Raw genomic sequence first — 57671 nt, 5'->3', positions numbered from 1 at the left:
CGCACGCTTCTTGCTCGCGATCTCGTCGAGAGATTTGCGTTCCATCTGCAGCGGGAGTTGCCAGCAGAAGCCGGAGACCTTTTTACCGCCCAGAGAATCCCAGAATTCGTCATAGCTGGCGTGGAAATGGCGGCCTTTGCTGAGGCGATAGCGCAATGCACGGAAAACGTGTCCCTCGTCGCTGACGGCAAAAATCGCCTTAACAGATGACTGTAAGGCCAGCTGGAAAAGAACTTCCATCAGCACGCGTTTAGGGAACAGGCCGTGACAGGCACGGGTGGATTGTTTAATGACGTCCCGCGACACGCAGCGGCGGGGGCCCTGAAGCCCGCCAATCACTATTACGCGTTGTCCGTTGCTGCGGGCTACGCTAAAGGTCAGGCTGGCAAGCAGCGTATCCTCGTTATCGCGCAGCCACAGCGTGCTCTCACCTTCGCGCTCGGCTTTCCCGGCAGAGGATGCATTAACCGTATAGATCACGCCCTCTTTTGCATGGAACTGAACAACGGTTTGTTCCTGCGGGCTGGTCAGCGCCTGGGCGAGGGCGCGCTCTTTCAGGCTATCGATCCAGTAATAATGGTTAACGATAGCGTCGGCGCGATCGTTCGCGGTCAGGCCACGCATCAGATACTGCCGATGGGTCTTGCTGGGCAATGTAATTTGAGCGGCGAGAAGTTTGTCGAAATCGTCACGCCCTGAAAGGGCTTCCAGCATGCGACGGGTGGAAGACCAGAACAGAAGCGAACGTAAAAGGAACTTCAGCCGATAATCGCGTTTTCGCCAGATGGGTCCCGGGACACGTTCGCCGTTCACCAGCTCGGAAATAATATTTGTGCGATGTGGGTAGAACACATCGTTATGCAGGTGTGTATTAGACACGTGAAGATCCCTCGTTTTTTTCTGCCTCTATTCTAAGGAGCCAGGAATAAGGGATTAATAGCGTGAGGATCTTTATTTCTGGTTGGTTTACCGTTTGTTTGACTTTGTAAGGACCGCTCCCGTCTTTTGTATTTTATACGGCGGCTATACTGTTTAAAGGAGGCCTTATGTATCAGCGAATAGAGGGTGGGATGTGGCGTCACGTCTGGGTTGTCAGCGATATACATGGCTGTTATCAGTGGCTTATGGACGAACTGAAACGCCGCCATTTTAATCCGTATGAGGATTTGCTTATTTCCGTTGGCGATTTGATCGATCGCGGTCCTGACAGCGTAAAAACACTGCAGCTCATCAATGAGAAATGGTTCAGAGCCGTGCGGGGTAACCATGAGCAAATGGCAATGGATAGTCTGGACAATAACGATTCAGCGCTGTGGGCGATGAATGGTGGAGTGTGGTTTACGCGCCTTGATCGCGAGCAGCAGGCGCTGGCGCGCACGTTACTAAACGCCTGCCGCGAATTGCCGCATATTATCGAGATAACCTGCGCAAACGGTCTCAATGTTATTGCGCACGCAGATTACCCCGCCGCGGAATACCGCTGGCAAAAACCGGTGAGCGCCCAGCGCGTGCTGTGGGATCGCGACAGGTTGATGGGCTTTATGGTGGGCAAAGGGCAGGGGATTAGCGGTGCGGATCATTTCTGGTTCGGGCATACGCCCGTCGACAGGCGGTATGATTTTGATAACCTGCACTATATTGATACCGGAGCGGTGTTCGACGGTTACTTCACGCTGGCACAGCTACAGTAATAAATAACCCGCCTTCGGGCGGGTTCTCTTAGGTCAGGCAAGGCGCATGACCCAGGCATCGGTTTTGCTATCGTAATGCTCACGGTAAAGAACAGAGTGTTCGCCATCAAGTATCGCCGGGACGCTGGTATCCGCATCCCATGCGTCGAGTTGCATGCACAAATCCGGGTCGGATTTGCAGGGAATACTTAACGTTCGATCGCCTTGTGCTTCGCCGCGCAGCTCTGCGTCGTCGATCTCAAAAGCGCCAATACGCACGCTGGTTTTCGTCATAGTGCTCTCCGGGTCGGTTTTCAGAATCTGGTATGACCAGTATGGGCATCCATTTTTGATCGTAGACAAGGAGAGCAAAATCGCCAGTAAAAAAATGCGCTTTTTTTAGTCGGTGGGACTGTTACCCGTAAACAACCGGCCATCGCGGACCAACTCCCGCGGATAACTATTTTTCAGCCGCGAGCCGACCTTTTTCGCCAGACCCAACGGGAAGCCCTGATACGTCACAATAACCTCATCCTGAGACGGGGTGGTTTCCGGGTAAACGTCGCGACCACGATACCACTCTTCGGCTTCCTGATGCGTCAGTTCAAACGTGTTATCGCTGTCCGCCAGGGCGATGACCGCTTCGTGCTGCCAGCGGTACCCTTTATTATGCACTTCCGCCAGGCGGATCCCGATACGTGAAAAACGGACTTTACCAATAAGCGGCTCAATGGGTGCCGGGAACAGCCATATCTCTTTATCACGCATCCAGAGGTGCAGATTCTCATCCCAGATCAGCCCAACCTTATTGGCGGCGGCTTTAAGTTGCACAGCATCGCGGCCTTTCAGCGGGGCGAACGGGAAATTGCCGACCTTAAATTTCGGGGCTGGCAGGGGAGCCACCGCCTGAGTTTTGCGCAGACGAGCCACAAAGAACCCTTCGCAGTCGTAAATCTGTGGGAACACGTGCAGGAAACCTTCCGGCGTGGCGGCCTCATCTGCCGTGGCAAACAGATCGTTAAGTGGCAGGAACTCAACGGCATCCGGGTATTGCGCTTTCAACCACAGACAGACGTCTTCGTTTTCATCGCGGTTGAGGGTACAGGTGGAGTACACCAGCGTGCCGCCGGGTCGCAGGGCGTGAAAGGCGCTGTCGATCAGTTCGCGCTGCGTGGCAGCGATCTCAAGATTGCTTTCCACAGACCAGTTCTTTAACGCATCGGGATCTTTACGCACCACCCCCTCACCGGAGCAGGGGGCGTCGAGCAGAATGGCATCGAACGCTTCCGGCAAGGCGGCGCCAAACACGCGTCCGTCAAAATGCGTCAGGGCGACATTCTGGATACCGCAGCGGCTGATGTTGGCATGCAAGACTTTCACGCGGCTGGCGGAAAATTCGTTGGCAAGAATCGCCCCGTGATTACCCATCCGGGCGGCAATTTGTGTGGTTTTCGAGCCGGGCGCGGCGGCAACGTCCATCACGCGTTCAGGTGTGTTGCCTTCTGCGAACAGGGCGGCAACCGGCAGCATCGAACTGGCTTCCTGAATATAAAACAGACCGCTCAGATGTTCTGCGGTACTTCCCAGCGGCACGGCATCTTCGTCATCGCGCTCGATCCAAAACCCCTCTGCACACCAGGGCACCGGCGTAAGCTGCCAGTTGTAGGGGGAAACCAGCGTCAGAAAATCATCAATGCTGATTTTCAGCGTGTTGACGCGAATGCTCCGGCGTAACGGACGCTGGCAGGCGGCGATAAAATCATCTAACGACAGGTGAGAGGGGAGCGCCTCGCGCATTTGCGCAAGGAATTGTTCAGGAAGAAATACGGAGTTTTGAGCCACGTGCACACCACAGGGAAAAGTTCAGGTGCGCAGTGTAACATAAAGGCTCCGGCGCGTTGACACCGGAGCCTTTCAGATTAACGCGGCAGGGCCGTTCCCCATTCACGCCACTCTTTCGGTTCGCTTTCGAGCAGCAGGAAGTGTTTCCCTGACTGCGCTTTTGGCGCCAGTGGCGTGCCCGGCGGGGTGGCAAACGCAATACCACCACGGATGAACTGGTTGAAGGTACCGGTTTTCACCACGCCCCCCGTCAGGCCGAAGTCCAGCGAGTAGCCAGATGCCAGCCAGAATACCGAGTTATTTCGTACCAGGTGCTGGTAACGGTCGCTGATACGTAACGCCACCATCACACGATCGGAGAGCGTACCAAGCGTCAGACCCGTTACCGTACCTACCTCAATACCGCGGAACAGAACCGGCGTGCCGATGCCAAGTGAGCCTGCTTCCGGGACTTCCACCACAATGCTCAGGCCACCGAGGTAGCGCGAATCGGTGATGGTGGCTTCCTGCAGTTCGAAATCACGCCGTGCATTGCCCTGGCCGGGTTCGACGTTGATATAGGGCTGCAGAATAGTGTCGAGATGTTCAACGCCTGCGGCCGAAATCTGCGGCGTCACCACCGAGAAGCGGGAACCGGTGCGGGCGAAGGTCTGCACATATTCCGGGTAGAGCACCGCGGTGGCCTGTACCTCGTTGCGGGAGGTGATCAGCGTCAGCTTCTGGATCTGGCCGATATCAATTCCCAGGTAGCGAATCGGCATGCCTTCCGCCAGCTTACCGGCATCAAACGCGTGCAGGGTAATCTGCCCACCCACGGCACGCGCGGCGGTTTCGGACGGGAAGAGAATACGCTTATCGCCCTTACGCAGGTTTGCGCCTGCACCGCTGAGGTTATCGAAGCTAATGGCGCCGCGCAGCGCGCGTGAGAGCGGGGAGGCCTGCACGGTCAGCCCGTTACCGTTAAGCTGAACTTTCGCGCCGCCTTCGGCCCAGAAGACGCTGTTTGGCGTCAGCAGCTTGCGATACTCCGGCTTGATATGCAGTTCGATATCAAACGCGTCCGCACGCGGACGAACGGCGATCACTTCCCCGACTTCAAACTTGCGATACAGCACCACAGAACCCGCCTGGACGTCCGGTAGCGTCTCGGCGCTCAAGGTCAGCGTGGTCGTCGGCAGATCGCTCAGGCTGTTTTCAATCGCTTTGTCCAGGTTGGCATACAGCGGGTAATTTTCGCGGATGGGGCCTTTATCGCCCGGCAAAATGCGAATGCCGCCGTTAACCCATTCGCTGGCACTGGCACCAAGGAACTCTACGCCGTCCAGGCCTACCTTCACATCGACGCGGCTGTTTACCACGAATTTACTGTCGCCATGGACGAGGTTGCTGTATTGCGGATCGATCGCTACCGAGAAGCTCACGCCGTTTTCGGAAAGCGTTCGCTCCAGAACCTGACCCACCTGGACACCGTGGAGGATTAGCGGCTGACCGGCTTCAATACCATAACTTTCGGGTGCATTTAGCGTAACCGTCACAACGCCCGGTTTTTGCAGCAGGGCTTTATCCGCCGGGGCGATCACGAAGTTGTTGCTTGGCTTTCCTTCTCCGGGGATCAGTTCAAACGTGTTGCCGGTCAGCAAAGTGCTGAGACTGGCATCGTTCAGAGAGAGCTTCGGACTGCGCATCTCGATACGCGTTTTCTCGCGCAGGAGATCGACCACGCTGGGGTCGACGGTCATTTCGCCCGTCACCGAGCCGCCAGGGTTGAGCGTCATTTTGGTGAGCTGACCTACCTGCAGACCCTGATACATCAGCGGTGTTGATCCGGCTTTCAGACCTTTCGCATCGGGCAGAACAAGTTTGACGATCACCCCTCGCTGGCTGTGCGCCAGATCAGCATACAACCCGAACGTATCATCGGCAGCAGCAGGGCTGGAGTTCTCCGGGGAGTCAAAGGCAATCGCCCCGTTTACCAGTGCGGCCAGGCTCTCCAGCTTCACTTTAGCACCGCTCAGGCTGAGGTCGGCATCTACGCCAGACACGTTCCAGAAGCGGCTGCCTTTTTTCACCAGGTTGGTGAATCGGCGTTCGATCAGCACATCGATGGTCACGCCCTGTTTGTTCGGATTGATGGCGTAATCGTAAACGCGACCCACCGGAATTTTTCGGAAATAGACCAGCGAGCCACTGTTCAGTGAGCCGAGATCCGGCGCCTGCAGATGGATCATCAGATCGCCGTTATTGAGACGGTATTTTGGCTGCGTATCCAGCGCGACAAAGTGATCCTGCGGTTCGCCTTTGCCTGGCATCATACCGATGTAGTTACCGCCAACCAGCGCATCCAGCCCCGAGACACCCGCCAGAGACGCCTTCGGCGTAACCAGCCAGAACTGCGTTTCGCTGCGCAGCGCGTCCTGCATGTCCGATTTAATGCTGACCCGCACCTGAATTTTGTTCAGCCCTTTTCCGAGTGAGATGTCCTGAACCGTACCGACTTCAACCCCCTGAAAACGAACGGGGGTTCGTCCGGCGACGATGCCGTCGGCGGTCTGGAAATCAATGGTGACGGTACTTCCGCGATCTTCATAGCTCGTCCAGATAAGCCAGCCTGCAATCATCAGGGCGATGACAGGCAGCAACCAGAATGGCGAAATGCGGCGTTTAGTTTTAATTCTCGCTTCAGTCGGCGAAGCGGGGGTTTCCTGACTCATGTGCATCCCAAAGTAAGCGGCTATCCAGCCATTCCACAGCAAGAATAGTCAATATCACCGCAGAGCCGAAATAAAAAGCTGCGGGTCCCATAGTAAAAGCAAGTAACTGGTCGCGATTTATTAGCGACATCATCAGCGAAATCACAAACAGATCCAACATGGACCAGCGGCCAATCCAGGTGACAAATCGCAGAAGCAGTATTCGGGTTCGTAATCCTTGTTCACACTTAAAGTGAATGCTGATGAGCAGGGTGAACATCACCACGACTTTGGTAAAAGGAACCAGGATACTGGCGATAAAGACGATGGCCGCCACCCCAACGTTGCTGTGTGCCAGGGAGATAATGCCGGAGAGGATTGTATCCTCCTGACGGGCACCATTCACGTAAATGATGGAAATCGGCAGCATATTGGCGGGGATCAAGAACACCAGGGAGGCAATCAGCGCCGCCCAGCATTTTTGCAGACTGTTATTGCGTCGATGCAGCAAGGGTATGTGGCAGCGCGGACAGCGCCCTCGGGGATCGGGCAACCCGGTGTAATGGCATCCCAGACAGACGCGGAGATTCTCATCCGGACGGGTGGCAGGGCGCTGAGGGTAAAAACGCTCCCAGAGTTGCTCAACGTTCAGGTGGATCAGCGTCAGGATGCTGAGCAGCACCAGGCAGATAAAGGCAAAAAGCCCGACGCCCGGCTGCAGAAAAGCATAATCCTGCACTTTAATTGATGCCACACCCACACCGACAAGATAGATATCCAGCATCACCCACTCTTTGAGTTTATCCAGCATCAGCAGCACCGGGCGAAGGTTCATCCCCAGGATGTTGCCAAACCACAGATAGGCAATGGCTGCAACCAGCACCAGTGGCGCGCCAACGGTGCAAAACAGCACCATGGCAGCGGTAATCGGATCGCCCTGGCGGGTCATCTGCCAGATCCCCTGCAGCACGTTGGCATCAATGCGTACGCCAAGCAGGTAGAGCTTCAGCAGGGGCTCGGTCCAGGCGAAGGGCATCAGCAGCAGCATGGTGACGGCCATGGCGGCCAGACGGGTTAACGACCAGTCTCGGCCGTCACGAATTTTCGCGTCACATCGGGGGCAAAAGGCACTTTGGTGCGATTTCATCTTCGGCAACATAAAAAGCGTATCGCACTGGGGGCAACGCTGATAATGTGCACGAGGCAAAGCGTCTCTTACCGTATGGACCGTTATCTTTTTTGTCGGCGTAATTTTGGTTGTTTTTAAGGCCATCAGCTGCGCACAAATAAGTATTGTTGAACGTTATATTAACTCATGAACGGATTCATCTTGAGCATGAGCGCATTTAATGCTTATTTTAATAGGCTATGCGGTAATTTTGTAAGACAACTAAGTGATTGAATAATGAACAAAACAGAATTCTACGCGGATCTGAACCGCGATTTTAAGGCATTGATGGCGGGTGAGACCAGCTTCTTAGCCACTCTGGCAAATACTAGCGCATTGTTGTTCGAACGTCTCTCTGACGTGAACTGGGCTGGCTTTTACCTCCTGGAAGGTGACACGCTGGTACTTGGCCCGTTCCAGGGCAAACTGGCTTGCGTGCGTATTCCGGTCGGGCGCGGTGTATGCGGTACTGCGGTGGCCGAGAATCAGGTACAGCGTGTGGAAGATGTTCATGCGTTTGACGGGCATATCGCCTGTGATGCCGCCAGTAATTCTGAGATCGTACTGCCGCTGGTGGTAAGAAATCAGATTATTGGCGTTTTGGATATCGACAGCACCGTCTTCAGTCGCTTCACAACCGAGGACGAGCAAGGGCTGCGCGAGCTGGTGGCGAATCTGGAAAACGTCCTTGCCGGCACCGATTATCAAAAATTCTTTGCGAGCGTCGCAGGATAATCAACGGATAACGTAGCATTTACTGATAGCGTCATTATAATGACGCCTGTTCATGCCTGCGCTTGTTGGCAACGTCCGTTGTAATCAGGAAATTTCATGGAAAATCAACCTAAGTTGAATAGCAGTAAAGAAGTTATCGCATTTCTGGCCGAGCGTTTCCCGCAGTGCTTCAGCGCGGAAGGTGAAGCTCGTCCCCTGAAAGTCGGTATTTTTCAGGATCTGGTAGCGCGCGTTGAGGGGGAAATGAACCTCAGCAAAACTCAGTTGCGTTCTGCCTTACGTCTTTATACTTCGAGCTGGCGTTACCTGTACGGTATCAAACCGGGCGCGACTCGCGTGGATCTCGACGGCAACCCTTGTGGTGAGCTGGACGAGCAGCACGTTGAACACGCACGCAAGCAGCTTGAAGAAGCCAAAGCACGCGTTCAGGCACAACGTGCAGAACAGCAAGCGAAAAAACGCGAAGCCGCAGCGGCAAACGGCCAGGAAGAAGCGCCTCGTCGTGAGCGTAAACCGCGCCCTGCGCCGCGTCGTCACGATAATAACGATCGCAAACCGCGTGCAGACAAACCAGCAGCCAAAGCCCCACGTGCGCCTCGTGAAGAGCCGCGCCATACCCCGGTTTCTGACATCAACGCGCTGAGCGTGGGTCAGGCGCTGAAGGTCAAAGCGGGCAACAATGCTATGGACGCCACCGTACTGGAAATCACCAAAGATGGCGTTCGTGTACAGCTGACTTCTGGTATGTCAATGATTGTACGCGCAGAACACTTGTTGTTCTGAAACGGAGGCCAAGCCTGGCATGAACACTTTTTTTAAGCTCACCGCGCTGGCGGGTCTGTTTGCTATAACAGGCCATGCTTTCGCAGTGGACGATATCACGCGTGTTGATCAAATTCCGGTACTCAAGGAAGAGACGCAGCACGCGACGGTGAGCGAGCGCGTGACGTCTCGTTTCACCCGCTCGCACTATCGTCAGTTCGATCTCGATCAGGCCTTTTCGGCCAAAATCTTTGACCGCTATCTGAACTTGCTGGATTACAGCCATAACGTTTTGCTCGCCAGTGATGTCGAGCAGTTCGCTAAGCGCAAATCCGAGGTGGGTGATGAGTTGCGGTCAGGCAAGCTGGATCTTTTCTACGACCTCTACAACCTGTCGCAAAAGCGCCGCTTTGAACGCTATCAGTACGCCCTGAAAGTGCTCGAACGTCCGATGGACTTCACCGGCAACGACAATTTTAATCTTGATCGCAGCAAAGCGCCGTGGCCGAAAGATGAAGCCGAGTTGAATGCGCTGTGGGACGGAAAGGTCAAATACGACGAACTGAGTCTCAAGCTGACCGGCAAAGATGAAAAAGAGATCCGTGACACGCTGACGCGTCGTTACAAATTTGCCATTCGTCGTCTGGCGCAGACCAACAGTGAGGATGTCTTCTCTCTGGCAATGACGGCCTTCGCGCACGAAATCGATCCGCACACCAACTATCTCTCCCCGCGCAACACCGAACAGTTCAATACCGAAATGAGCCTGTCTCTGGAAGGTATCGGTGCGGTACTGCAGATGGACGATGATTACACCGTGATCAATTCCATGGTGGCGGGTGGCCCGGCCTCCAAAAGCAAAGCGATCAGCGTAGGTGACCGCATTGTCGGGGTCGGACAAACCGGTAAAGGCATGGTCGATGTCATTGGCTGGCGTCTTGACGACGTGGTTGCGCTGATTAAAGGTCCGAAAGGCAGCAAAGTTCGTCTGGAAATTCTACCAGCGGGTAAAGGCACTAAAACCCGTATCGTTACCCTGACCCGTGAGCGTATCCGTCTGGAAGACCGCGCGGTGAAAATGTCGGTGAAAACCGTGGGTAAAGAGAAGGTGGGTGTCCTGGATATCCCAGGTTTCTACGTAGGGCTGACCGACGATGTGAAGGTTCAGCTGCAGAAACTTGAGAAACAGAACGTCAGCAGCGTCATCATTGACCTGCGCAGCAACGGCGGTGGTGCGCTGACAGAAGCGGTATCGCTCTCTGGCCTCTTCATCCCGTCTGGCCCTGTGGTTCAGGTGCGTGATAACAACGGTAAAGTCCGTGAAGATGCCGACAACGATGGTGTGGTCTACTACAAAGGCCCGCTGGTCGTGCTGGTCGACCGCTTCAGTGCGTCTGCGTCTGAGATCTTTGCCGCGGCAATGCAGGACTACGGCCGTGCGCTGATCGTGGGTGAGCCAACCTTTGGTAAAGGCACCGTTCAGCAGTATCGATCGCTGAACCGTATCTACGATCAGATGCTGCGTCCGGAATGGCCTGCGCTGGGTTCAGTGCAGTACACCATTCAGAAGTTCTACCGCGTCAACGGCGGCAGTACGCAGCGTAAAGGCGTCACGCCGGATATTATGATGCCGACAGGAACGGAAGAGACCGAAACTGGCGAGAAGTTTGAAGATAACGCGTTACCGTGGGACAGCATCAATGCTGCGACCTACGTGAAAGCGGGTGATATGACGCAATTTGGCCCTGAACTGCTGAAAGCGCATAACGACCGCATCGCGAAAGATCCGGAATTCCAGTACATCATGAAGGACATTGCGCGTTTCAATGCCCTGAAGGATAAACGGAATATTGTTTCTCTGAACTACGCCCAGCGTGAGAAAGAGAACAACGAAGACGATGCCACGCGTCTGGCCCGTATCAACGACCGCTTCAAGCGTGAAGGTAAGCCTCTGCTCAAGAAACTGGACGATCTGCCAAAAGATTACCAGGAGCCGGATCCTTACCTGGACGAGACGGTGCATATCGCCCTCGACCTGGCGAATCTGGAAAAAGATAAGCCTGCTGAGCAACCCGCTCCGGCGAAATAATCCCCCAACAGGCACAAGAAATTGTGCCTGTTTCTTTTTGTTCCGCATCCTTCCGTCAGGCAGATTTCCAATTGTGTAAAGTTGTGTCTTTCTGGTGACTTACGCCCTCCGGATGCTTGAAAATAGCCGCAATACCCATACGATGTGGGTAATCGCATAGTGCGCTTTGTTAAACTGAGGTTAAAAGAAAATTATGATGCGAATCGCGCTCTTCCTGCTCACCAACCTGGCGGTGATGGTGGTTTTCGGGCTCGTGCTAAGCCTGACAGGAATTCAGTCGAGCAGCGTTCAGGGTCTGTTGATTATGGCGCTGCTGTTTGGTTTTGGTGGCTCGTTCATTTCCCTGCTGATGTCAAAGTGGATGGCGCTGAAATCCGTCGGCGGTGAGGTGATTGAGCAGCCGCGTAACGATATGGAACAGTGGCTGATGAGTACGGTGGCTCAGCAATCCCGTCAGGCCGGGATCGCCATGCCGCAGGTGGCCATTTATCATGCGCCCGATATTAACGCGTTTGCCACGGGTGCCCGTCGTGATGCATCGCTGGTTGCTGTCAGCACCGGGTTGCTGCAAAACATGAGCCGTGACGAAGCCGAAGCGGTCATCGCTCACGAAATCAGCCATATTGCCAACGGCGACATGGTGACCATGACGCTGATTCAGGGCGTGGTGAACACCTTCGTTATCTTTATCTCCCGTATCCTGGCGCAGATTGCGGCGGGCTTTATGGGCGGCAACCGTGATGAAGGTGAAGAGAGCAACGGTAACCCGCTGATCTACTTCGCCGTGTCGATGGTGCTGGAACTGGTGTTCGGTATTCTGGCGAGTATTATCACCATGTGGTTCTCACGCCACCGTGAATTCCACGCGGATGCCGGCTCTGCGAAACTGGTGGGACGCGAGAAGATGATTGCTGCCCTGCAGCGCCTGAAAACCAGCTACGAGCCACAGGAAGCGAACAGCATGATGGCCTTCTGCATCAACGGTAAATCAAAGTCGCTCAGTGAGCTGTTTATGTCTCACCCGCCGCTGGATAAACGTATTGAAGCGCTGCGCAGTGGGGAATACCTGAAGTAACGCGATGCGTCACAATAAGCCGGGCAGGCGTATTCTCCGCCCGGCTTTTTTTATGCCTGAACCCTGGGCTGGGTAACGCGCAGACCGCTGACGATGGCCGCGAGGGTGGCAAGCGCGCCGGCGGTGAGCAGCGCAACGTGGTTACCGTTTTGCCCGGCAAGGTTAAACATCAGGGCAACCAGCGCCGCGCCGCTGCTTTGCCCCAGAAGGCGCGCAGTTCCCAACATCCCGCTGGCGCCGCCACTGCGGTGACGGGGCGCAGAGGTGATGATGGTGTGATTATTGGGGGACTGAAACAGGCCGAACCCCGCACCACAGAGGATCATGCGCCAGACGATGTCCAGATCGCTGGGTGATGACGGTAACAGTGCCAGCGCGAAAAGGCCGGTTGCCATGACGGCCAGTCCCGCCGCACCCAACAAACCGGCATGGATACGTTCAATTAAGTAACCCGCCAGCGGCGCCATCACCATCGTCGCCAGTGGCCAGGGCGTTAGCAGCAGCCCGGTCTCCACCTCCGAACGTCCTACCACGCTTTGCAGAAAGAAGGGCAGAGAAACCAGCGCCAGCATCTGAGCGCAGAACGAGCAAATGGACGTACAGATGGAGAGCGAAAAGAGGGGGATACGCAGCAGATCTACCGGTAGCAAAGGAACGGGCAGGGCGGGCTGACGGCGAACAAAGAAGAATCCTGTTACCAGCAGGGCGATAAGCTCGATGCCGGTAAGCGCCATGGATTGCCCCTGAGCAAAGCCGCTCAGGGCTGTAATCAGCAGACCAAAGGTCAGTGCATTCATCACTGCGCTGGGGACGTCAAAACGCGGCATGGTACTTTTGGGGCCGTTAGCAGGAAGAAAACGCAGGGCAAAGAAGATAGCCACGATACCCAGCGGCACGTTTATGGCAAAGAGCCATTGCCATGAGGCGACAGAAAGTATGGCTGCTGCAATTGTTGGTCCGGCGGCGGAGGAAACCGCGACAATAAACGAGTTTATCCCCATCCCGCGTCCAAGGTGGCGTTGCGGATAGATCAAGCGGATCAATGCCGTATTTACACTCATCAGCGCCGCACCGCCAAAGCCCTGCGCTATGCGCGCCAGCGTCAGCGTGTGCAATGAGTCAGACAGGGCGCATAACAGCGAGGTAAAGGTGAACACCACTAGGCCGCACTGATAGACCCGACGGTGGCCGAACATGTCGCCGAGGAAAGAGAAGGAGAGCAGGGAAATCACAATCGCAATCTGATAGGCGTTAACAATCCATATCGAGCTGGCCGGGGATGCCTGGAGGTCGCTGGCGATAGTGGGCAGGGCAACGTTCGCAATCGCGCCATCGAGGACGGCCATTGAGATCCCAATAATAATCGTAGCAATGGCGCCATACCGCAGGGGCAAAGGCAGACCATCGGAAAGGTTCTTTTCCATCGGGGATAAAAAGCTCAGGGTGAAATTATTCTCAGGGTAACGATTTTAGCACTGTTAACGCCGTTATATGTCGCAGATTTGTAACGAAACAAACGCGCATTGATTGCAGGTAACATCACAGGAATTTATAATAAAAACCGGTTCTGATTTTTATAAAACACTCTCTATGAGGTGGTAAATGGCAATTGCGGATTTGGATAAACAGCCAGATTCTGTTTCTTCCGTGCTGAAGGTGTTTGGCATCTTACAGGCGCTCGGAGAAGAGCGTGAAATTGGTATTACAGAGTTGTCGCAGCGTGTGATGATGTCGAAAAGCACCGTTTACCGCTTTTTGCAAACCATGAAGTCACTGGGTTATGTAGCGCAGGAAGGAGAGTCTGAAAAATACTCTCTGACGCTAAAGCTGTTCGAACTGGGTGCCCGGGCGCTGCAAAACGTTGATTTGATCCGCAGCGCGGACATTCAGATGCGTGAGATCTCCCGTCTGACCAAAGAGACCATCCACCTGGGTGCACTGGATGAAGACAGCATTGTTTACATCCATAAAATCGACTCCATGTACAACCTGCGTATGTATTCGCGCATTGGCCGCCGCAACCCGCTTTATAGCACGGCAATTGGCAAGGTTCTGCTGGCGTGGCGCGATCGCGAAGAGGTGAAGCAGATCCTTGATGGTGTGGAATATAAACGCAGTACGGAACGAACCATTACCAATACTGATGAACTGTTAACGGTACTCGACAAGGTGCGTGAACAAGGATACGGCGAAGATAACGAAGAGCAGGAAGAAGGGCTGCGCTGCATCGGCGTTCCGGTGTTTGACCGGTTTGGCGTGGTGATCGCGGGTTTAAGTATCTCTTTCCCAACCCTGCGCTTCTCAGAAGAGCGTCTGCACGAGTATGTGGCTATTCTGCACACTGCCGCGCGTAAGATTTCCGAGCAGATGGGCTATCACGACTATCCCTTTTAACGCGTTTTAGCATAAAAAAACGCCGCATCTTTTGCGGCGTTTTTCGTCAGTGGTTAACCAGGCCAGTTAGCCATTATCAACCACGACGGACATCTTCCTCAGTACCGGGCAGTTGGTTAAACCAATGATGCCGCTGTCAGAATGGAGATACTGCGCCGTGCTTACGCCTTGTGCTGTTACGTACTTACACTGAATACCTAAGCCTGCTGCATTTTCGGTGCTTCCCACAAGCACACCGTAGCCGGTTAACAAAAGTCCAATCCAGAGTATCGCCAGTACTATAATCGTTCGAATGATTACGCGCATTGTTACCTCTTTTATCGTTGTTATCATGAGGCTAGCCTAAACGGTTTACGTAATGAAACAAGTGCAGGATTCTGAAAAAGACCTGATGTTGGTACAGTTAGTCCTTGTTTAAGGTCACCGTGATAACCTGGTTGTATCAGGTCTTTAGACGGAGTGTGGAGTGAAAAAAATACGCTGGGTGATTCTGATTGTCGTACTGATAGCGTGCGTGGTGTTATGGACGCAGACGATCAATGTGATGTGCGATCAGGATGTACAGTTTTTTAGCGGCGTTTGCGCAATCAATAAGTTTATCCCGTGGTAGCACGCATTTTTTCTTAAGGTGATTTCCTTCCTTCGCACCAGTGGTAAAATAGGCGTTTTTATTGAGGTGGTGAAATGGGTGAGTTACTGAACTCAGGGTTGCTGAATGTAGCATCCCTGATGATCTCTTTGGTTGTTCTGCTGGTGGGTCTGGTCATTTGGTTTTTCGTGAACCGTGCCAGTTCCCGTACAAACGAGCAGATTGAACTGCTGGAAGCGCTGCTCGATCAGCAAAAGCGTCAGAATGCGCTGCTGCGTCGTCTGTGCGAGGCTAACGAACCGGAAGGGAAAGACGAGTCAAAAGAGGCTGTCGCTGAAAACAACCAGGATCAGGACGATTTTATCCGTCTGGTGGCTGAGCGCTGATTGCCGTGTCCCGGGAGGGACTGTGGTCTGGTTCAGTCCAGGTGTAATCCCTCCCTGAAAACGCGTTAAGTGGTAAGGCAGATAATTTAGCACCAGTTAATAGTACTTTCAGGATACTGAAAACTGGCGATTATTTATCCTTATAAACGAAGCGATGAATTGTTGCATATATTCTGTATGTATCTACGCTCAAAAATGTTTTATTTTTATCGAAACGTTTTGCTTGCCTTGTTTTGATGCAGCGTCATAAAAATTTCATTATTTTGGTGCATAACCCTCCTTATTACCTGCTGCATTTTAATACAGTTCGGTGCGGATTATTAACATTGAGTTTTTCCTGAAACAATACGCCCCCGTTGCAATGATTTAAGCATAAGTTTTCACAATTTGTTCTAACTCAATCAATTCCGAAGATTTCTTTTCACGGTTGCTGGACGCATTGTAATGATTGAGCTATGTTAAAAAAGTCTTAGATTACAGTGCTTGCGAAAGCACCGTAGAGCCTGTGTAAAAGCGTTAAGCTGTCTGTGTGTATCGCGCATAATTGTGCAAATCCTTACAGACAGTGTTCGAATTTGTGCGGCGGATCGAGACATGTTTAAAAATGGCTTGCCATATTAAACATAGTGTGTGATAACACGTTTTGGGTCAAACGAGGTACAGTTCTGTTTATGTGTGGCATTTTCAGTAAAGAAGTCCTGAGTAAACACGTTGTCGTTGAATACCGCTTCTCTGCCGAACCTTATATTAGTGCCTCATGCAGTAATGTCTCAGTTTTATCTCAGTCAATGCCTGCGGGCTAAGAAAACACTCTAAGGAATTTTGCAAATGGCAAAGATTAAAGGTCAAGTTAAGTGGTTCAACGAGTCTAAAGGTTTTGGTTTCATTACTCCTGCTGACGGCAGCAAAGACGTGTTCGTACACTTCTCTGCAATCCAGGGTAACGGCTTCAAAACTCTGGCTGAAGGCCAGAACGTTGAGTTCGAAATTCAGGACGGCCAGAAAGGCCCAGCTGCAGTTAACGTAACTGCTATCTGATCGAACCGCTGCTGACTGAAGCGCGTAGCACTTCAATCTCAGACATAAAGCCTCGCACAATGCGGGGCTTTTTTATGCCCTTATCTTTCAAAATATGACTATCCTCTGTCTCGTTAGCAACTTGTTGCAAAGCTGCGAGGTTAGAAGCACAGTTTCGCCTCCCTCAGCGCATCTTTTCCCGTTAAATCAGAGCGTTGTTTAACAGCTCTGGGGTTCAGGTGAAAAAGAAATTAATTATGAGCGCTGGCAATTTCACACCAGCGCGTTTTGCGCTGCTCTGTTTTGCTATTTTCTGCAGTCTGGCTTTTTTGCTGGGTCGTGTTGCCTGGCTACAAATCATCAAACCAGACAACCTGGTGAAGCAGGAAGATATGCGATCGCTGCGTCAGCTGACGATTGATGCTCCACGAGGGATGATCACGGATCGTGAAGGCCGACCTCTGGCGGTCAGCGTGCCCGTCAGAGCCGTATGGGCCGACCCTAAAACGTTACTCGCAAAAGGGGGCGTTGGTTTTGACGATCGCTGGCAGGCGCTGGCGAGCGCGCTTCATCTCTCCCTGAATACCCTCTCTTCGCGCATTAACGCCAATCCCAGGGGCCGGTTCATTTACCTGGCTCGTCAGGTTGATCCTGCGCAGGCCAAATGGATTGATAAACTGAATTTGCCGGGAATTAACCTGCGTGATGAATCGCGCCGTTTTTACCCGGCAGGCCACGTGGCGGCCAATCTGATTGGCTTCACCAATATTGACGGGCAGGGCATTGAAGGGGTGGAAAAAAGCTTTAATACTCAGCTGACGGGTAAAGCGGGTGTCCGACAGGTAAGGGAGGATCGCTACGGCCGGGTGGTTGAAAACCTGACGGAAGTTGCGCCCACGCCAGCGCATAACATTCAGCTCAGCATCGACGAGCGGCTACAGACCATTACCGAAGACGCGCTGGATAATGCCGTGGCCTGGAATAAGGCCGAGTCAGGGGCATCGGTATTGATCAATATCCCAACCGGCGAAATACTCGCCATGGCGAGTTACCCGGACTTCAACCCCAATAACCGGGAAGGCGCGACAATTAACGATTTTCGTAACCGGGCTATTAGCGATACGTTCGAACCCGGTTCGACCGTTAAACCGCTGGTGCTGATGACGGCGCTGCAGCAGGGGCTGGTCCAGCCGGACAGCGTGATTGACACCCATCCTTATACACTTGATGGACACCGTATTCGCGACGTGGGCTACTACCCGGAGCTGACGATGACCGGGATCCTGCAGAAATCGAGCGATACCGGAGTCTCCCGGCTCTCGCTGGCGATGCCCATACAGCACCTTCTTGATACCTACCGGAACTTTGGTTTTGGCACGAACACGGGTCTTGGCTTAACGGGGGAGAGCGCGGGCCTGTTGCCACAGCGTAAGTACTGGAGCCAGCTCGACCGCGCGACCTTTGCCTTCGGCTATGGCCTGATGGTGACGCCGCTCCAGCTTGCCCACGTCTATGCGACGATTGGCGGATTTGGACTGGAGCGTCCCCTGTCGATCACCCGCATCGATCCCCCCGTTATCGGGCACCGCGTTATGCCGGAGGAGATCGCGCATGAGGTGGAGCATATGATGGAGAGCGTTGCGCTACCCGGTGGCGGTGGCGTTAAGGCCGCGGTGCGTGATTACCGCGTGGCGGTAAAAACCGGTACGGCGAAGAAGATTGATGACAGCGGCAAATATGTCGATAAATATGTCGCCTATACCGCGGGCGTCGCGCCTGCGAGCGATCCGCGTTTTGCGCTGGTCGTGGTGATTAACGAGCCTCAAAACGGGGCGTACTACGGTGGGGCGGTTTCAGCGCCGGTTTTCAGCGAAATCATGGGCAACGTGCTGCGCCTGGAGAATATAAAACCTGATGGCCTCCCGGCCGGTTCTGACCACCTTATCGTCATGCGGTAATCCAGCCGTTTTATAGCGGGGCGAATAGCGGTACACTTCGCCCTTTGGTTTATGCCCCGGAGTTGCCATGTCCTTCAGTTGCCCCCTTTGTCATGCGTCGCTGATGCGCTCAGATAAAAGTTATCGTTGTCCGCAGGGACATCAGTTTGATATGGCGAAAGAAGGATATGTGAATCTTCTGCCGGTGCAGCATAAGCGCTCCCGCGATCCGGGCGATAGTGCGGAGATGATGCAGGCACGCCGTGCATTTCTCGATGCCGGACACTATCTGCCGCTGCGGGAGACAGTTGCGCAGATGCTGGATGATATGTTGCCTGATTCGGCGTCCGCCATGCTGGATATCGGTTGTGGAGAAGGATACTACACCGCGCGGTTTGCGGAAGTGGTGCGTGAGAAGGGGGCCGTAACATTCGGTCTCGACGTGTCGAAAGTGGCCATTCGCGCGGCGGCTAAACGCTACGCTGGCGTGACGTACTGCGTGGCTTCAAGCCACCGGTTGCCGTTCGAAGATGCCAGTATGGACGCTATCATCCGCATCTATGCTCCCTGTAAAGCGCAAGAGCTTGCACGGGTGGTGAAACCCGGCGGATGGGTCATCACCGTCACACCCGGCCCGCGTCACCTGATGGAACTGAAAGGGCTCATCTATGATGACGTGCGTCTGCATGCCCCCCATTCTGAACAGCTGGCCGGTTTTACGCTGAAGCAGGAGCAGTCAGTGGCGTATCAAATGGACCTGGAGGGGCAGGAGGCGGTAGCACTGTTGCAGATGACGCCGTTCGCGTGGCGGGCAAAACCGGAAGTTTGGGCGGCGCTAGCGGCCCGGACGACGTTTAGCTGCCAGACAGATTTCAGTATCCATGTCTGGCAGCGCGACGCTTAACCCGCGAAGTGTGCCCAGAGGATCTGGGCACCAATGCCGATCAAAACGATACCGCCTAAGATCTCGGCGCGTTTACCCAGTAGCGGGCCGATAAAGCGTCCGACCATTATGCCCAGCGTGGACATAATCAGTGTTGCACAGCCAATGGCCAGCGCAGTGGCGATAATGTTAACCTGCAGGAAAGCCAGACCCACCCCGACGGCCATGGCGTCAAGGCTTGTGGCGATAGCGGTTGTCACCAGCAGCCAGAATCCATGGCGGTATTGCGGTTCCGCACCTTCATCATCCCCGCCGCGAAAACCCTCGATGACCATTCGGCCACCGAGAAACACCAGCAGAACGAACGCGATCCAGTGATTCCACTCGAGCACGAACTGGCTGGCGAGCATACCCAGACCCCAACCGATGAGCGGTGTCAGCGTTTCGATGGCGCCAAAAATCAGCCCGGTACGCAGTGCTTCTGAGAATTTAGGTTTGTGGAGCGTGGCACCCTTGCCAATGGAGGCAGCAAAAGCGTCCATGGACATGCCAAAAGCGAGAAGGATCGTAGCGGAGATATTCATAACAGCGTCCAGACCGGGGATATCCATATGACACATCACTGCCCCCAGTAAACAGCAGTTGATGTATCTATGGTCTCGCCTGATCTCTTTTGCACCGTAAGCGTGCTGAAAGCGATCCGTACGTGCCACGTTTTTCAACGAGTATGTTGACACGTACATTTCCTGCGTGCAGGAAATCGGCTACTCCCCAACGACGGGCGCAACCTTAACATATTTTGAGAATATAAAACAACATCGAGGAAGGCTTAATTTACTCGCTTTCTTGATAACGATTTTCATTTAGGTTTATGCGTGAAAATATCGTTAATGAATATAAGTCAAAAGAGGATAGCAGATATAGCAACGGCTATATTCAGGGTGAGAAAATAGCGTAATATATAGCCGATGCTATAAATTTAACTTATTGAGTTTTAAGGAGTAATGTGTAGATTTTCTCAAGGTCATCAATATTCTTGACCCGGATGAGCAGGCGGCGTTGTTCTAATTGCATCACTAACACACCGTCTTCGGATAAATTCATCTCTTTAATGCGGTTATATTCTATCCATACGTTGGCGAAGAAGAATCCGTGTTTTTTAAAAATGAGTTTTGGCGAACGGATCCAGAAAAGGTAAATCGCCATTAATGCCAGCGCACATAATAACCATGTGGTTAATATTGCACCGTGGCTGGTGACGTTATTGTAGATCAGAATGACCACCAGACCCGCAAAGATAAACGCATCAATGCGTCCGCGGCGTAAGAGGGGAAGGGTCAGTAGCGTCTCGCCGTGGCGGCGAGGCATAATGAACTCGTCATAGATAGCGTAAGCCAGAAGGGCAACAATAAATAAAACCAGTACGATGTCCGTGACAGTCATTCATCCTCCGGATAACCGATAAAAAACCGGGGGCAAGCCCCCGGCGTCTCACGTTACTGCTTTACAGACCCAGCAGGCCGACAGCGTAGCCCGCGATACCGATGACGAAGAAGCCAACGATGATCCACAGCGGGTTCACCTTCTTACGCAGCAGCCACATACAGGCGAAGGTCAACAGCAGCGGTACCAGGCCCGGCATCAGCTGATCCAGGATAGTCTGCACGGTGGTGACGCGGGTCTGACCATCCTGGCCGGTGATGGTCGATACCACCAGCGGGATGTTCACGTGCGTCCACTTGTTCACCAGTGCCCCCATCACAAACAGGCCCAGGATTGACGCCCCCTCGGTCAGTTTCTGCAGGAAGCCGCCGCCCATATCCTTAACAATATCCACGCCCTTGCGGTAGCCGTAGGCCACGCCGTAGTAACGTGTCAGCAGTCGCACCGCGTTGAACAGGATAAAGAACAGCAGAGGACCGAGCAGGCTGCCGCTCATGGCGATCCCCGCCCCCAGCGCGGCAAAGACCGGACGAACCGTACCCCAGAAGATAGGGTCACCTACACCGGCCAGAGGACCCATCAGACCGACTTTGATACCGTTGATCGCACCATCGTCAATCTCTGCGCCGTTGGCACGCTGCTCTTCCATCGCCAGCGTTACGCCCAGAACCGGCGCGGCTACATATGGATGGGTGTTGAAGAATTCCAGGTGACGCTTAATCGCCTGACGTCGTGCTTCGTTATTTTCCGGGTACAGGCGCTTGATCGCCGGTACCATGGAGAAGCAGAAGCCCAGCGCCTGCATACGTTCGAAGTTCCATGAACCCTGAAACAGGTTAGAACGGATGAACACGCCACGAATATCACCCGGAGTGAGTTTTTTCTCGGTGGTAGTTTTTGTCATATCAACCATTTCGCTCACCTGTTAGTCCAGTTCGTTATCGAGATCGTTGTTACCAGCAGCCTGCGCTGGGGCACCCGCAACGCGGTTATATTTCGGGCTGAGCTGGATGTAGAGAATTGCCATGACGGCACCAATGACACCCAGTGCAACCAGGTTGAAGTTGGTGAATGCTGCGGTCACGAAGCCGAGGTAGAAGAACGGCATCAGGTAGCCTGCGCGCATCATGTTAATGACCATCGCATAACCAACGACCACGATCATACCGCCCGCGATGTTCAGACCGCCGGTGACCACTTCTGGAATGGCGTTCAGCATGCTCTGGACTTCACTGGTACCGACTGAGATCGCAACGATAACCGCCGGAATGGCGATACGCATCGCCTGCAGGAACAGGGATGAAACGTGGATCCAGGAGAGTGCCGTGAGGTTGCCGTTTTCGGCCGCCTTATCCGCCGCGTGCTGGAAAGCAACGGTGATGGTACGTACGATAATGGTCAGAACCTGGCCTGCTGCGGCCAGAGGGATGGCCAGAGCGATACCTGCACCGATACTCTGATGACCGGCAATAACCAGAACGGTCGAAATGATGGAGGCCAGCGCGGCATCTGGCGCAACGGCAGCACCGATGTTCATCCAGCCGAGGGCGATCATTTCCAGCGTACCCCCGATGATGATACCGGTTTTCATATCACCCAGAACGGCACCAATCAACGTACAGGCCACCAGAGGACGGTGGAACTGAAATTCATCAAGTACGGATTCCATACCCGCAATACATGCGACGACGAACACCAGCACAATCTGAAGAGTGGTAATCTCCATTGTACTTCTCCTATTACATAAGCTTTATGTGAAAAACCGGCGCGGGCTTATTTCCCAACTTTACCGATCAAATCCATCATTTTCAGTTTCTGGTCAGTGGAAACTTTACGGGCTTCCAGCTCAATACCGCGCGCATTCAGCTTGTTGAATGCCTCGATATCTTTCGCATCGACTGAAATGGCGTTGTTGACCTGCGTTTTGCCCTGACGGAACGCCATACCCCCAATGTTCACGGAGGTGATTTTCACGCCGCCTTCAACAATGCGCTCAACGTCTGTCGGGTTAGTAAACAGCAGCATTACGCGTTCACCCGCGTATTTCGGGTTGTTGTAAACGCGGATCATCTTGGCGACATCCACCACGTGCGCGGTGACGCCAGGAGGAGCAACCTGAGTCAGAAGGGTTTTACGTACGGTGTCGGCGGCAACTTCGTCGCTGACGACGATAATGCGGCGAACGTTGGTCTCTTTAGTCCAGCGCGTTGCCACCTGGCCGTGGATTAAGCGGTCATCAATACGTGCAAGGCCGATGACCATATAATCATTCGGACCCATGGGTTTTGCCGGTGTAGCCACTTTCGGTGCTGCTGCCGCGGGAGCGGGTTTCTCAACCGGCTGTGCTTTCAGGGCTTTCACGCCTTCACGGCCCGTTTCAACCGCCAGGGCGACAAGCTCATCAAACGTCGGGTTGTCGTCGCGCGCCATAAAGGTTTCCACCAGCATGGGAATATTAACGCCGGCGACGACTTCATAATGCTCTTTATCGACGACAATACGGCTGGCAGCATTGAACGGGCTGCCGCCCCATGTATCAACGAGAAACAGCACGCCTTTGCTGGTATCCAGCTTCGAGAGTTGAGCGTTGTACTTCTCAATCAGCGTCTCGGCGTTTTCACCGGGAACGAAATCGATCCAGCCGACGTTTTCCTGCTCGCCCAACAGCATCTCTGCCGTTTTGAGTAGCTGCTCAGCAGCCCAACCATGTGTGCCTATGACAATAGCAATGGTCACTTGCTACCTCCTTTTATTATCATTAATACGCCTGCCGGGCAGACGTACTGAGAATCGTATTGGCGAACCGAATCGATTCAGATAAGGGTTAGAGTTCAAAAAACTAAGACTTCCGCGAATTATTTTAGACAGTGAAAAAATAATTTATGTGATGAAGATCCGTAATTTAGCTTTCCCGATCGAGAAAATTCTCAACACAAATTTAGTCTTATTGCGTTTTTGCAAAAGAACGTAAATCTTTGCTTAAAACCTGGTGTCTCTGATATGTTTAGCCTCCGTTTACCTGTTCAGGAGTATAGGGCTACAGCCTACTATATGGACCGTCACCGACGTCAGTCATCTTTCAGGCCAATTTGCGCCTTTTTCACCGGCGATCCTCGCCATGTACCGACTCTGTCTTCCTCTGTTTTGCCCACGTTGAGTGGGGCACCGTTTCGTCATTCCTTTAGCAGGAGCTTGTCATGGAATTCTTAATGGACCCGTCAATCTGGGTGGGATTGCTCACGCTGGTGGTGCTGGAGATCGTTCTCGGCATCGATAACCTGGTGTTTATCGCCATCCTTGCGGATAAGCTGCCGCCAAAACAGCGTGATAAAGCGCGTCTGATTGGCCTCTCGCTGGCGCTGGTCATGCGACTGGGACTGCTTTCCGTCATCTCCTGGATGGTCACGCTGACAAAACCGCTGTTCTCCGTCATGGATTACACCTTCTCCGGGCGTGATTTAATCATGCTGATCGGGGGGATATTCCTGCTCTTTAAAGCGACCACGGAACTCCACGAGCGGCTGGAAAACCGTCAGCACGACGATGGACACGGTAAGGGCTACGCCAGTTTCTGGGTGGTGGTGCTGCAGATCGTCGTGCTGGATGCGGTCTTCTCGCTGGATGCGGTCATCACGGCGGTCGGCATGGTGAACCATCTCCCTGTGATGATGGCGGCTGTGGTCATTGCTATGGCGGTCATGCTGCTGGCGTCGAAACCGCTGACGCGTTTCGTCAACCAACATCCGACGGTGGTTGTGCTCTGTCTGAGCTTCCTGCTGATGATTGGTCTGAGCCTGGTAGCGGAAGGTTTTGGCTTCCATATTCCGAAAGGTTATCTGTACGCCGCAATTGGCTTCTCGATCCTGATTGAACTGTTCAACCAGATTGCGCGCCGGAACTTTATTAAGCAGCAGTCGAATCAGCCGCTGCGCGCCCGTACCGCAGATGCCATTCTGCGTCTGATGGGCGGTCGTCGCCAGGTGAACGTTCAGTCTGATACTGAAAACCGTAATCCGGTGCCGGTTCCGGAAGGGGCGTTTGTAGAAGAAGAGCGCTACATGATCAACGGCGTGCTCTCCCTTGCTTCCCGTTCGCTGCGCGGAATCATGACCCCGCGCGGGGAAATCAGCTGGGTCGATGCGAACCTGAGCGTGGATGAAATTCGTCAGCAGTTGCTCTCTTCACCGCACAGCCTGTTCCCGGTGTGTCGCGGTGAGCTGGATGAGATCATCGGCGTCGTGCGAGCGAAAGAGATGCTGGTGGCCCTGGAAGAGGGCGTCAACGTCGAAGCCATTGCGGCTGCATCGCCTGCGATTGTCGTGCCGGAAACGCTGGATCCGATCAACCTGCTGGGCGTGTTGCGACGCGCACGCGGCAGCTTCGTTATCGTCACCAACGAGTTCGGTGTGGTGCAGGGGCTGGTCACGCCGCTGGACGTGCTGGAAGCGATTGCCGGTGAGTTCCCGGATGCCGACGAAACGCCTGAGATCGTCGCCGACGGCGAAGGCTGGCTGGTTAAAGGCACGACCGACCTGCACGCGCTCTCGCACACGCTCGGGGTGGAAAACGTGGTCAACGATGAAGAAGACATCGCGACCGTTGCCGGTCTGGTTATCGCCGTGAACGGGCAAATCCCGCGTATCGGGGATGTGATTGAGTTGCCGCCGCTGCACATTACCATTGTTGAAGCCAACGACTATCGCGTTGATATGGTCCGTATTGTTAAAGAACAATCTGTCCACGATGAAGAAGAATAGCTCTGCTTAACGCAGGGGCATTAAGGGCACAATGTGTCCGTTATGCTGTGCTGGCGGGGGAGCACTTCCCGCCAGCCATTGTGGAAAGTCTCTCAGCGGCATCGGCCGCGCATAGTAAAATCCCTGCAGGACCGATACACCATGGCGGCGCAGATATCGCGCCTGCTCCTCTGTTTCGACCCCTTCAGCCACCAGTTCGATATTGAGTCGCTGACCCAGTGCAATGATGATATCCGTCACCGTTGAATTCACGGCGTCGGTGCCAATGGCAGTGATAAACGACTGGTCGATTTTTAGTACGTCCGGGTGCAGCTTTTCAAGCCAGGAGAGGGAGCTGTTTCCGGTACCAAAATCGTCGATGGCAAGCTTCACCCCTTTGCGATGCAGTTCGCGCACAATACGATATTCCGCATCCGGAAGGGCATCCCGTTCCGTTAATTCAATCACCAGCTGCTGACGCGGGTTAGCGCTGAACCAGAGGCGGTTCAGGTCCTGTAACAACACCGCGTGACGGAAATGGCTGGCTGCGACGTTAATGCCGATGTGAAAACCGGCGCTGGAAGGAAAGTAGTCTATCTGACGTACGGTTTCGGCGAGGACATAGCGTGTCAGAGGGACAATCAGATTATGTTCTTCAGCCAGAGGAATAAACACTTCCGGGGAGATCCACCCCTGTCGCGGGTTATTCCAGCGCAGCAGAATTTCAACGCCGACGCACGCCTGAGTACGGGCATTCACCAGCGGCTGGCAGAAAAGCTCGAATTCCCGGGCCGCAATGCCCATATCAATCTCCCACGTGAAACTCATCCTGTTCGCCGTCGCCAGCCAGGCGAGATAGCCCAGCAGCAGGCTCAGCATAAGACCCAACGGAAGCTGCGCGGGCAGGGTCTTCAGGGCCAGCTCTCCTGGACCTGGCCCGCTGACGATGATGGAGAAGGGGTTGTGGGTGGATGACAGCTGAACAAGCCCGCCAGCCTTTCCGAAAGTCAGGCTATCGGTGACCCGTTGACCATAGCGCAAAAAACGATCGCCCACGGATAACGCCACATCATCAATAAGTGGACGCTCGGGCTCCAGTATCATTCTGGTGATCAAATCAATATTAATGATCTCAATGACGCCATCTTCCCCGTCCTGGGACACCGGGTTCCACTGGATCAAGATCGGACTGCCCTTCATCAGCCACCGATCGGTCGATAAAATCAGCTTCGGCGAGCTGGCGGGTAATTCCGGGAGAAAGTCGCGGATGGGAATATTACGGCTGCCGAAAACGCTGGAGCAATACAGGATACCGTCTTTAATCAGGGCAATGGAGCGTACCGTTTGCAAAATGGCCGCCTGTTTTCGCAGGGCCAAATGTGCCTGAGGGCAGGGCTGACCCACCAGCTGCTGGAACACGCTGCGGCGTTTTTCCAGCGAAAGGAGAAGATTATCCAGAGAGCGAACGGTATGGCTGCTGAAGTCGAGTACCCGCTGCTGGTTAACGTTGCGCTGAGAAATAAAGCGAGCGCCCAGGGTCAGAATGAGCGTAAGGATCGCAACCGTCACACAGACGATAACGCGTTTTCGGCGGTAATGTTTAATGATCGTTTGTGCAGTTTGCATGAACGGTCGCCTGATAAGCCACCAGCCCCAAAAGCCGGACGCAACAGTAAAAGTGTAGTGGGGAAAGCGAAAGGAGACGAGAAAGAGGGGGGAAATTCGCCCATCCGTTGCAGATGGGCGAAAGCGAGTATTAGTCGCACTGCACCTTAATAGCCAGACCACCACGCGACGTCTCACGGTACTTCGCGTTCATGTCTTTGCCGGTTTCGTACATGGTTTCGATGACCTTATCCAGCGACACGCGCGGTTCGCTGGTACGGCGCATCGCCATGCGTGAGGCGTTGATCGCTTTGACAGAGGCAATCGCGTTACGCTCAATGCACGGTACCTGTACCTGGCCCGCGACAGGGTCACAGGTCAGACCGAGGTTATGCTCCATACCAATCTCTGCCGCCACGCAAACCTGTTCAGGGCTTGCACCCAACAGTTCAGCCAGACCGGCGGCAGCCATCGAGCAGGCAACGCCCACTTCACCCTGACAGCCCACTTCCGCACCGGAGATGGACGCGTTCATCTTGTACAGCGCGCCGATGGCCCCTGCCGCGAGGAAATAGCGGATGTAGATATCGGGCGTGACAGGCTCAATAAAGTGATCGTAGTAGGCCAGTACCGCTGGAACGATGCCGCAGGCACCGTTGGTTGGCGCCGTCACGACACGGCCACCGGCGGCGTTCTCTTCGTTAACCGCCAGGGCAAACATGTTTACCCAGTCGACCACGTTCATCGGGTCATTCGAGAATTTATCCGTGGTCACCAGCATACGGCGCAGGGCAGAGGCACGACGCGGCACGCGCAGTGGCCCAGGCAATACGCCTTCGGTGTTCATCCCGCGGTCAATACAGGCGCGCATGGTTTGCCACACGTTAGCAAAATAGTCTTCAATTTCTTTTTTGCTGTGCAGCGCCAGTTCGTTCTGCATAACCATACCGGACAGGGAAAGACCGGTCTCTTTGCAGTACCCCAACATCTCGGTAGCCGACTTAAACGGATACGGGACGCTGACGTCGCCAACGCTGTCTTTGCCAAAATGCTCTTCATCGACGATGAAGCCACCGCCGATGGAGTAGTACGTTTTGCTGTAAATCTCTTTTTCACCGCTCCAGGCATGAATGGTCATGCCGTTTTCATGCAGCGGCAGGTTGTCGCTGCGAAAACGCATGCCGTCATCCTGCGGGAAATCCACTTCATGCTGGCCGTTAGCCAGCAGCAGGCGTCCGCGCGTTTCCACGTCGCGGATAAATGCCGGGATGGCATCAATATCAACAGTGTCCGGCATATTGCCTGCCAGACCCATAATAATGGCGATATCGGTGTGGTGGCCTTTACCCGTTAATGACAGTGATCCGTAAACGTCTACGGCGACACGGGTAACGCTTTCCAGTAATCCTTTTTCGACCAGATCATCGACGAACTGTTTACCGGCCTTCATAGGCCCAACAGTATGGGAAGACGAAGGGCCAATTCCCACTTTAAACATGTCGAATATACTAATCACTTTCACACTCCTGACAGGGTTACCGGGGTTCCAGTAACGATGTTATAACTGCGCATAGTGTAAGAGGGAACACCGACCTCGGCTTAACTATTCACATGAATTAAACTAATGGTTAACGATGGGTTTTGCTAATAGCGCGACGCGGATCGCAAACCTGCAAAAAAGGATGGAATGTAAAGTATAGTCAAGGTTTCAGGCCGATTTGCAGCGCCAGTTCACGAATGATCCCCGCCGTCATGCCCCAGACAAAATAATGCTGATACCAGGACAACCAGACCCGATGATCATGCCCTCGACGCTGAATATCCAGCGGATGATAACGGCTAAGCCGGAGCGCCTCTTCAAGCGGCATCTCAAACACGGCTGACACTTCATCGACGCTGGCGTGATACTGCAGGCCCGGCGGGATAATCCCCACCACGGGCGTGACCTGAAAACCGGTCACGCTGTCGACCGGCGGCAGCACGCCTATCACCTCGACCGCCTCAGGTGGGATGGCCACTTCTTCCTGGGCTTCCCGCAGCGCGGCGGCGATCAGCGACGCATCGGTGCTGTCCACCGCGCCTCCGGGAAAGGCAACCTGACCGGCGTGTTTACGCATATGCGGCGAGCGCTGCGTCAGCAACAGCCCCGGCTGCTCCCGGCGCACCACCGGGATCAGCACCGCCGCCTGACGTTGATTCAGCGTGGCGCGGTTGACCTGCGGTCGCAAAAGCTGAAAGCGCGACAGAAAATCATCCAGCGTCAGGTTCTCTTTCTCCACCGTTAGTTCTCCAGTTGTTTCAGAATACGGTTAACTTTATCAAAGGTTTCCTGATATTCCGCCTCGACCTGGCTATCCGCCACAATGCCACCGCCTGCAGAGCAGTACAGATTGCCGTCGCAGGCCGTCAGGGTACGAATGGTGATGCTGGTATCCATGGTGCCGCACAGGCTGATATAGCCGATACTGCCGCACCAGGCGTTGCGGCGGTGCGGTTCCAGTTCGTCGATGATCGCCATCGCGCGAATTTTGGGGGCTCCGGTGATGGAGCCGCCCGGAAACGCGGCGCGAAGCAGATCGCAGGCGGTGCGCGTGGCGGGCAGGCGCGCGGTAATGGTGCTGACCAGATGATGTACCGCCGGGAAAGGCTCGACGACGAACAGCTCCGGCACGCGCACGCTGCCGGGTTCGGCGACGCGGCCAATATCGTTACGCATCAGGTCGACGATCATCAGGTTCTCGGCGCGATCTTTCGGCGATGCGGCGAGTTTCTCCGCCTGCTGGCGATCGGCGTTGGGGTCCGCCAGACGCGGTAGTGTGCCTTTAATCGGGCGGGTTTGAATGACCCCTTCGGCCAGATGAATAAAGCGCTCTGGCGACAGGCTGAGGATAGCGCCCTGAGGCAGACGTACGAATGCGCTGAACGGCGCCTTGTTGCTGGCATTAAGACGGGAAAACGCCTGCCACTCATCTCCGTGATAAGTCGCCTGGAAACGCTGGGCAAGGTTCACCTGATAACAGTCGCCGCTTTGCAGATACGCCTGAACGCGCGCGAATTTTTCAGCGTATTCCGTCCCGCTCATATTCGAGCGCCAGCCAGAGGTCAGCCTGAACGTCTGGGCCGGGGCGGGCTGTTGCGCTTCAAGCCAGGCCAGTCGCGCCTGCACGTCACTATGGCTCAGCAGAGAAACCGTTTTTTTCTGGTGATCGACAATTAACGCCCAGTCATACAGCCCCACGGCCATGTCTGGCAGGGAAATATCAGCCTGCGCATGCTCGGGCAGCGTTTCGAAACGGCGACCCAAATCGTAGCCAAACAGACCAAGCGCGCCACCCTGAAAAGGGAGATCCGGGTCTGGTGTGGCGGATAAGCCTAACGCGTTGAGCGCTTGCTGAAGCTGCATCAGGGGATCGTCCGTCGGCGCCAGGTCATCGGTTGTCAGCGTTTTAAGCGGGTCGGCAACCAGAATATCAAAGCGGCTGTAGGGGTGATCCGCATGGCCAGAATGCAGCAGCATGGCAAAGGGAAGGTGGCTTATGCGGGCAAACCAGAACTCCGCGGCGTCAGCACGCCAGGGCAACGTCAATACAGTGGGGAAGCGCATGTTCATGTGTGGCATACTACCGGGCAGCGTGAAATAATTAGCGCGAATAATTTAGCAGGAGTTGACGATGTTTGCAGGTTTACCTTCTCTGAGCCATGAACAGCAGCAGAAAGCGGTTGAGCGAATTCAGGAACTGATGTCCCAGGGAATGAGCAGCGGACAGGCGATTACCGTCGTCGCTCAGGAGATTCGCGCCAGTCATTCCGGCGAGCGGATTGTGGCGCGATTCGAAGATGATGATCCAGAAGATCAAGAGGAGTGATCGGGCTTAAACCGCCGCGATAATCTTAATTTCGACCTTATACTCCGGTTTCATCAGCGTGGCCTGTACAGTGCAGCGTACAGGCGCGTGACCCGCCACCACCCATGCATCCCAGGCTTTGTTCATCGCCGCAAAATCATCTTTATTGGCCAGAAAAATGGTCGCATCCAGAATGCGGGATTTATCGCTGCCCTGTTTTTCCAGCACGGCATCAATTTGCGCCAGCGTGTTGGCCGTTTGCTCGAAGGCATCCGCGTCCAGGTTAGCCGGTACGCCAGTGTAGTAGAGCGTCTGGTTGTGGATCACCACATCAGACCAGCGGGCTTCGGCATCAATGCGCTTAATCGTCATAAACGTTTCCTCGTTATTTTTCGTCATCAGGCGGCAAGACTGCCATATTGTGCCGGCGTCGTCACTATTTGGGGTGGCACTGGAGAGGCGGGACTGACATAATCCCTGTGCAAAAATACAGTGAGAGAGCACCGTGGCAGACGATTTTTCCCCTGAAGGTCAGTTAGCACAAGCGATTCCCGGCTTCAAACCGCGTGAACCTCAGCGGCAGATGGCGCATGCCGTAGCGCACGCTATCGACAAGGCGCAGCCGCTGGTGGTCGAGGCCGGTACCGGCACGGGGAAAACCTACGCGTACCTCGCTCCGGCGCTGCGGGCAAAAAAGAAGGTCATTATCTCCACCGGTTCAAAAGCGCTGCAGGATCAGCTCTACAGCCGTGATTTGCCCACCGTGGCGAAAGCGCTGAAATACAAGGGCCGACTGGCGCTGCTGAAAGGCCGTTCTAACTACCTTTGCCTGGAACGCCTTGAACAGCAGGCGCTGGCGGGCGGCGATCTGCCGGTTCAGACCCTGAGCGACGTGATTATCCTTCGCGCCTGGGCCAACCAGACGGAAGAGGGGGATATCAGCACCTGTGCGAGCGTGCCGGAAGACTCTCCTGCCTGGCCGCTGGTGACCAGCACCAACGACAACTGCCTCGGCAGCGACTGTCCGCTGTATAAAGACTGCTTTGTGGTGAAAGCGCGTAAAACGGCGATGGATGCCGATGTGGTGGTGGTCAACCACCATCTGTTCCTCGCAGATATGGTGGTTAAGGACAGCGGCTTCGGTGAGCTGATCCCTGAAGCGGATGTCATGATCTTCGATGAAGCCCACCAGCTTCCGGATATCGCCAGCCAGTATTTTGGCCAGTCGCTCTCCAGCCGCCAGCTGCAGGACCTGGCAAAAGATTTCACCATCGCCTACCGGACCGAACTCAAAGATACCCAGCAGCTGCAGAAGTGTGCCGACCGCCTGGCGCAAAGCGCGCAGGATTTCCGTTTACAGCTTGGTGAACCCGGCTATCGCGGTAACCTGCGCGAGCTGCTGGCGGACAAAAACATCCAGCGCGCGCTGCTGCTGCTCGACGATGCCCTTGAACTCTGTTATGACGTCGCGAAGCTGTCGCTTGGTCGCTCCGCACTGCTGGATGCCGCCTTCGAACGCGCCACGTTGTACCGCGGACGGTTGAAACGGCTGAAAGAAATCAACCAGCCAGGGTACAGCTACTGGTATGAATGCACCTCGCGCCACTTCACCCTGGCGCTTACGCCGCTGACCGTGGCCGATAAATTTAAAGAGGTGATGGCGCAGAAACCGGGAAGCTGGATCTTTACCTCGGCAACCCTGTCGGTGAATGACGATCTGCACCACTTTACCGAGCGCCTCGGCATTGAGCAGGCGGAGTCGCTGCTGCTGCCAAGCCCGTTTGATTATGAAAAGCAGGCGCTGCTCTGCGTCCCGCGCAATTTACCGCTGCCAAACCAGCCGGGCGCCGCGCGTCATCTGGCGGCGATGCTAAAGCCCATGATTGAGGCCAACAACGGGCGCTGCTTTATGCTTTGCACGTCGCACGCCATGATGCGTGACCTCGCCGAGCAGTTCCGTGCCACCATGACTCTGCCGGTGCTGTTGCAGGGGGAAACCAGCAAAGGACAACTGCTCCAGCAGTTTGTCAGCGCCGGTAATGCCCTGCTGGTTGCCACCAGCAGCTTCTGGGAAGGGGTGGACGTGCGTGGCGATACGCTCTCGCTGGTCATTATTGACAAACTGCCGTTTACCTCCCCGGATGACCCGCTGTTGAAAGCGCGGATGGAAGACTGCCGCCTGCGCGGAGGCGATCCGTTCGACGAGGTTCAGCTGCCTGAGGCGGTCATCACGCTCAAGCAAGGGGTAGGGCGCTTAATCCGCGACGTGACCGATCGCGGCGTGCTGGTTATCTGCGATAACCGGCTGGTCATGCGCCCTTACGGCGCAACCTTCCTTGCGAGCCTCCCTCCAGCGCCACGGACGCGGGATATAAAACGCGCGGTGCGTTTTCTGGCAAACCCAACGGCGGAGTAATTTGCCCCGGAGTGTGCTAAGATGCGCGCCATTTTGTGACTGACCCTTGCGAGAGCGCGACGACTGATGCGAATTCTGGCTATTGATACCGCAACAGAGGCTTGCTCTGTTGCTCTGCTGAGTGATGGTGCTGTTTCTGCTCATTTCGAAGAGTGCCCACGGGAACACACCCAACGTATTCTGCCCCTGGTAAAAGACATTTTAACTCAGGGCAACACCGCCTTAACCGACCTTGATGCCCTGGCCTTTGGCCGCGGGCCCGGCAGCTTTACGGGCGTCCGTATTGGCATTGGCATTGCTCAGGGACTGGCGCTGGGCGCTGACCTGCCGATGATCGGCGTCTCTACGCTTGCGACGATGGCGCAGGGGGCCTGGCGTATGACGGGCGCCACCCGCGTGCTGGCCGCCATTGATGCCCGCATGGGGGAAGTTTACTGGGCGGAATATACTCGTGATGAAAACGGCGTCTGGCACGGCGAAGAGACGGAAGCGGTACTTAAACCTGACGCGGTCACTGAACGTCTTAAGCAACTGTCCGGCGAGTGGGCGACCGTGGGGACGGGCTGGCCGGCATGGCCAGACATGGCGAACGACACTGGCGTGACGCTGGTGGACGGCAACATGCTGCTGCCAGCGGCGGAAGACATGCTTCCGATTGCCACTCAGCTGCTCGCAGCAGGAAAAACCGTTGCCGTTGAACACGCGGAGCCGGTTTATTTGCGAAACACCGTCGCGTGGAAGAAACTTCCGGGCCGCGAGTGAATCTCAGTAACAGGAACTGAGAAAAAGGAGTCGCATCATGGCGGTTCAGACTAAAGTAGTACGCCTTTTTATGGCAGGCGCGGTTGCCATAGCACTGAGCGGATGCGTATCCGTCCCTGATGCGATCAAGGGCAGTAGCCCGACGCCCCAGCAGGATCTGGTTCGGGTGATGAATGCGCCTGAGCTTTACGTCGGCCAGGAAGCGCGCTTCGGCGGGAAAGTGATCGAGGTGCAGAACCAGCAGGGGAAAACCCGGCTGGAGATTGCTACCGTGCCGCTGGACAGCGGTGCGCGACCCGTACTGGGTGAGGCCTCCCGGGGACGCATCTATGCGGATGTCAGTGGTTTCCTCGATCCCGTTGATTTCCGTGGGCAACTGGTGACCGTCGTCGGACCGATAACCGGCGCCGTGCAGGGTAAAATCGGCAACACGCCTTATAAATTCATGACCATGCAGGTCAATGGGTATAAACGCTGGCGTCTGGCACAGCAGGTGATCATGCCGCCTCAGCCGATTGACCCGTGGATGTGGGGTCCGCATCCTTATCGTTATGGTTACCCGGGTTGGGGCTGGTATAACCCCGGTCCTGCGCAGGTCCAGACGATCGTAACTGAGTAACTTACTGTTATTGCTAGGAAAGAGACAGCGGCTTAGCCGCTGTCTCTGTTTTTTTACGGATAATACGAAAAAAAAGAGTGACGCGCTTCGCAACCTTAAATCTGAACAATTAATAAACTGGTACGCTGAGTTAATATAATGTTAACAAACTGTTTATTATCGGGGTTGTGATGACGACGAACACTCATTTCAGAGGTGATGCATTGAAAAAGGTTTGGCTTAACCGTTATCCCGCAGATGTTCCTGCCGAGATCAATCCTGACCGTTATCAATCCCTGGTTGAATTATTTGAACACTCGGTAAGGCGTTACGCAGACCAGCCCGCATTTGTGAATATGGGCGAGGTAATGACGTTCCGTAAGCTTGAGGAGCGTAGCCGGGCGTTTGCGGCCTATCTGCAGGAAGGGCTTGGGCTGCAAAAAGGGGACCGCGTCGCGCTGATGATGCCGAACCTGCTGCAATACCCGGTGGCGCTGTTCGGTATCCTGCGTGCCGGGATGATTGTCGTCAACGTCAACCCGCTTTACACCCCGCGCGAGCTGGAACACCAGCTCAATGACAGCGGTGCGGTGGCGATAGTTATTGTTTCTAACTTTGCCCATACCCTGGAAAAAGTGGTCGACAAAACCCAGGTTAAACATGTCATCCTGACGCGCATGGGGGATCAGCTGTCCACCGCCAAAGGGACGCTGGTTAACTTTGTGGTTAAATACGTCAAGCGCCTGGTGCCAAAATACCATCTGCCGGATGCCATCTCCTTCCGCCGCGCGCTGCATGCGGGCTATCGCATGCAATACGTCAAACCGGAAGTGGTCTCTGAGGACCTCGCTTTTCTGCAATACACCGGCGGCACAACCGGCGTGGCCAAAGGGGCGATGCTAACCCACCGCAACATGCTGGCAAACCTTGAACAGGTCAATGCCACCTACGGGCCGCTGCTGCATCCGGGCAAAGAACTGGTGATCACGGCGCTACCGCTGTATCACATTTTCGCGCTGACCATGAACTGCCTGCTGTTTATTGAGCTGGGCGGTCAAAACGTCCTGATCACTAACCCGCGAGACATTCCGGGGCTGGTGAAAGAGCTGGCAAAATACCCCTTCACCGCCATGACCGGGGTAAATACCTTGTTCAACGCGCTGCTCAACAATAAAGAATTCCAGCAGCTGGATTTCTCAACTTTGCACCTCTCTGCGGGAGGCGGTATGCCGGTTCAGCAGGCGGTCGCCGAGCGCTGGGTGAAACTCACCGGGCAGTATCTGCTGGAAGGTTATGGCCTGACGGAATGCGCACCGCTGGTCAGCGTCAACCCGCATGACATTGACTACCACAGCGGAAGCATTGGCCTGCCGGTTCCCTCCACGGAGGCCAAACTGGTCGATGACAACGATAACGACGTCGCGCCGGGCGAACCGGGCGAGCTATGCGTGAAAGGGCCGCAGGTGATGCTGGGCTACTGGCAACGCCCGGATGCAACAGACGAAATCATTAAAGACGGCTGGCTGCATACCGGCGATATTGCGGTGATGGATGACGAAGGCTTCCTGCGCATCGTCGATCGCAAAAAAGATATGATTCTGGTCTCCGGTTTCAACGTCTATCCGAACGAAATCGAAGACGTGGTCATGCAGCACAGCGGCGTGCTGGAAGTTGCGGCGGTGGGCGTGCCTTCCGGCAGCAGCGGGGAAGCGGTGAAGATATTTGTGGTCAAAAAAGATCCTTCACTCACCGAGGAAGCGCTGATAACGTTCTGTCGTCGTCAGCTGACGGGCTATAAAGTGCCGAAGCTGGTGGAATTCCGCGATGAGCTGCCGAAATCCAACGTCGGGAAGATATTACGACGAGAATTACGTGACGAAGCCCGTGCCAAAGTAGACAATAAGGCCTGAGCTTCACGTTAATCGCCCTGACGCCGGTTAAGCCGGCGTTTTTTATGGGCGCAAACAAAAGAGAATCCGATTTGAATTACCAGATGATCACGACCAACGACGAGCTGGCTTCGCTGTGCGAAGTGACGCGCGACTTTCCTGCCATCGCTCTGGATACCGAGTTTGTCCGTACCCGGACGTACTATCCGCAGCTGGGTTTGATTCAGATGTATGACGGCAAGCACGTCTCGCTGATCGACCCGCTCGGCATCACCGACTGGACGCCGATGCGTGACCTGCTGCTGGATACGGCAGTAACGAAATACCTGCACGCAGGCAGTGAAGATCTGGAAGTTTTTCTGAATACCTTTGGCATCATGCCTCAGCCGCTGATCGATACGCAGATCCTTGCGGCTTTTAGCGGTCGTCCGCTCTCCTGGGGCTTTGCCGCCATGGTGGAGGAGTATACGGGCCTGACGCTGGACAAAAGTGAATCCCGTACTGACTGGCTGGCGCGCCCGCTTACCGAACGTCAGCTGGAATATGCGGCGGCAGACGTGTTTTACCTTCTGCCGATTGCCGGACAACTGATGAAAGAGGCGGAGGCCTCCGGATGGCTCTCTGCCGCGCTGGACGAGTGTCGTATGACGCAGCTGCGTCGCCAGGAAGTGGTTGATCCGAAAGAGGCATGGCGTGAGATCAGCAACGCCTGGCAGCTGCGTACGCGTCAGCTGGCGTGCCTGCAGCTGTTAGCGGACTGGCGTTTACGCAAAGCGCGCGAGCGCGATCTGGCGGTTAACTTTGTGGTGCGCGAGGAACATCTCTGGGCAGTTGCGCGCTATATGCCGGGCAGCCTGGGGGAGCTGGACAGCATTGGGCTTTCGGGCAGTGAGATCCGTTTCCACGGTAAAACCCTGCTGGCGCTGGTCGCAAAAGCGCAGGCGTTGCCGGAAGATGCGCTGCCGGAACCGCTGTTGAATCTGATGGATATGCCGGGTTACCGCAAAGCGTTTAAGGATATCAAAGCGCTGGTGCAGAACGTCGCCACTGAAAGTAAGCTGAGTGCTGAGCTGCTGGCATCGCGTCGTCAGATTAACCAGCTGCTGAACTGGCACTGGAAGCTGAAACCGCAGAATGGCCTGCCGGAACTGATGGCGGGCTGGCGTGGAGAATTGATGGCCGATCGTATGAATACTCTGCTGGAAGGGTATCCGCGGTAAAAAATATGCCGGGCGATATACCCGGCATATTCCCCCGGTGGCGCTGCGCTTACCGGGGCTACAAAATCAGAACCCTACGGGCGCGACTCTTCCGCTTCCGGAAGCGTCACGTTCAGCTCCAGAATCGAAATATCCCCGTCTTTTTGCTCCAGCTGCACCGTGACCATCTCCGGGTCAATCTGTACGTACTTACAGATCACTTCCAGGATGTCCTTACGCAGCTGCGGCAGGTAATGAGGCTCGGCGTCGCTACGACGACGCTCCGCAACGATGATTTGCAGACGTTCTTTTGCGATGTTGGCGGTGTTCTTTTTCCGCGAGAGAAAAAAGTCCAGTAATGCCATAACTTATCCTCCGAACAGGCGTTTGAGGAAACCTTTCTTCTCTTCTTCAATGAAGCGGAAAGGACGTTCTTCTCCCAGCAGACGGTCAACAGTATCAGCATAAGCTTTACCTGCATCTGCCGTCGTATCAAGGATCACGGGCTCGCCCTGGTTAGAGGCGCGCAGCACGGACTGGTCTTCCGGGATGACGCCCACCAGTTTAATGCGCAGGATCTCCAGTACGTCTTCCATGCTCAGCATGTCACCTTTGTTGACGCGACCCGGGTTATAACGGGTCAGCAGCAGGTGCTCTTTGATCGGCTCTTCGCCATTTTCCGCACGACGGGATTTGGAGGCGAGGATGCCGAGAATACGGTCGGAGTCACGCACGGATGAGACTTCAGGGTTGGTGGTGATGATCGCTTCATCAGCAAAGTAGAGTGCCATCAGGGCACCGGTTTCGATGCCGGCAGGGGAGTCACAGACAACGAAGTCGAACTCCATTTTTCTCAGCTCCTCGAGTACCTTTTCGACACCTTCACGGGTCAGGGCGTCTTTGTCACGCGTCTGAGAGGCCGGGAGGATGTAGAGGTTCTCGGTGCGCTTGTCTTTAATCAGCGCCTGGTTCAGCGTGGCATCGCCCTGAATGACGTTGACGAAGTCATACACGACGCGACGCTCACACCCCATGATCAGGTCGAGGTTACGCAGACCGATATCGAAGTCGATAACGACGGTTTTCTTTCCCTTCTGGGCCAAACCAGTAGCGATGGCCGCGCTGGAGGTGGTCTTGCCAACGCCTCCTTTACCCGAAGTAACAACAATAATGCGTGCCATAGAAATTCCTTGTTAAAAAGGGATCAATTCAACGGTTGAACGGTCAACGCGTCGTCTGCCAGTCGCAGACGAGCCGCTTTGCCATAAAATTCGGCTGGGATCTTGTCGCTCAGCCAATATTCACCTGCGATGGACACCAGTTCCGCCGTCAGGTGAGTACAAAATATTTGCGCGTCCCGATCGCCACTTGCGCCTGCGAGCGCACGTCCACGCATCATACCGTAAACGTGAATATTGCCATCTGCAATAAGCTCTGCGCCAGCACTGACGTGGCTTGTAACAATCAGATCACAGTTTGGTGCATAAATGCGCTGACCGGAACGAACCGGTACGTCAATCATTCGCGTTTTTGTGACGGGAGTAACGTTTTGCACCACAGGAGGGGGCGCCTGCACGGCAGCAGGCGCTGCACGCGGGGCTTTTTCTTTACCTTCATTAAGAAGGGGCAGCCCGGCACGGTCGATTTCCGCTTTCAGCTCGCTATCTTTACAGCCACTGATGCCGACAATTCGCAGGCCAGTAGAGGAGACGGCCTGCTGGAGAAGTTTCCAGTTAACCGGAGCCTCAAGACCACTCACGTTGATAACAACAGGGGCGTGTTTCAGAAAAGCGGGAGCCTGCGCGATTTTGTCTTCTAACGCCTGACGAATAACCTCGGGTTTTGCATCATGCAAATGTACCACTGATAAGGTGAAGCTACTGCCTTTAAGCTCGATGGGCGTGTTTGACATCCTGGCCTTACTCAATTTGCTATTAACCGCAACCATTCGCTGCGATATTCCGAAGAGTATCAGGCATGTTATAGTCAGGAGTATATTGAGGCAAGCAACCACCCATTAATTCAGAGTAAAAACATGTTTTGTGTGATCTACAGAAGTACAAGCCGTGACCAGACCTATCTTTATGTCGAAAAGAAAGACGATTTTTCACGCGTGCCTGAAGAATTAATGAAGAGCTTTGGCCGACCACAGCTGGCGATGCTGCTGCCGCTGGATGGTCGTAAGAAACTGGTCAATGCCGATCTGGATAAAGTGAAAACGGCATTAGCCGAGCAAGGCTATTATTTACAGCTTCCACCACCGCCTGAGAATTTATTAAAACAGCACCTTGAGGCGAACGGGAAAAAATAGTCTCAGCTGTTTCGGGCGCATCACATCAACCGATTAGGGGTCGAGCATGTATCAACATCATAACTGGCAAGGTGCGTTACTGGATTATCCCGTCAGCAAAGTGGTCTGCGTGGGCAGTAACTACGCAAAGCATATTCAGGAGATGGGCAGCGCAACACCAGAAGAGCCGGTTCTGTTTATTAAGCCAGAGACGGCGCTTTGCGATATCCGCCAGCCGCTGGCGTTGCCGCAGGGGCTGGGGTCAGTGCATCACGAAGTTGAGCTCGCGGTGCTGATCGGCGCCACGCTGCGCCAGGCCTCCGAAGAGCATGTCCAGAAAGCGATTGCTGGCTACGGCGTCGCGCTGGATCTGACGCTGCGTGATGTGCAGGGAAAAATGAAGAAGGCCGGGCAGCCGTGGGAAAAAGCCAAAGGCTTTGACAACGCGTGTCCGATTTCGGGATTCATTCCGGTCAGTGAATTTACCACCGATCCACAGAACACGCCGCTCAGCCTGAAGGTGAACGGTGACATCCGCCAGCAGGGCAGCACGGCAGACATGATCCATAAGATTGTGCCGCTGATTGCCTACATGAGCCGCTTCTTCACCCTTAAACCAGGCGATGTGATCCTGACCGGTACGCCTGAAGGGGTTGGCCCGCTCCTCAGCGGCGATGAACTGGAGGTCGGTTTTAACGGCCTGTCGCTGAAAACCCGTGTGCTGTAACCACATCTTGCCGCCTGAAGAGGGCGGCAAAACTTGCAACAACGTGCCAGACTCGTTATAAGGTGCGCTTTCTTTTGACGTGTGGACATCCTGATGAACGACATCCCTTTCTGGCAAAGCAAAACTCTTGACGACATGACTGACGCGGAATGGGAATCATTGTGCGACGGCTGCGGGCAGTGCTGCCTGCACAAGCTGATGGATGAAGATACGGACGAAATCTACTTCACCAACGTGGCCTGCAAGCAGTTGAACATTAAAACCTGCCAGTGCCGCAACTATGAGCGTCGGTTCGAATTTGAGCCGGACTGCATCAAGTTAACCCGTGATAATCTGCCCACCTTTGAATGGCTGCCCCATACCTGCGCGTATCGCCTGCTGGCGGAAGGGAAAGGGTTACCAGACTGGCATCCGTTGCTCACCGGTTCGAAAGCGGCGATGCACGGCGAGCGCATTTCGGTGCGCCACATCGCGGTGAAAGAGTCCGAGGTGCGGGACTGGGAAGACCATATTATGAATCACCCTAATCGGTGATAATAAAAAACCCGCCGAGGCGGGTTTTTTATTATGCGCTGTTGTGTCGGGTGGCGCTGCGCTTACCCGACCTACAAAACTGACGTTGCCGTTTTGCTTTTACCTTCCGAACAAATCACGTTTCTTCGGCTTGAACGGCTGGGCAATCAGCACCAGCAACGCCACGATGAAGTAGGCGACAAAAATCCCCACCAGCCACTGTGGCATCTCCAGCGTCAGGAATTCCCACTGACGGACAGAGCAGTCACCGGATGCGACAAACACCTGCGGCAGCCATTTATCCAGCGGCAGCCAGCTCGGGAAGCGGGCGGCAAAATCACAGGTCATAAACGGTGACGGATGCAGCTGCATCATGGTGTGCTGCCAGGAGAGTTCAATTCCTTTCCAGGCGCTGTACAGCCAGATTGCAATACCCGCGTAGCGCAACGGCGATTTCGGGGCGATGGCGCCTACCAGGCCCGCACCCATAATGCCAAACAGGGCGCAGCGCTCGTAGATACAGAGCACGCAGGGTTTCAGCCCCATCACGTGCTGGAACCACAGCGCGACCATTTCCAGCGCAAAGGCGGTCAGGGCCATCAACAACCACGCTCCGCGACCGCGAGAGCACTGGTTTAAAAATCTCAACATAATCATTTCCCTGGAACATGCTTAGAAAGCGCAGTGTAAACGAATTCGTTTTTCGCGCCACCTGTACCTGACGAAATAAAACGTAATCGGATGTTTATCGTGCGAAAAGGCAAACGGGCAGCGAACTGCCCGAGAGGCCTCATTTAGTGCGCCGCAAGTATACCCGCTTGTATCAGCCATTGCGTACAGGGAATGAGGGTAATTTTGACGCAAAGCAATCCCACAATTGTGAGTACCAGCGTATAGGGCAGCGCCATCCAGACCATTCTTCCATAAGAAAGACGTATGAGTGGCGCAAGGGCAGAGGTCAGCAGGAACAGGAAGGCGGCTTGTCCATTTGGCGTCGCTACCGACGGCAGGTTAGTGCCGGTATTGATGGCCACGGCCAGCAGCTCAAACTGTCCTGCGTTAATAATGCCTTCTTCCATCGCGGATTTGGCTTCGTTGATGTAGACCGTCCCGACAAAGACGTTATCGGAGATGGACGACAGGAGGCCGTTAAACAGATAGAAGAGCGTAAGCTGCGCGTCTGGTGCAGCCTGCAGCACAAAGGTAATTATGGGGGCAAACAGATGCTGATCGATAATCACCGCCACAACCGCGAAGAAGACGGCCAGCAGCGCGGTAAATGGCAGGGCTTCCGTAAACGCTTTGCCAATAGCATGCTCATCCGTTACGCCGCTAAAGGTGGTCGCAAGAATAATGACGGAGAGGCCAATCAACCCCACCTCTGCAAGATGGAATGCCAGCGCGACGATAAGCCAGACGCCAATGATACCCTGCGCAATCAGACGCAGCGTCTCTTGCCGCGTGCGCTGTTTGCGGCTCTGCTCGTCAAATTTATGCAGCTCACTGCGGACCGGCTCAGGCAGTTGCGCGCCGTAGCCGAATACCCTGAACTTTTCGACCAGAATGCAGGTTGCTAACCCGCAGATAAGGACAGGCACGCTCACGGGGGCCATGCGCAGGAAAAACTCGCCAAAATGCCATTCAGCCGCTTTGGCGATGATCAGGTTTTGCGGCTCACCCACCATGGTCATCACGCCGCCCAACGCAGTCCCTACGCCAGCATGCATCATCAGACTGCGCAGAAACGCGCGGAACTGCTCCAGCACCTCACGGTTATGCGCCTCAACGTGGCTGTCATCCTGCAAGTCTTCGCCCGGGCGGGACGAGGCCACGCGGTGATAAATCCCGTAAAACCCGACGGCGACGCTGATCACCACCGCAACAACGGTCAAGGCATCCAGGAAGGCCGAAAGAAAGGCAGCAGCAAGGCAAAACGCCAGCGACAATACCGTTTTAGACGGAATGCTGAGCAACAGGCGAGTGAAGATAAACAGCAGCAGCTGTTTCATAAAGTAGATCCCGGCCACCATAAATATCAGCAGCAGGAGCACTTCCAGATTTGACGCCAGCTCTGCTTTTACATGCTCAGCAGACGTCATCCCGATGACCACTGCTTCAAAAGCCAGCAGACCGCCAGGCAGCAGAGGGTAACATTTCAGCGCCATTGCCAGGGTGAAGATAAACTCCGCCACCAGCAGCCATCCGGCGATAAACGGGTTCACGCTAAAAATAAGGGGGTTAACGACCAGGAAAACCAGCAGTATCAGTTTGTACCAGTCAGGAGACTGACCTAAAAAATTGCGCCACAGCGCGCGCCCAAAAGAAATTTCCACAACAGACGTCCTTCCCCGTCACGTAAAACAAAACATCAGTATACGCAAAATTGCGGCCCGGCGGCGGATAAGCGAGCATTGTAAATTTCATAAAAATGAAACGGCGATCCCTCTTTTCTCTCTTTACCGCGCTACCTGCCGCTGCATGCCTCTGGTATGATGAGTGCAATTTGCTAAAGCTGTGTAATGGAAATCTCACTATGGTCATTAAGGCGCAGAGCCCGGCGGGTTTCGCGGAAGAGTACATCATTGAAAGCATCTGGAATAATCGCTTCCCTGCAGGGTCCATTCTTCCGGCTGAACGCGAACTCTCTGAACTGATTGGCGTCACTCGCACCACGCTGCGTGAAGTGCTTCAGCGACTGGCGCGTGATGGATGGTTGACGATCCAGCACGGCAAGCCGACAAAAGTAAACAACTTCTGGGAAACCTCGGGGCTGAACATTCTTGAAACGCTGGCGCGCCTCGACCACGAAAGCGTACCGCAGCTCATTGATAATCTGCTCTCCGTGCGTACCAACATCGCGACGATCTTTATTCGTACCGCTTTCCGTCAGCACCCGGAAGATGCGCTTGCAGTGCTGGCCAGCGCAAACGAGGTCGAAGACCATGCCGATGCCTTTGCCACCCTCGATTACAACGTCTTCCGCGGTCTGGCGTTTGCCTCCGGCAACCCGATTTACGGTCTTATCCTCAACGGGATGAAAGGGCTCTATACCCGCATTGGTCGTCACTACTTTGCCAATCCCGAAGCGCGCAGTCTGGCACTGGGTTTCTACCATAAGCTCAGCAAGCTCTGCACTGAAGGGCTGCACGATCAGGTTTATGAAACCGTGCGTCGCTACGGTCATGATTCCGGTGAAATCTGGCATCGCATGCAAAAAACGCTGCCGGGCGATTTAGCGATTCAGAGTCGCTGAAAGAAAAACCTCTCAAGTGAGAGGTTTTTTTTCGCCCGGTGGCGCTTCGCTTACCGGGCTTACAAAACCCGTAGGCCGGGTAAGGCGTAGCCGCCACCCGGCAAAAAACATTACAACGTATTCAACCGCGCCGGGCAACGTTCCAGCAGTTCTACGCTGCCGTCCTCATTCTGCTGTTCCAGCTGCACGTCAAAGCCCCACAGGCGGTGAACATGCTTCAGCACCTCTTTACGTCCTTTATCCAGCGGCGCGCGGTTGTGCGGGATATAACGCAGCGTCAGAGAACGGTCACCGCGTAAATCGACGTTCCAGACCTGAATATTGGGCTCAAGATTGCTCAGGTTGTACTGAGAAGAGAGCCGTGAGCGGATCTCGCGGTACCCCTCTTCGTTATGAATCGCAGAAATCTCCAGGTAGTTGTTACGATCATCGTCCAGCACGGTGAAGAAGCGGAAATCACGCATGATCTTCGGCGACATAAACTGGCTGATAAAGCTCTCGTCCTTAAAATCGCGCATCGCAAAATGCAGCGTTTCAAGCCAGTCTGAACCGGCGATATCCGGGAACCAGTACTTGTCTTCTTCCGTTGGCGACTGACAGATACGCTTAATATCTTGAAACATCGCAAAGCCAAGCGCATACGGGTTAATCCCGCTGTACCACGGGCTGTTATAAGGCGGCTGAAACACGACGTTGGTATGGCTGTGGAGAAACTCCATCATGAACCGCTCGGTCACTTTCCCCTCGTCATACAGATGGTTGAGGATGGTGTAGTGCCAGAATGTCGCCCAGCCTTCGTTCATCACCTGCGTCTGTTTCTGCGGATAGAAATACTGGCTGACCTTGCGCACGATGCGCAGGATCTCACGCTGCCACGGCTCCAGCAGCGGGGCGTTTTTCTCCATAAAGTAGAGCAGGTTTTCCTGCGGCTCGGAGGGATAACGACGCGTCTCGGCGACGGCTTTCTCTTCCTCACGCTTCGGCAGGGTGCGCCACAGCATGTTCACCTGGCTTTGCAGATACTCTTCGCGGCTTTTCTGTCGGGCTTTCTCCTCCTGCAGGGAGATTTTCTGCGGGCGTTTGTAGCGGTCCACGCCGTAGTTCATCAGGGCGTGGCAGGAGTCGAGCAGTTTCTCCACCTCATCCACGCCATAACGCTCTTCGCAGTCGGTGATGTATTTACGCGCGAAGATCAGGTAATCAACGATGGAGCTGGCATCCGTCCAGCTGCGGAAGAGATAGTTATTTTTGAAAAACGAGTTATGGCCGTAACAGGCGTGGGCCATCACCAGCGCCTGCATGGTAATGGTGTTCTCTTCCATTAAATACGCAATACACGGATTGGAGTTAATCACAATCTCATACGCCAGCCCCTGCTGACCGTGTTTATACAGGCGCTCCGTTTCAATGAATTTTTTACCAAACGACCAGTGCGGATAGTTGATCGGCATCCCGACGCTGGAGTAAGCGTCCATCATCTGTTCAGAGGTAATCACCTCAATTTGATGGGGATAGGTATCCAGGCGATACAGTTTTGCCACCCGGTCGATTTCGGCGAGGTAGACATCCAGCAGCTCGAAGGTCCAGTCGGGTCCATCGCTCAGACGTGTGTTGTCCTTGTTCAGGGAATCAATAGTAGCCATTAGCGCGCCCTCGTTGTGGGTGCTCTCTCTGTCTGGAGAGCCTCCTTTCAAGCATAGATCAACGTGTTAAAAAGCGTGCCCGACAAGAAATTTTTTCTTTGCGATTTCCCGTTTTTGATACGGCAAAATAAGCGACTCCTTCAGCATTTTATGCTGGTTAAAAATAAAGCTCAGCATGAGATCCCAAATTAGCACCATCCCCTGATACTGGGGGATGTGTGAGGCAAGTCACCATAAAAAAGTCGTATGTTGAATAATATTTTCAACTAGGTTATCAATCTGTAATTAGAAGATTGTTCTTTTGCACATTATGGAGTGGCTATGCGTGTTGTCATACTGGGAAGTGGTGTCGTTGGCGTAACCAGCGCCTGGTATTTAAGTCAGGCAGGACATGAGGTTACCGTTATCGATCGTGAATCCGGCCCGGCGCTTGAAACCAGTGCGGCGAATGCCGGGCAAATCTCTCCGGGGTATGCGGCGCCGTGGGCAGCCCCTGGCGTACCGCTGAAGGCGATCAAATGGATGTTCCAGCGCCATGCGCCGCTGGCCATCAGCCTTGACGGCACGCCGTTCCAGCTGAAGTGGATGTGGCAGATGCTGCGCAACTGCGATACCCGCCACTACATGGAAAACAAAGGGCGCATGGTGCGCCTGGCGGAATACAGCCGTGACTGTCTTAAGACCCTGCGCGCGTCGACCGGCATTGAGTACGAAGGCCGTCAGGGCGGCACGCTGCAGCTGTTCCGCACCGCGCAACAGTATGAAAACGCCACCCGCGATATCGCCGTGCTGGAAGGTGCCGGCGTACCTTACCAGCTGCTGGAGGCCAGCCAGCTGGGGCAGGTGGAGCCTGCCCTGGCGGAAGTGGCGCATAAACTGACGGGCGGCCTGCGTCTTCCTAATGACGAAACCGGCGACTGTCAGCTCTTTACCCAGCGTCTGGCGCACATGTGCGAGCAGGCGGGGGTGAAATTCCGCTTTAACACCGCTGTCGACAAGCTGCTGTCGGAAGGGGAAAAAATTTACGGCGTGAAGTGTGGCGACGAGGTGATCAAAGCGGATGCCTACGTGATGGCATTTGGCTCGTACTCCACCGCCATGCTGAAAGGCATTCTCGATATTCCTGTTTATCCGCTGAAGGGCTACTCGCTGACCATTCCGGTGAAAGAAGAGAGCGGCGCCCCGGTATCAACCATCCTGGATGAAACCTACAAAATCGCCATTACCCGCTTCGATAACCGCATCCGCGTGGGCGGCATGGCGGAAATTGTCGGCTTCAACACCGACCTCCTGCAGCCGCGTCGTGAAACGCTGGAGATGGTGGTGGGGGACCTGTTCCCGCGCGGGGGCTTTGTTGAGCAGGCGACATTCTGGACCGGTCTGCGTCCGATGACCCCGGACGGTACGCCGATTGTTGGCCGTACGCCGTTTAAAAATTTGTGGACCAATACCGGACACGGCACGCTGGGCTGGACGATGGCCTGCGGATCCGGTCAGCTGCTGAGCGACCTGATTTCCGGGCGCACGCCAGCCATTCCATTTGACGATTTAAGTGCGGCGCGCTATCAATCAGGGTTCACGCCATCGCGTCCACAGCATCTGCACGGCGCGCATAACTAAGGAGTTGTCATGTCCCGTCCTGTTCTGGCTCAGCTGGATCTGCAGGCCCTGAAGGAAAACCTGCAAATTGTTCGCCGGGCAGCACCTGGTTCGCGCGTCTGGTCGGTAGTCAAAGCGAATGCCTACGGCCACGGTATTGACCGTATCTGGAGCGCGCTCAGCGCCACCGACGGTTTTGCGTTGCTCAATCTGGAAGAGGCTATCCTGCTGCGCGAACGCGGCTGGAAAGGGCCGATTTTGCTGCTGGAAGGGTTCTTCCACCCCGAGGATCTGCCGTTGCTGGATAAGTATCGTCTGACCACCAGCGTTCACAGCAACTGGCAGATTAAAGCGATTCAGGATGCAAAACTCCACGCGCCGCTGGATATCTATCTCAAGGTAAACAGCGGCATGAACCGTCTGGGCTTTCAGCCTGAGCGGGTACATACGGTCTGGCAACAGCTGCGCGCCCTGAAAAATGTGGGCGAAATGACGCTGATGGCGCACTTTGCCGATGCGGAAAAACCGGATGGCATTGCCGATGCCATGGTCCGCATTGAGCAGGCGGCAGAAGGGCTGGACTGTCCGCGCTCGCTGTCGAATTCTGCGGCGACGCTTTGGCATCCCGAAGCGCATTATAACTGGGTGCGTCCGGGGATCGTTCTGTATGGTGCATCCCCGTCCGGTCAATGGCAGGATATCGCCAACAGCGGCCTGAAGCCGGTGATGTCCCTGCGCAGTGAGATAATCGGCGTGCAGACGCTGAAGGCGGGCGACACGGTGGGCTATGGCAGCCGCTACCGGGCGCAGGGCGAACAGCGAATTGGTATTGTGGCAGGCGGGTATGCCGACGGCTATCCGCGCATCGCGCCAACCGGTACGCCTGTCTGGGTGGACGGCGTCCGTACGGGCACGGTGGGGACCGTGTCAATGGATATGCTGGCGGTTGACCTCACGCCGTGTCCGCAGGCGGGCATCGGTTCACCGGTTGAGCTGTGGGGCAATGAAGTCAAAATTGATGACGTGGCCGCGGCGGCGGGAACGGTGGGGTATGAATTGATGTGCGCCCTGGCGCCAAGAGTGCCAGTTGTGACGGTGTAACGTGTTCTTATGCCGGGTAAGGCGCAGCCGCCACCCGGCATAAACCCGCTACTCTGCGTCCTCTTCCATCGGCCGCAAACCGACTTTCCGCACCGCGTTATCTTCTTTTTCGGCAACGGTCCAGATCATCCCGGCAAATTCCACCTGATCGCCGACGACCGGCGCAGCGCCAAGTCGTTGCTGGATGATTTCGCCCAGCGTTTGCTGGTTATCACCGTCTTCAGCACCTTCATCCAGACCGTAAATCAGCGCCACATCCGCAAATTTGGCGCTGGCTTCCAGAATAAAATCGCCGAAGAAACGCTGGTCCAGCGCCACCGGCGGCGACTGGCTGAACAACTTGCCCAGCGCGGGCAGATCGCGCTCGCGGCCAATCACGCACAAAATATCCCCTTCGCGAAGCCGGGTGCTGCCGGTAGGGTGTTGCAGGACATTATCGCGAAACAGCGCGGCAATCCGCGTTTCGGCCGGCATGTGCAAATCGCGCAGCGATGCCCCTACGCACCACTTGTCGGCGCTCAACTGATAGACGAACTGTTCCCACGGGTTCTCCGGATGAATATCGAGCCCCACGCGGGACACCGGCCAGCCCACGGGCGGGACCACCACTTTGGCTTTTTTCGCCGCCCATCCGAGGGACGTCCCCTGGAACAGCAGTGAAATCAGCACCACGAAGAACGCCACGTTAAAGAACAGTCGGGCGTTATCCAGACCGGCCATCATCGGGAAGACGGCAAGGATGATCGGCACCGCGCCACGCAGGCCCACCCAGCTGATAAAGACACGCTCGCGCAGGTTGAAGCCGCGAAACGGCAGCAGACCGGCAAACACCGACAGCGGACGGGCGAAGAAGATCATCCACGCAGACAGCAGCAGCGCCGGAATGGCAATCGGCAGCAGATCCGAGGGCGTGACCAGCAGGCCCAGCACCAGGAACATGCCGATTTGCGCCAGCCAGGCAAGACCGTCGAAGTTTTGCAAAATAGCGTGACGGTTGCGGATAGGGCGGTTACCCATCAGGAATCCGCAGAGGTAGACCGCGAGAATACCGCTGCCGTCCAGCGCGGTGGTGACGGCAAAAATCAGGATCCCGCCGCTCAGCGCCAGCAGAGGATACAGCCCCGAGGGCAGCGAGATGCGGTTAATCATCTGCTGTAACAGGTACCCCCCCGCCAGACCAATCAGTATCCCCAGGCCGAACTGCTGCAGGATATGCCACGCGAACATCCAGCTCAGCCCGGTCTCGTGCTGCTGGATCATCTCGATCAGCGTGATGGTCAGGAACACCGCCATCGGGTCGTTACTGCCGGATTCAATCTCAAGCGTTGAGCCGACACGTTCGTTAAGCCCTTTTCCACCGAGCAGGGAAAACACGGCTGCCGCGTCGGTTGAGCCGACAATCGCGCCAATCAGCAAACCTTCCATGATATTCAGATGGAAAAGCCACGCAGCCATCATCCCGGTGAGGCCAGAGGTAATTAACACGCCGACCGTGGCAAGTGAAAGCGCAGGCCCCAGGGCCACGCGGAAGGAGCTCGCCTGCGTGCGCATGCCGCCGTCAAGCAGGATCACCGCCAGGGCGAGGTTACTCACCATGTAGGCGAAAGGGTAGTTATCGAATGGGATACCGCCGATGCCATCAATGCCAGCCAGCATGCCGATAGCAAGGAAAATAACAAGAATAGGTATGCCGAGACGCGATGAAAATGAACTTAATAAAATACTGCTGGTTACAAGGACAGAACCCAAAATGAAAAGGCTGATTATCGCTGCGGCATCCAATGTTCTCTTACTCCCACCTCAATGTTAACGCTGTTACTAAAACCCTAACATATTAACGTCGGTAACAGCGTTTTATTAAGGCGGTTTAACGGATTTTTTACCCCTTTATGACCGGATGGCCGCTGATGGTGAGCTGGCTTCCGCCATCATCATGCTTCAGCCTGGCGTGCGCCCCCAGCGCAAGAGTGACGGTTTGCTGCTCATGGCCGAAATCCAGCCCGGTGATGACGGGAATGTCCAGCCGGGAGCGGATGAAATCGACCATGGTTTCCAGCGAGTAGCCCGCGTCATAGTCATTGGGGGCAGCGCCGCTAAAGCTGCCCAGCACAATCGCGGACTGACGCGCAAGAATACCGGCATGATAAAGCTGCAATAGCATGCGCTCGACGCGGAACGGATGTTCGTTGATATCTTCCAGCACCAGAATGCCGTCTTCGATGTCCGGCATCCACGGCGTGCCGATGAGCGAGACCAGCATCGCCAGGTTTCCGCCCCAGAGCTGACCTTCACACTCCCAGTGCGGTCCGTTGCCTTGCCACTCCACGCTGTAGGCAGGATTACGCAGCGCGCGCCAGAAGTGTTCCATGGTAAACGCATCCAGCTCTGGCGCGCCGAAGTTACCGGCCAGCATGGGGCCGCTAAACGTGATGACATTGTGCAGGGCCAGAAGACCTAGCTGGATGACGGTGAAATCGCTATGGCCGCAAATCAGCAGCGGATCCTGCTGCTGGCGCTGCGCCAGACCCTGCCAGTCAATGCTCTCCAGCAGCCTGCTCGCCCCGTAGCCGCCGCGCACGGCAAGGACGATGCGATCCTTACCCTTCAGACTCACCAGGCTATTGATATCATTCAGCCTCTGCGCTTCCGTTCCGGCAAAACGCTGCTGGCGGCGGGGGATAATTGTCTGATTTTCTACCTGATGGCCAGATTCCAGTAAGCGCTGAACGCCCCGCTGTGCCGCGTCCTGGTTAATGCAGTAGCCCGACGGCGCGATGAGATGAAACTGAGACATGGCAATTCCTTGCTGAATGAGAAACTAATTGTCTATATCATGCCGCGTATACGCTGCCTGCTTCAAGGGCGGCGCACCGCGATGACCGGCTATAAGGATAGATGACGTGAAATTGAGATGGTTTGCTTTTTTGATTGTGCTGCTGGCTGGCTGTAGTTCAAAACATGATTATCAAAACCCGCCCTGGAACCCGGAAGTGCCGGTGAAACGGGCTATGCAGTGGATGCCAATCAGTGAACAAGCCGGGAAGGCCTGGGGCGTGAGCCCGCGTCTGATCACCGCGATTATTGCGGTGGAGTCCGGCGGTAATCCTACGCTCGTCAGCAAATCCAACGCGGTGGGATTGATGCAGCTTAAGGCTTCAACGGCGGGAAGAGAGGTCTACCGCTATATGGGCTGGAGCGGACAGCCGTCGACCAGCGAGCTGAAGAACCCGGAACGCAACATTTCCATGGGTACCGCGTATCTGAGCATTCTGGAACATGGCGTGCTGAAGGGCATCGAGGATCCGGAAGTGATGCAATACGCGCTGGTGGTCTCATACGTGAACGGTGCAGGGGCGCTGCTCAGAACTTTCTCCTCTGACCGCAAAGAGGCAATAGACGAGATTAACGGCATGGACAAAGATGAGTTCGTCGAGCATGTCGCGAAGAATCATCCGGCACCACAGGCGCCTCGTTATATCTGGAAAGTACAGAAAGCGATGGATGCCATGTAATGCCGCAAACGGGCGGCGGTTGCGCTGCCCGATTTTTTCACAGGACTTTATTTGCACGTTCCCGTGCTTCACGCTCCAGCGAGTAGATAATACGCTGCAGCTCGCGCTCAGCGCCTGGCCCGACGTTCAGGAAGCGGAAGCTCAGACGCGGCGTGGTAATCGTTTCGTTTTTGCTGTCCACCACCGTGCGCTCGCTGATGGCAATCAGCTGTGCATCGAAATAAAAGCGACCCCAGCCGCCCATATCGAGCTCAATTTGGGTAAAACGCATGCCTTCTACCAGTCCGTCCGGTTTCGCTGAATCCAGCAACGCCCCCATTCCGCCCAGCGACAGGTCAAAGAGACGGAAACGAAGCTCTTTTTTGTCCGGCATTTTGGCCTTACAAAAATAGGCAGGGTGAAGCGGGGCGCTGATGCGGAAGTATTCACGACGCTGGACAAACCAGAGGTTGCCCGGAAGAGGGGTCACAAAAGCGGGAAGTCCCTGATATTCGCTCAGTTCCAGTCGCGGCAGGACAAACTCCACTTTAGCTCCATGGGTTTCGGCCATTACCGCAATATGTTCCGCTCTTAGCGCAGCGCGGTTTTCATACTCCTGGCTGCCCAGGTCAACAATCAGTCGCTCCTGCGAAACGTCAAGGATCTTGCTGATAAACTGATTATTTGACCAGCTGATGCGCAACGGCACTTCGCCTTTTTGCAGGTCGCGTAATACCCCTAATACAGCCAGCGGATTTTGCTTGAGGAACTGCTCACTGTAATGACTCACGCCGGATGGCTCCTTGATTAATGACAGACTGTCTGAGCGTTATCGGCAATCCACACTCAAACTTAATACAAACCGGTGAGTTTTTTTTATTGCTGGACGCAAGATAAGTCGGTGAGAGGAAAATGATTTTATGCTGATGACCTATACTTACGTTAGCTGTGCAGAAGGTTTTCTGCACATGCGTTAAACCTGAAAGAGGGCATCGCTATGGGTATCATCGCCTGGATTATCTTTGGTCTTATCGCTGGCGCTATCGCTAAACTCATCATGCCGGGAAACGATGGCGGCGGCTTCATTTTGACCTGTGTTCTCGGGGTTGTTGGTGCGGTTGTGGGCGGCTGGCTGGCGACGATGTTTGGCTTTGGAGGCAACATCAGTGGTTTTGACATGCACAGTTTCCTCGTTGCTGTCGTCGGTGCCATTGTTGTGCTGGGCATATTCAGGTTACTGCGACGAGCCTAAAATGACATAGCGGCTCTCTGCGGAGGGCCGTTTTTTTTGCCTGAATCTTGATTTGTTAATCGAAATGATAATAATTGTCGTTCCGTATTGCATCTAATAATAAGACGACATTATGAACTCCTCACGTTTTACGTTATGCGCTCTGGCCGGTGCCGTCACGCTGGCATTGCAGGTCCAGGCTTTCGCCGAAGAATCTACCATCGTCGTCACGGGCTCAGAGCAGGGCAGTGCGCTGCCGGCCTGGACGAACAGCGCCACGAAATCGGCCGTTGCCGAAAGTAAAACGCCCCAGGTTATCAACACGCTTTCTGCCCCGGAAATTGAAAAGCGTCATGCGAACTCCGTGAATGAAATCCTGCGCTATGCCCCGGGCGTCTCAACCGAAGTGCGCGGTAATACCTCCTACATGAGCGAATACAAAATTCGTGGCTTTACCGTCGATCAGGAGTTCTATAACGGATTGCAGTTGCCCTATAACGTCACCGGCAATACTAAGGCTCGTATCGATCCGCTGTTGATTGACAGCGTCGATATCCTGAAAGGGCCTTCATCGGTGCTTTACGGCGGTGGTTCGCCGGGCGGGCTGGTGAATATTCAAAGTAAAAAACCGCAGCGGGAAGCGCGAACGGAGGTCGGTTTTAATACCGGTAACCGCAACCTGAAAGAGGGTTATCTCGACTCAACGGGGCAGATAGCCGACAGCGACTGGAATTACCGTCTGCTGGGCAAGGCGACGGAGAATGACGATCAGCCGCACACCACCCGGTATGAAAATTACCTGGTCGCCCCGTCCGTCACCTGGCAGCCCGACAGCAAAACCCGTCTCACGCTGGATGCGCTGGCGCAAAACTCCCCGAGCCTGACGCCGTCAAATCCGCTCCCGCTGTCTTATCTGCGCTCGAAATATGCCGATCGCCGTGATTACGCCGGAGATGAATGGAGTGGGTTTAAGCAGCGCCAGTGGATGCTGGGCTATAGCTTTGAACACGAGTTTGACAGCGGCTGGGGCTTTAACCAGAAAGCGCGCTATTTTGACGTCGATACCCACCAGCGCAGCGTCTATGCGACAGGAACGGGGAGTGAGGTTTATCAGCTCAACCGCTTTGCTTACACCACCGATGAAGATCTTAAGAGCTTCAACATCGACAACCAGGTGACGAAAACCGTTGCGCTGGGTGAATGGCAGCACCATCTGCTGGCCGGGTTTGACTATCAGAAGATGAACTCGCATTTCCACTACCGTTACGCGTCGGCCACGCCAGGCATGGACATGCGCGATCCTGACTATAAGCAAATCAGCGAAGGCGCACTGGGGCTCTACACCGCCCAGAAGAATCGCCTCAGCTATCAGCAGAACGGTTACTACCTGCAGGATCAGGTGGAATTCGGTGGCTTAAATCTGTTGGGTAGCCTGCGCTACGACGATTACCGCTCCGTCACCACCGATTACCTGAAAAACGGGGATAAAGCCTGGGTATCGCAGGACCGCGTCACCAAACGTCTGGGCGCGCTTTACGCCTTCGATAACGGTATTTCACCGTTTATCAGTTATTCCGAAGGTTTTGCGCCGGTGTCACCGCAGGGAACGCTCACGGCAAAAGACGTCAAACCGACCACCAGCAAGCAGGTGGAAGGCGGGGTAAAATATCTGCTGGCTGAATACGCCACCACCTTTACCGCCTCGGTGTTTAACATCCGGCAGAAAAACGTTGTCACCTCCGATCCGGGCTTCCTGAATTATCGTCAGACCGGGGAAGTGGAATCCAAAGGGGCAGAGCTCTCCGCCATTAGCCGTCCGACGGACAACCTGACGCTGATTGCCAACTATGCCTACACCCATGCGATCAATACCGAAGATGATAAATACCAGGGTAAACGTCCAACTCAGGTGCCGGAGAACGCTTTCAATCTGTGGGGGGACTACACTTTCGAGAGTACGCCGCTGAAAGGGCTGATGCTGGGGGCTGGGGCACGCTACACCGGTCCGATGGAAATTTCACCGGCTAACGATGCGGGTAAACTGGGCGGCACCACGCAGTACGATCTGGCGGCCTCGTACCGGATGGGCGAAATCATGCCTTCGCTGGCGGGACTGACGCTTAAGGCGAGTATGCAGAACATCACCAATAAAGAGACGCTGACCTGCTACGACGCAACCAACTGCTGGATTGGGCGTGACAGGACGTATCAGCTAGGAGCGAGCTACAGCTTCTGACTGCCCGGTGGCGCTGCGCTTACCGGGCCTGCAAACCCAACGCAGGCCCGGTAAGGCGTAGCCGCCACCCGGCAATTCTCCCTTACTGCGCCGCAGATTTTACCGGCGCAGCCTCGTCATTCGCCGCAGGCTGATTCTCCGGCACGCTGTCACACGGTTTCTCTTTCGGACAAACCCGATCCAGCATTTTCAGCGTCACGCCATTACTCCAGCCGAACCCATCCTGCAGCGGATACTCGCCACCGCCGCCGCCCGTACCGGTTGTTGATACGTCATATTTCTCCACCAGTTTCTTCTCGCGGTCGTAAGTGTGCTGCACGTTCTTCAGGAAGCGCCAGGTGACATCCATCGCCACCTTATTCTGCCCGTAATTCTGCAATCCTTCCGTCGCCACCCACTGCAGCGGAGCCCAGCCGTTTGGCGCATCCCACTGCTGTCCGCTGTTGATAGTGGTGGTGGTAATGCCGCCCGGTTTCAACAGGCGCGCGGAGGTCGCCGCGGCAACTTTATCGGCACGCTCCTGCGACGCCGCCTTCACGTAGAGCGGGAAGAGAGCGGCCGCGGTAAGCTGATTACGCACCTTCTTACTCTTGAGGTCGTAATCGGCATACCAGCCCTGTTTATCATTCCACAGGTGATTCTCAATGGCTTTCTGACGCGCGGTTGCCAGCGCCTCGTATTGACTCGCCGCGGCGCTGTCGCCTGAATCCTGGCTTGCCCGCGCGAGCAGTTTTTCCATTTTAAACATCAGTGCGTTCAGATCGACGGGCACGATGCTGGTGGTGCGGATCGTGCCGAGTTTTTGCGGATCGTCCATCCAGCGGGAGCTAAAGTCCCAGCCCGAAGCCGCTGCGGAGCGCAAATCACGGTAGATCTCAGTCGCGGGTCGGTTAGGATTGTTTTTGGCGGTATTGACGTCGTCAAGCCAGGACTCGGGGCGCGGAGTATCGCGGTCATCCCAGTAGCGGTTGAGCACCGAACCGTCATCCAGCTTCACCACGCGCTGGTTAGCTTGCCCTGGCCGAAGAGAATCCACCCCCTCCATCCAGTAGGCATACTCTTTTTCCATCTGCGGGCGATATTTCTTTAGCGCATCGCTGTCGTGCGTCGCCAGCAGTTCCACCATCATGGAGAAGAACGGCGGCTGGGAGCGGCTCAGGTAGTAGCTGCGGTTGCCGTTGGGGATATGTCCAAAGGTATCAATCTCCCAGGCGAAGTTATCCACCATATCGCTGATTTTGTCCCAGTGGCCGCTTTCCGCGAGACCCAGCATGGTGAAATAGCTGTCCCAGTAGTAGACCTCGCGGAAGCGTCCGCCGGGCACAACGTAAGGCTTCGGTAACGGCAGCAGGGAATCCCATTTATTACTGGCTTTATCGGTGGTACGCGTCAGTACGGGCCAGAGGTCGTCAATATGCTCGCGTAAACTTTGTCCTGCGGGCGGAACATACTTTTCGCCTTCCGCAGGCAGCGTGAAGTTCATCTCTACAAAGTGGCGCAGATCAAAGCTGGACTGGGTGTGCTGCATCCGGTAATCCGCCAGGATCATCAGCGGATCGCTTTTGGGGACGGCATCAGCGAAGGTTTTCTGATCGGGAAACAGTTTGGCACTTTGCACATCATTAAAGAGAGGGCCAAGTAAAATATCGGGGGAGTTTTTCTGGAACGCAGGCTGTTCATCAGCATAACTCAATGTCGTCGCACCGAGCAGCGCGCCTCCCAGCGCGAGGTGCAAAAGAGCAGGGCGTAAAGTACGAGGTCTTATCATCTGTTCGTCTCCTGTATTCGCTCAGCAGCGTGACCGCTGTTATCAATCACCTGAAAACCTTAGACGAATATCGCCCGCTTCGCGTGTTC

General features: G+C 55.0%; 53 protein-coding genes, 3 pseudogenes and 1 riboswitch (1 of these 57 running past the window's edge). Of the genes and pseudogenes, 29 read left to right on the top strand and 27 right to left on the bottom strand.

Going from position 1 to position 57671, the window contains the following annotated elements; all coding sequences use genetic code 11:
- Positions 1-879, bottom strand: the 5' portion of a protein-coding gene (locus L3068_RS13810) for a VirK/YbjX family protein (RefSeq protein ID WP_014884298.1). The gene continues 63 nt to the left of window position 1, outside the view; only the first 879 of its 942 coding nucleotides appear in the window; it begins with the start codon at positions 877-879; the stop codon falls past the left edge of the window.
- 167 nt (positions 880-1046) lie between these two features.
- On the opposite strand from L3068_RS13810, the gene pphA reads away from it, so the two are divergent.
- A complete protein-coding gene (gene pphA / locus L3068_RS13805) occupies positions 1047-1691 on the top strand; it encodes a protein-serine/threonine phosphatase (protein WP_014884297.1) in 645 nt (214 codons plus the stop codon).
- Positions 1692-1724: 33 nt separating this feature from the next.
- On the opposite strand, the gene L3068_RS13800 is transcribed toward pphA, so the two are convergent.
- From L3068_RS13800 to yebS, 4 genes are all read right to left on the bottom strand, one after another.
- On the bottom strand, positions 1725-1964 hold the full coding sequence (locus tag L3068_RS13800; RefSeq protein ID WP_008500472.1) for a YebV family protein: 240 nt from the start codon (positions 1962-1964) through the stop codon (positions 1725-1727).
- Between the two features lie 105 nt (positions 1965-2069).
- Entirely contained in the window at positions 2070-3512 is a 1443-nt protein-coding gene (gene rsmF, locus L3068_RS13795) for a 16S rRNA (cytosine(1407)-C(5))-methyltransferase RsmF (protein ID WP_032636207.1), read from the bottom strand.
- A gap of 77 nt (positions 3513-3589) precedes the next feature.
- Positions 3590-6223: a PqiB family protein gene (locus L3068_RS13790; RefSeq protein ID WP_014884295.1), complete on the bottom strand. Its 2634-nt coding sequence runs from the start codon at positions 6221-6223 to the stop codon at positions 3590-3592.
- On the bottom strand, positions 6192-7475 hold the full coding sequence (gene yebS, locus L3068_RS13785; protein ID WP_023337425.1) for a membrane integrity lipid transport subunit YebS: 1284 nt from the start codon (positions 7473-7475) through the stop codon (positions 6192-6194). The genes L3068_RS13790 and yebS overlap by 32 nt, the downstream gene beginning before the upstream one ends.
- A gap of 132 nt (positions 7476-7607) precedes the next feature.
- Here yebS and msrC point away from each other — a divergent pair, with 132 nt between their 5' ends.
- The 4 genes from msrC to htpX all read left to right on the top strand — a co-directional run bounded on the left by msrC (position 7608) and on the right by htpX (position 12031).
- On the top strand, positions 7608-8105 hold the full coding sequence (gene msrC / locus L3068_RS13780; protein ID WP_014884293.1) for a free L-methionine (R)-S-oxide reductase MsrC: 498 nt from the start codon (positions 7608-7610) through the stop codon (positions 8103-8105).
- Between the two features lie 96 nt (positions 8106-8201).
- Positions 8202-8888, top strand: coding sequence for an RNA chaperone ProQ (gene proQ / locus L3068_RS13775; RefSeq protein ID WP_014884292.1), 687 nt, complete (start codon positions 8202-8204; stop codon positions 8886-8888).
- Positions 8889-8907: 19 nt separating this feature from the next.
- Entirely contained in the window at positions 8908-10956 is a 2049-nt protein-coding gene (gene prc, locus L3068_RS13770) for a carboxy terminal-processing peptidase (protein ID WP_014884291.1), read from the top strand.
- Positions 10957-11149: 193 nt separating this feature from the next.
- On the top strand, positions 11150-12031 hold the full coding sequence (htpX, locus tag L3068_RS13765) for a protease HtpX (RefSeq protein WP_045348666.1): 882 nt from the start codon (positions 11150-11152) through the stop codon (positions 12029-12031).
- Positions 12032-12081: 50 nt separating this feature from the next.
- On the opposite strand, the gene L3068_RS13760 is transcribed toward htpX, so the two are convergent.
- Positions 12082-13455, bottom strand: coding sequence for an MFS transporter (locus L3068_RS13760; RefSeq protein ID WP_117580416.1), 1374 nt, complete (start codon positions 13453-13455; stop codon positions 12082-12084).
- Positions 13456-13633: 178 nt separating this feature from the next.
- Between L3068_RS13760 and kdgR the strand changes: the two genes are divergently transcribed.
- Positions 13634-14425: a DNA-binding transcriptional regulator KdgR gene (kdgR, locus tag L3068_RS13755; protein WP_014884288.1), complete on the top strand. Its 792-nt coding sequence runs from the start codon at positions 13634-13636 to the stop codon at positions 14423-14425.
- A gap of 66 nt (positions 14426-14491) precedes the next feature.
- On the opposite strand, the gene L3068_RS13750 is transcribed toward kdgR, so the two are convergent.
- Entirely contained in the window at positions 14492-14731 is a 240-nt protein-coding gene (locus L3068_RS13750) for a YobH family protein (protein WP_014884287.1), read from the bottom strand.
- Positions 14732-14891: 160 nt separating this feature from the next.
- Between L3068_RS13750 and mgrB the strand changes: the two genes are divergently transcribed.
- The 6 genes and pseudogenes from mgrB (at position 14892) to rlmA (ending at position 19258) form a co-directional block, all read left to right on the top strand.
- Positions 14892-15035 (top strand): PhoP/PhoQ regulatory lipoprotein MgrB, encoded by a 144-nt coding sequence (gene mgrB / locus L3068_RS13745; RefSeq protein WP_014884286.1) that lies wholly within the window; start codon positions 14892-14894, stop codon positions 15033-15035.
- Positions 15036-15109: 74 nt separating this feature from the next.
- Complete coding sequence (locus tag L3068_RS13740; protein ID WP_014884285.1) at positions 15110-15400, top strand: YebO family protein; 291 nt, start codon at positions 15110-15112, stop codon at positions 15398-15400.
- A 671-nt stretch (positions 15401-16071) separates the two neighbouring features.
- A pseudogene (locus L3068_RS13735) lies at positions 16072-16216 on the top strand (DUF2627 domain-containing protein).
- 12 nt (positions 16217-16228) lie between these two features.
- Positions 16229-16438 (top strand): transcription antiterminator/RNA stability regulator CspE, encoded by a 210-nt coding sequence (cspE, locus tag L3068_RS13730; protein WP_001062678.1) that lies wholly within the window; start codon positions 16229-16231, stop codon positions 16436-16438.
- Between the two features lie 218 nt (positions 16439-16656).
- Positions 16657-18375 carry a peptidoglycan DD-transpeptidase FtsI2/PBP3(PARA) gene (gene ftsI2 / locus L3068_RS13725; protein ID WP_256452204.1) on the top strand — a complete coding sequence of 573 codons (1719 nt, stop codon included), beginning with the start codon at positions 16657-16659 and terminating at the stop codon, positions 18373-18375.
- A gap of 67 nt (positions 18376-18442) precedes the next feature.
- Entirely contained in the window at positions 18443-19258 is an 816-nt protein-coding gene (gene rlmA / locus L3068_RS13720; protein ID WP_032636216.1) for a 23S rRNA (guanine(745)-N(1))-methyltransferase, read from the top strand.
- On the opposite strand, the gene mntP is transcribed toward rlmA, so the two are convergent.
- The 5 genes from mntP to manX form a co-directional block, all read right to left on the bottom strand.
- On the bottom strand, positions 19255-19821 hold the full coding sequence (gene mntP, locus L3068_RS13715; RefSeq protein ID WP_014884281.1) for a manganese efflux pump MntP: 567 nt from the start codon (positions 19819-19821) through the stop codon (positions 19255-19257). The genes rlmA and mntP overlap by 4 nt on opposite strands.
- A gap of 10 nt (positions 19822-19831) precedes the next feature.
- Positions 19832-20022: riboswitch (yybP-ykoY riboswitch) on the bottom strand.
- A gap of 199 nt (positions 20023-20221) precedes the next feature.
- The gene (locus tag L3068_RS13710; protein WP_047026974.1) at positions 20222-20680 is read right to left on the bottom strand and encodes a DUF986 family protein; all 459 of its coding nucleotides are present in this window, start codon (positions 20678-20680) and stop codon (positions 20222-20224) included.
- A 61-nt stretch (positions 20681-20741) separates the two neighbouring features.
- Positions 20742-21593, bottom strand: coding sequence for a PTS mannose transporter subunit IID (locus L3068_RS13705; protein WP_006810994.1), 852 nt, complete (start codon positions 21591-21593; stop codon positions 20742-20744).
- A gap of 12 nt (positions 21594-21605) precedes the next feature.
- A complete protein-coding gene (gene manY, locus L3068_RS13700; RefSeq protein WP_008500490.1) occupies positions 21606-22406 on the bottom strand; it encodes a PTS mannose transporter subunit IIC in 801 nt (266 codons plus the stop codon).
- Between the two features lie 47 nt (positions 22407-22453).
- Positions 22454-23416 (bottom strand): PTS mannose transporter subunit IIAB, encoded by a 963-nt coding sequence (manX, locus tag L3068_RS13695; protein ID WP_014884279.1) that lies wholly within the window; start codon positions 23414-23416, stop codon positions 22454-22456.
- A 461-nt stretch (positions 23417-23877) separates the two neighbouring features.
- Here manX and yoaE point away from each other — a divergent pair, with 461 nt between their 5' ends.
- Positions 23878-25437, top strand: coding sequence for a CNNM family cation transport protein YoaE (yoaE, locus tag L3068_RS13690; protein ID WP_014884278.1), 1560 nt, complete (start codon positions 23878-23880; stop codon positions 25435-25437).
- Between the two features lie 6 nt (positions 25438-25443).
- Here yoaE and pdeD read toward each other — a convergent pair whose 3' ends face one another.
- From pdeD to pabB, 4 genes are all read right to left on the bottom strand, one after another.
- Entirely contained in the window at positions 25444-27042 is a 1599-nt protein-coding gene (gene pdeD, locus L3068_RS13685) for a cyclic di-3',5'-guanosine monophosphate phosphodiesterase PdeD (RefSeq protein ID WP_117580413.1), read from the bottom strand.
- Positions 27043-27172: 130 nt separating this feature from the next.
- Positions 27173-28537: an L-serine ammonia-lyase gene (sdaA, locus tag L3068_RS13680; RefSeq protein ID WP_023330634.1), complete on the bottom strand. Its 1365-nt coding sequence runs from the start codon at positions 28535-28537 to the stop codon at positions 27173-27175.
- Positions 28538-28721: 184 nt separating this feature from the next.
- On the bottom strand, positions 28722-29300 hold the full coding sequence (locus L3068_RS13675) for a CoA pyrophosphatase (RefSeq protein WP_014884275.1): 579 nt from the start codon (positions 29298-29300) through the stop codon (positions 28722-28724).
- A 2-nt stretch (positions 29301-29302) separates the two neighbouring features.
- Entirely contained in the window at positions 29303-30631 is a 1329-nt protein-coding gene (gene pabB / locus L3068_RS13670) for an aminodeoxychorismate synthase component 1 (RefSeq protein ID WP_117580411.1), read from the bottom strand.
- Positions 30632-30692: 61 nt separating this feature from the next.
- Between pabB and L3068_RS13665 the strand changes: the two genes are divergently transcribed.
- On the top strand, positions 30693-30887 hold the full coding sequence (locus tag L3068_RS13665) for a YoaH family protein (RefSeq protein WP_014884273.1): 195 nt from the start codon (positions 30693-30695) through the stop codon (positions 30885-30887).
- Positions 30888-30893: 6 nt separating this feature from the next.
- Here L3068_RS13665 and L3068_RS13660 read toward each other — a convergent pair whose 3' ends face one another.
- Positions 30894-31238, bottom strand: coding sequence for a RidA family protein (locus L3068_RS13660; RefSeq protein WP_014884272.1), 345 nt, complete (start codon positions 31236-31238; stop codon positions 30894-30896).
- Between the two features lie 133 nt (positions 31239-31371).
- On the opposite strand from L3068_RS13660, the gene yoaA reads away from it, so the two are divergent.
- The 5 genes from yoaA to rnd all read left to right on the top strand — a co-directional run bounded on the left by yoaA (position 31372) and on the right by rnd (position 37751).
- Positions 31372-33282 carry a DNA repair helicase YoaA gene (yoaA, locus tag L3068_RS13655; RefSeq protein ID WP_023330632.1) on the top strand — a complete coding sequence of 637 codons (1911 nt, stop codon included), beginning with the start codon at positions 31372-31374 and terminating at the stop codon, positions 33280-33282.
- Between the two features lie 66 nt (positions 33283-33348).
- Complete coding sequence (gene tsaB / locus L3068_RS13650) at positions 33349-34044, top strand: tRNA (adenosine(37)-N6)-threonylcarbamoyltransferase complex dimerization subunit type 1 TsaB (protein WP_014884270.1); 696 nt, start codon at positions 33349-33351, stop codon at positions 34042-34044.
- Between the two features lie 37 nt (positions 34045-34081).
- A complete protein-coding gene (locus L3068_RS13645; protein ID WP_014884269.1) occupies positions 34082-34663 on the top strand; it encodes a Slp family lipoprotein in 582 nt (193 codons plus the stop codon).
- A 203-nt stretch (positions 34664-34866) separates the two neighbouring features.
- A complete protein-coding gene (gene fadD / locus L3068_RS13640; RefSeq protein WP_074146898.1) occupies positions 34867-36552 on the top strand; it encodes a long-chain-fatty-acid--CoA ligase FadD in 1686 nt (561 codons plus the stop codon).
- A 71-nt stretch (positions 36553-36623) separates the two neighbouring features.
- Positions 36624-37751 carry a ribonuclease D gene (gene rnd / locus L3068_RS13635; protein WP_117580470.1) on the top strand — a complete coding sequence of 376 codons (1128 nt, stop codon included), beginning with the start codon at positions 36624-36626 and terminating at the stop codon, positions 37749-37751.
- Between the two features lie 74 nt (positions 37752-37825).
- Here the strand turns inward: rnd and minE are convergent, their stop codons facing one another.
- Genes minE through minC form a run of 3 tightly spaced genes read right to left on the bottom strand, consistent with a single transcriptional unit; the run spans position 37826 to position 39642 of the window.
- Entirely contained in the window at positions 37826-38095 is a 270-nt protein-coding gene (gene minE / locus L3068_RS13630; RefSeq protein WP_008500504.1) for a cell division topological specificity factor MinE, read from the bottom strand.
- Between the two features lie 3 nt (positions 38096-38098).
- Entirely contained in the window at positions 38099-38911 is an 813-nt protein-coding gene (gene minD / locus L3068_RS13625) for a septum site-determining protein MinD (protein ID WP_014884266.1), read from the bottom strand.
- Positions 38912-38934: 23 nt separating this feature from the next.
- Positions 38935-39642, bottom strand: coding sequence for a septum site-determining protein MinC (gene minC / locus L3068_RS13620; RefSeq protein ID WP_023330629.1), 708 nt, complete (start codon positions 39640-39642; stop codon positions 38935-38937).
- 123 nt (positions 39643-39765) lie between these two features.
- On the opposite strand from minC, the gene L3068_RS13615 reads away from it, so the two are divergent.
- The 3 genes from L3068_RS13615 (at position 39766) to ycgN (ending at position 41281) form a co-directional block, all read left to right on the top strand.
- Entirely contained in the window at positions 39766-40041 is a 276-nt protein-coding gene (locus L3068_RS13615) for a YcgL domain-containing protein (protein ID WP_014884264.1), read from the top strand.
- A gap of 46 nt (positions 40042-40087) precedes the next feature.
- Positions 40088-40747 carry a fumarylacetoacetate hydrolase family protein gene (locus L3068_RS13610; protein ID WP_014884263.1) on the top strand — a complete coding sequence of 220 codons (660 nt, stop codon included), beginning with the start codon at positions 40088-40090 and terminating at the stop codon, positions 40745-40747.
- 93 nt (positions 40748-40840) lie between these two features.
- Entirely contained in the window at positions 40841-41281 is a 441-nt protein-coding gene (gene ycgN, locus L3068_RS13605; protein ID WP_014884262.1) for a cysteine cluster protein YcgN, read from the top strand.
- A 99-nt stretch (positions 41282-41380) separates the two neighbouring features.
- On the opposite strand, the gene dsbB is transcribed toward ycgN, so the two are convergent.
- Together dsbB and nhaB are read right to left on the bottom strand one after the other, a co-directional pair.
- Positions 41381-41911 (bottom strand): disulfide bond formation protein DsbB, encoded by a 531-nt coding sequence (gene dsbB / locus L3068_RS13600; RefSeq protein WP_014884261.1) that lies wholly within the window; start codon positions 41909-41911, stop codon positions 41381-41383.
- A gap of 143 nt (positions 41912-42054) precedes the next feature.
- The gene (nhaB, locus tag L3068_RS13595; protein WP_117580409.1) at positions 42055-43593 is read right to left on the bottom strand and encodes a Na(+)/H(+) antiporter NhaB; all 1539 of its coding nucleotides are present in this window, start codon (positions 43591-43593) and stop codon (positions 42055-42057) included.
- Between the two features lie 200 nt (positions 43594-43793).
- Here nhaB and fadR point away from each other — a divergent pair, with 200 nt between their 5' ends.
- A complete protein-coding gene (gene fadR, locus L3068_RS13590) occupies positions 43794-44513 on the top strand; it encodes a fatty acid metabolism transcriptional regulator FadR (RefSeq protein ID WP_014884259.1) in 720 nt (239 codons plus the stop codon).
- Positions 44514-44623: 110 nt separating this feature from the next.
- On the opposite strand, the gene L3068_RS13585 is transcribed toward fadR, so the two are convergent.
- Entirely contained in the window at positions 44624-46156 is a 1533-nt protein-coding gene (locus L3068_RS13585) for a SpoVR family protein (protein ID WP_014884258.1), read from the bottom strand.
- A 321-nt stretch (positions 46157-46477) separates the two neighbouring features.
- On the opposite strand from L3068_RS13585, the gene L3068_RS13580 reads away from it, so the two are divergent.
- The 3 genes and pseudogenes from L3068_RS13580 to L3068_RS25450 form a co-directional block, all read left to right on the top strand.
- Positions 46478-47776, top strand: coding sequence for a D-amino acid dehydrogenase (locus L3068_RS13580; protein ID WP_117580405.1), 1299 nt, complete (start codon positions 46478-46480; stop codon positions 47774-47776).
- 9 nt (positions 47777-47785) lie between these two features.
- Entirely contained in the window at positions 47786-48856 is a 1071-nt protein-coding gene (gene dadX, locus L3068_RS13575; protein WP_014884256.1) for a catabolic alanine racemase DadX, read from the top strand.
- Between the two features lie 9 nt (positions 48857-48865).
- Positions 48866-48967 (top strand): annotated as a pseudogene (locus tag L3068_RS25450) (hypothetical protein); the annotation flags it as partial.
- Here L3068_RS25450 and L3068_RS13570 read toward each other — a convergent pair.
- Positions 48923-50638: pseudogene (locus tag L3068_RS13570) on the bottom strand (potassium/proton antiporter); the annotation flags it as partial. The pseudogenes L3068_RS25450 and L3068_RS13570 sit on opposite strands and share 45 nt — an antisense overlap.
- Positions 50639-50735: 97 nt before the next feature.
- Positions 50736-51650, bottom strand: coding sequence for a muramoyltetrapeptide carboxypeptidase (gene ldcA, locus L3068_RS13565; protein ID WP_014884254.1), 915 nt, complete (start codon positions 51648-51650; stop codon positions 50736-50738).
- Positions 51651-51756: 106 nt separating this feature from the next.
- On the opposite strand from ldcA, the gene emtA reads away from it, so the two are divergent.
- A complete protein-coding gene (gene emtA, locus L3068_RS13560; RefSeq protein ID WP_014884253.1) occupies positions 51757-52368 on the top strand; it encodes a membrane-bound lytic murein transglycosylase EmtA in 612 nt (203 codons plus the stop codon).
- 37 nt (positions 52369-52405) lie between these two features.
- On the opposite strand, the gene ycgR is transcribed toward emtA, so the two are convergent.
- A complete protein-coding gene (gene ycgR / locus L3068_RS13555; protein ID WP_014884252.1) occupies positions 52406-53137 on the bottom strand; it encodes a flagellar brake protein YcgR in 732 nt (243 codons plus the stop codon).
- 207 nt (positions 53138-53344) lie between these two features.
- On the opposite strand from ycgR, the gene L3068_RS13550 reads away from it, so the two are divergent.
- Positions 53345-53599 carry a GlsB/YeaQ/YmgE family stress response membrane protein gene (locus tag L3068_RS13550; RefSeq protein WP_014884251.1) on the top strand — a complete coding sequence of 85 codons (255 nt, stop codon included), beginning with the start codon at positions 53345-53347 and terminating at the stop codon, positions 53597-53599.
- A gap of 112 nt (positions 53600-53711) precedes the next feature.
- Positions 53712-55814 (top strand): TonB-dependent siderophore receptor, encoded by a 2103-nt coding sequence (locus L3068_RS13545; protein ID WP_032636228.1) that lies wholly within the window; start codon positions 53712-53714, stop codon positions 55812-55814.
- An 82-nt stretch (positions 55815-55896) separates the two neighbouring features.
- Here L3068_RS13545 and L3068_RS13540 read toward each other — a convergent pair whose 3' ends face one another.
- On the bottom strand, positions 55897-57582 hold the full coding sequence (locus L3068_RS13540; RefSeq protein ID WP_047344667.1) for an alpha,alpha-trehalase: 1686 nt from the start codon (positions 57580-57582) through the stop codon (positions 55897-55899).
- Positions 57583-57671 lie beyond the last annotated feature (89 nt).

This window comes from Enterobacter cloacae complex sp. ECL414 (assembly GCF_021869685.1).
Classification (GTDB): Bacteria; Pseudomonadota; Gammaproteobacteria; order Enterobacterales; family Enterobacteriaceae; genus Enterobacter; species Enterobacter kobei.
The sequence above is the reverse complement of the archived record's forward strand: the minus strand, read 5'-3'. Positions and strand labels throughout refer to the sequence as shown.

Coding starts and splice junctions, on each gene's coding strand:
- minC (WP_023330629.1), bottom strand. CDS start 39,642: ATGTCAAACACGCCCATCGAGCTTAAAGGCAGTAGCTTCACCTTATCA.
- fadR (WP_014884259.1), top strand. CDS start 43,794: ATGGTCATTAAGGCGCAGAGCCCGGCGGGTTTCGCGGAAGAGTACATC.
- minD (WP_014884266.1), bottom strand. CDS start 38,911: ATGGCACGCATTATTGTTGTTACTTCGGGTAAAGGAGGCGTTGGCAAG.
- pdeD (WP_117580413.1), bottom strand. CDS start 27,042: ATGCAAACTGCACAAACGATCATTAAACATTACCGCCGAAAACGCGTT.
- L3068_RS13585 (WP_014884258.1), bottom strand. CDS start 46,156: ATGGCTACTATTGATTCCCTGAACAAGGACAACACACGTCTGAGCGAT.
- prc (WP_014884291.1), top strand. CDS start 8,908: ATGAACACTTTTTTTAAGCTCACCGCGCTGGCGGGTCTGTTTGCTATA.
- L3068_RS13540 (WP_047344667.1), bottom strand. CDS start 57,582: ATGATAAGACCTCGTACTTTACGCCCTGCTCTTTTGCACCTCGCGCTG.
- L3068_RS13760 (WP_117580416.1), bottom strand. CDS start 13,455: ATGGAAAAGAACCTTTCCGATGGTCTGCCTTTGCCCCTGCGGTATGGC.
- rlmA (WP_032636216.1), top strand. CDS start 18,443: ATGTCCTTCAGTTGCCCCCTTTGTCATGCGTCGCTGATGCGCTCAGAT.
- L3068_RS13645 (WP_014884269.1), top strand. CDS start 34,082: ATGGCGGTTCAGACTAAAGTAGTACGCCTTTTTATGGCAGGCGCGGTT.
- htpX (WP_045348666.1), top strand. CDS start 11,150: ATGATGCGAATCGCGCTCTTCCTGCTCACCAACCTGGCGGTGATGGTG.
- L3068_RS13550 (WP_014884251.1), top strand. CDS start 53,345: ATGGGTATCATCGCCTGGATTATCTTTGGTCTTATCGCTGGCGCTATC.
- cspE (WP_001062678.1), top strand. CDS start 16,229: ATGGCAAAGATTAAAGGTCAAGTTAAGTGGTTCAACGAGTCTAAAGGT.
- L3068_RS13705 (WP_006810994.1), bottom strand. CDS start 21,593: ATGGTTGATATGACAAAAACTACCACCGAGAAAAAACTCACTCCGGGT.
- ldcA (WP_014884254.1), bottom strand. CDS start 51,650: ATGTCTCAGTTTCATCTCATCGCGCCGTCGGGCTACTGCATTAACCAG.
- L3068_RS13790 (WP_014884295.1), bottom strand. CDS start 6,223: ATGAGTCAGGAAACCCCCGCTTCGCCGACTGAAGCGAGAATTAAAACT.
- pabB (WP_117580411.1), bottom strand. CDS start 30,631: ATGAACATGCGCTTCCCCACTGTATTGACGTTGCCCTGGCGTGCTGAC.
- mntP (WP_014884281.1), bottom strand. CDS start 19,821: ATGAATATCTCCGCTACGATCCTTCTCGCTTTTGGCATGTCCATGGAC.
- yebS (WP_023337425.1), bottom strand. CDS start 7,475: ATGGCCTTAAAAACAACCAAAATTACGCCGACAAAAAAGATAACGGTC.
- yoaE (WP_014884278.1), top strand. CDS start 23,878: ATGGAATTCTTAATGGACCCGTCAATCTGGGTGGGATTGCTCACGCTG.
- minE (WP_008500504.1), bottom strand. CDS start 38,095: ATGGCATTACTGGACTTTTTTCTCTCGCGGAAAAAGAACACCGCCAAC.
- manY (WP_008500490.1), bottom strand. CDS start 22,406: ATGGAGATTACCACTCTTCAGATTGTGCTGGTGTTCGTCGTCGCATGT.
- L3068_RS13710 (WP_047026974.1), bottom strand. CDS start 20,680: ATGACTGTCACGGACATCGTACTGGTTTTATTTATTGTTGCCCTTCTG.
- pphA (WP_014884297.1), top strand. CDS start 1,047: ATGTATCAGCGAATAGAGGGTGGGATGTGGCGTCACGTCTGGGTTGTC.
- dadX (WP_014884256.1), top strand. CDS start 47,786: ATGTCCCGTCCTGTTCTGGCTCAGCTGGATCTGCAGGCCCTGAAGGAA.
- L3068_RS13580 (WP_117580405.1), top strand. CDS start 46,478: ATGCGTGTTGTCATACTGGGAAGTGGTGTCGTTGGCGTAACCAGCGCC.
- L3068_RS13610 (WP_014884263.1), top strand. CDS start 40,088: ATGTATCAACATCATAACTGGCAAGGTGCGTTACTGGATTATCCCGTC.
- L3068_RS13665 (WP_014884273.1), top strand. CDS start 30,693: ATGTTTGCAGGTTTACCTTCTCTGAGCCATGAACAGCAGCAGAAAGCG.
- ycgN (WP_014884262.1), top strand. CDS start 40,841: ATGAACGACATCCCTTTCTGGCAAAGCAAAACTCTTGACGACATGACT.
- tsaB (WP_014884270.1), top strand. CDS start 33,349: ATGCGAATTCTGGCTATTGATACCGCAACAGAGGCTTGCTCTGTTGCT.
- L3068_RS13740 (WP_014884285.1), top strand. CDS start 15,110: ATGGGTGAGTTACTGAACTCAGGGTTGCTGAATGTAGCATCCCTGATG.
- L3068_RS13545 (WP_032636228.1), top strand. CDS start 53,712: ATGAACTCCTCACGTTTTACGTTATGCGCTCTGGCCGGTGCCGTCACG.
- proQ (WP_014884292.1), top strand. CDS start 8,202: ATGGAAAATCAACCTAAGTTGAATAGCAGTAAAGAAGTTATCGCATTT.
- L3068_RS13615 (WP_014884264.1), top strand. CDS start 39,766: ATGTTTTGTGTGATCTACAGAAGTACAAGCCGTGACCAGACCTATCTT.
- msrC (WP_014884293.1), top strand. CDS start 7,608: ATGAACAAAACAGAATTCTACGCGGATCTGAACCGCGATTTTAAGGCA.
- L3068_RS13750 (WP_014884287.1), bottom strand. CDS start 14,731: ATGCGCGTAATCATTCGAACGATTATAGTACTGGCGATACTCTGGATT.
- dsbB (WP_014884261.1), bottom strand. CDS start 41,911: ATGTTGAGATTTTTAAACCAGTGCTCTCGCGGTCGCGGAGCGTGGTTG.
- L3068_RS13660 (WP_014884272.1), bottom strand. CDS start 31,238: ATGACGATTAAGCGCATTGATGCCGAAGCCCGCTGGTCTGATGTGGTG.
- L3068_RS13800 (WP_008500472.1), bottom strand. CDS start 1,964: ATGACGAAAACCAGCGTGCGTATTGGCGCTTTTGAGATCGACGACGCA.
- kdgR (WP_014884288.1), top strand. CDS start 13,634: ATGGCAATTGCGGATTTGGATAAACAGCCAGATTCTGTTTCTTCCGTG.